Here is a 57,671-nt window from a genome sequence, read left to right as displayed (position 1 = left end):
GGACGGTGCACTTCTCCTGGTAGGTGTGCCAGACCATGCCCGCGTAGCCGAAGTTCAGGTACGGCGTGTCCTTGAGGCCGTTGCCGATCGGCGGGTCGATCGCGCCGACCATGCCGGAGCCCGGCCGCTCGGGGTTCGGCGACTCACCGCACGCCGCCGCGTTCGCCGCCGGAGCGCCGATGACCGCCTGGAGCGCCAGGATCGCCACGACCACGGCCAGCGGGCGCCAGCGCTTGGGCCCCGGCTTGGCGGGCCCCCGAAAGCGTTTGTACAGCCGCCGCGCACTCGGCGCGGCGGCTGCGGCCAGGACGATGAGGAGGAGCGTCATGCCGCGCCTTCCCGGCCCGGTCGGCGGTTCCCTCCCTCGCCGTGTGTCGAATCGACCAGCTCGTCGTCGTCGACCAGCCCGACCTCCAGGTCGGCGGCCAGCTCGTCCTCGTAGTCGTCGGTGTGGTTGCGCTCGTTGTAGGTGAGCCGCTCCTCCAGGGGCGCGGACACCTCCACGATGTCGCCCTCGTTGTGCCGCAGCGCGTCCGGCGTCGTGTCCAGGCCCTCGCGCAGGTGCGCCAGGTGCGGACCGCTGAAGTCGATGCGGATCCGCTCCACGCCGCCCGCGCCGTCGCCGAAGATGAACTGGCGGGGCGCGCGGTCGCGCTCGGCGGCGTTGCGCACGCCACCGGGACGACGGCCGAGGCTCGCCACGACCTGCTCGTACCCGGCGCCGATCGGCACCTTGAGCAGCCGCAGGGCGTCCGACTGGGCCTGGTCGTCGTCGAGCCTGCCGACGAAGACCGAGTCCAGCAGCGTGACGAAGCCCTGGATCTTCAGGAAGTCGGCCGGGACCTGCGACGACAGCAGCACGCGGACGTTCCACTTGCGCGAGTCGCGCGCGAAGCGGTTCATCAGCACGCGGCCCGTCGGGACCTCAGACAGGAAGAACGCCTCGTCGATCCAGACGCCCTTGCGGAGGTCCTTGGGGCGCTCGTAGATCGACCGCTGGGTGAGCCACGCGGCCAGGTTCAGCATCTCGACGCCCAGCGCCTCGGCGTCGGTCCAGTGCTCGCGGCCGACGTTGTCCTTCGGCAGGTTCAGGCCCGCCATGGTCAGCACCGTGAGCCGGTCGTCGCGCTGCTCGTCGTACGGGTCGGCGTTGCGCTCCGGGATGAGCAGCGACATGCGCTCGCGCATCTCGTCCAGGAAGTCCGCCACGACCACCGCGTGCTCGTGGTGCTCGCTCGCGTCCCGCCGCAGGGCCTCGAAGACCTGGCCGGGGTGGGCGTCGAACCGGCCGCCGACCGTCCGCACCGCGCGCAGCAGCACGATCCGGGTCTGCGGCAGCTTCGCCACCTCGTAGGGCAGCAGACCGCTGAGCACGTCCAGCACCAGCCGCCGCCGGGTCGCCGCCGCCAGTGCCTTCTCCCGACGCCAGGCCCGCTCGGGGTCCTCCTCGTCGATGAAGTGCTCCAGCATCGGCTCGGCGACCACCCGGTAGGGGTTGAGGATGCCGGGCTGGGCGTTGAGCAGGTTGATCGGCCGCGCGTACGGCTTCAGCTCGGGCAGCTCGCACAGCGCCGCCAGAGGACCGGACGGGTCGAGCAGCGTCCAGTGGGCGCCCGCGCGCAGCGTCTTGTAGACGATGCCGCCGCCGAGGAACGACTTGCCCGCGCCGAGGCCAGCCACCATCGCCGTCAGGCCCGAGGCGTCGCGCAGCTCCTGCGCCATCCACGGGTCCCACGCCACCGGTCGCCGGGTGGCGGTGCAGGTCTCGCCCAGCAGGATGCCGCGGCGGTCGCCGACCTCCGCCGTCGCCGTCGGGACGGCCGAGGCCGCCCACAGCACCGAGCCGCGGCGCAGGTACGCGCCGGAGGACAGGGCCTCACCGGGGATGAACTCCCTGGCGATGGCGAACTGCGCCTCGGGGTGCTCGATCGCGACCTTCGGCTTGTAGAGGTCCAGCAGCGACTGGGCCAGCCGCAGCGCGTCGCGCTCGGTCGGACCCGAGACGGCGAGCCGCCACCACGAGCGCACACGGGTGCCCAGCGCGGTGAAGCCCGACGTCATCTCGTCGTCGATGTCCAGCACGCGGCTGGCCTGCCGCGCGAGCGACTGCGGCGGCTCCAGTTCGTGCTCGTCGGTGTAGTGCCGGACCTGGGAGCGGACCTTGTTCATCTGCCGCTGCAACTCGCCCGAGACGTCTTCGGGCTTCCGCACGTAGATCCGCGCGGACCACTCGACGCTCGCGGGCAGGCGGTCGGCCCTCTGCACCCACGGGTCGTCGACCTCGGGGATCTGGAGGCCGTGCATCAGGCCCACGGTGAGCACAACGACGTGGCGCCGGATGCCCGCGTTCGAGCCGGTCCGGCCACGCACGGTGACCGTCGGCGAGTACGGCTCCTGGTGGAAGTCCGCCGCGTCGGTGAAGCTGGCCAGGTCCTCCGGCTCCCACGCGGCACCCGGCACGGCCGGGAGGTTGCGCGGGGCGGGCAGGCCGAGCGAGCACGACCGGTGCATCAGCCAGGACATCTCCTCGGCCGTCGCCGGGCGTCCCTCCAGGCCCGCGGAGCCGATGACCTGGTCGAGGTGGTCGACCTCGCTGTCCAGTGCCACCAGCTCGGCGTCCACGGCGTCCGGGAAGACCTTGCGCAGCACGGGAGCGGCGCGCTCGACGGCGCGGTCCATCATGTTGCGGGTCTGCACCTGGACGCCCAGGTAGACCTCCTTCTCCGCCATCGAACGACCCATGAGCTGCTGCTGCTCGCCGACCATGTAGTCGTCGAACGACAGCGTGCCGGGGGTGTCCGGGAGGCGGCGCACCGCGTTGTGGACGTGCGCCTCGGCCCACATCCGGATCGGGTACGGGCGCGTGGTCACGCGCAGGTGCATCCAGCGGCCCTGGAGCTCCGCGTACTGACCGGCGATGGCCGCGATCAGGTCCTGGCGCTGCGAGTCCGACCGGAAGGACCAGCGCTGCGGCGCGAGCTTGTACCAGGCGTAGACCTCCTGGCCGGTGCGCAGCAGGTGGCCGTCGATGCTGCGGGCGGCGATGGACGGCGTGTAGCTCGGGATCGCCTGCTCACCGGTGAGGCGACGACCCCGCTTGCTGTACACCTTGCGGTCCGAGTGGTCCGCGGCGGCCGCGTGCTGGGCCACGTGCGCCGCGGAGCGTCGGTCACGGTCTCGCCGGCGTCCGAACACCGCGTACCTCCTTCTTACGGCCGCCTGACCGCCGTCGATTCTTCTGGGCCTGTTCCGAGACCTGGACGGTGGAAGCTGTGGAGCGTCTCGAACCCCTGCCCCGCTTCTTCTGACGCCTGCGGGGGCGTTGGGGGTTGACCCGAATCCGGGCGGCGCTGGCCGCTCCGCCCACGCCCGCGGTGCGTTCGCGGGGGGCGAGCAGTTCGCGGACCCACATCGCCAGTGCGGCCGACAGCGGCCGCTCGTGGCTGATGCGGGCGCAGATGAAGCGCGTGAGCATCACCGTGATGACGAGCGCCCACGCGGTCGTGAAGAAGCTGAAGCCGAACCCGAGCTGCCGCTCGACCGTCAGGACCAGGAGGAACACCGCGATGCCCACACCCCAGGCCACGTAGCGCGCACGCCAGGGGAAGGTCGCCTTCGGTGGTCCCAGCCAGACGGCGTCGACCCGGTACACCTCGTCGTCAGTGCGGACCCGCACCCGTCAGCCTCCGGTGAACAGGCCGGCGAGCCACGTGCCGATGTTCGCGCCGGCGTTCGTGGTCACGGCCAATCCGATGATCGCCAGCGCGACGATGACGCCGCCGAGCCTGCGCATCACACCTGCGTTGTCGCCCTTCCCGCCACCGAGCCAGAGCAGGAGGACGGCAACGGTGAGGAGGAGCAGCGGAACCAGGTTGTTCAGGATCCAGTCGCGGATGCCTGTTGTGCCCAGGCCGCCGCCAGGCTGCTGCTGCTGCGCGAGTGTTACCAGGGCCATGGCGGTCATCTCGTACTCCTGAGTACGCCGAGCGACTCCGGGCGGGCATAGGGGGTCCCGTCCGGGGCTTGCGCTAACGAGTAGAACACGTCTTCGTCACGAGGTGTATCAGTCGCCGAGCCGTGCGGTGATCAAAAGCCGTTCCCCTCGCACTCGATTACGTCTAATCTGGCACGCACATCATGGTTGAGGGGGTGTCGTCCGTGAACCACCCGGGCCGGATTCTCCCGCTTGCCGAGATAGTTCACCCGACCGCGAACTTGCGGGTCACGCACAGTGCGCACGCCCGCCTCTCCCTCATTCGGCTGATCACCTGACTGACCTGTTCGGCCGGACCACTCGCCCGAACGGAGGCGGAGCCCGGTGTTACGACTCGAGGAGGCTCGCCGATGACCCCGCCGCCCGAAACCGCTGCCGGCACGGACGCGGAGGTGAAGGAAATCACCATCACCGCGGCCGAGCTGGACACCGCAGAGGCTACCGGTGAGGACCGGCAAACGGGGCGGCGGGTGCAGCGGACCATCAACTTCGACAGCGAGGTGCTGGAGCGCGCGAGGGCCGCCGCCACGTACCTGGCGGCCTACGAGCCGGTGGCCGGGGTGCGGAGCCTGGCGGACATCGTGAACCCGGCCGTGGAGGGGTACGTCGGGGAGCTGGAGGAGCGGTTCAACGGAGGGGCCCCGTTCCGGCCCGTGCACCGGATGCCGCCGGGGCGGCCCGCTCGGCGGCCGTAGCTCGCTCGGGTCGTGGGGTCGGGCTTCGGGGTCGTGGGTCGGGGTCCGCGTGTTCGAGGTGGTCGGGTGGTCGGCCGATGCGACTCGGGGGCCCCTCATGTGAGCCTTTGATCGGGACGAAGAGCAGTCCCGAAAGCCTGCCCGATCATCGATTTCAAGGCTCGAATCCCCGAGTAGAATCGACCGCGCCGCGTCCCCCGCCTGGCAGCAGTCGGTCACTCGGCCCGCTGCCGCCTTGTTCGGTGGCGCTTCCTGACCGAAGGCGCCTGCTTTTTCCGGGAGCGCGCAACCCGTGGTCGATTTTACCGGGGGGATTTGACCCTTGCCCTGGTTGATCGGGCAGGTTTTCACCACCTGCCCTTTGCCCCGATCAAAGGGTCAAATCCAGGGGCCCGAGTCAAATCGACCACACCCCGACGGGACCGTCCCGCACGCAACGGGAGCCGTCCCGTCCCGACGGGAAGCAGGAGAACGGGGCGGATGAGCCGGCATGTAAGCCGGATCCTGTTCCACGGGCACCTCGCGGTGCACCGCTCGGCGGCCATCCATCTCGGCCTGCCGTTGCCGACAGGCTCGTGCGGCCTACCCGCAGGCATCGGGCGGGCAGCCCTCGAACGCCTGCGCAGGTGCCTGAGCACCCTCTTGGCCTTGCTCCGGGTGGGGTTTACCTAGCCGCCCCTGTCACCAGGGGCGCTGGTGGTCTCTTACACCACCGTTTCACCCTTACCCCGGCTCACGCCGAGGCGGTCTGTTTTCTGTGGCACTGTCCCGAGGGTCACCCCTGGTTGCCGTTAACAACCACCCTGCCCTGTGGAGTCCGGACTTTCCTCGGCGACAGACATGAATTCTGTCGACGCGGCCGCCCTGCCGACTCATCCGCACGCCCAGGATAGTGGGCACGTCCCAGGTCGTGGAATCCGGGGGACGTGGGCTTGTTGCGACCGGGCCGGACTGCTCTACTCGAAGCATGGTCGGAACCGGGGTGTTGACCCGTCGCCGCCACGTCGACTTCGGTCGGGTGGCCGCTTCCTTCTGTCGTCCCTGACGACCTTTCCATTTCCTCCGCACGGTTTCCGCGCGTTGTCGCACGTGTTCGGGCTGGTGCTCCGGCCACGGAATTCACCCGTGGCCGTGACGCGAACCCGGCACGTCACTGATCCCCGTCGGCCACCCGGCGCACTTCGCGAACGCCGGGTGGCCCTCGGCCCCGCACGAACCGAGGTGCCACACCTGATGTCCACGATCCTCACCATCTCCGGCAGCCCATCGGCGTCGGCCCGGACCGGAGTGCTGGTCGACCACGTCAACGCCAGGCTGGTCGAAGCAGGCCACGACGTGCGGACGTTGCGGGTTCGCCAGCTGCCCACGCTGCCGCTGCTCACGGAGGACATGAACGACCCGGCCATCGCCGAGGCGGTGACGCTCGTCCTGCGGGCGGACGGCATCGTCGTGGCCAGTCCGGTCTACCGGGCCGCCTACAGCGGTCTGGTGAAGGCGCTGCTCGACCTGCTGCCCAAGCGCGCGCTGCGGGGGCGGGCGATCCTGCCGCTGGCCACGGGCGGCAGCCAGGGGTTCCTGGTGGCGATGGACTACGCGCTGAACCCGCTGCTGGCGGGCAAGGGCGCCGACCACGTGGTGCGCGGCGAGTTCGTGCTCGACAACCGCATCCGGCCGGAACTGGGCGACTCCGCCCTCGACCCCGAGGCCGAGCTGGCCGTGTCGGCGGCGGTGGACCGGTTCGCGGCCGCGCTGGCGGACGTGGGCTACCGGCGCAAGCGGGGGACGGCGCAGCTGCGGCCCGCGGTCTGACCGGTGCGGCTCGGCCAAGCGACCTCTGACCGGCGCGGCCTGGTCAGCGCAGGCTGACGCCGCTTGGCCGACGGGCCCCCGACACCAATGCCGCCACCGGGGTCCGACAGCCGATCTCGCGGAGATCGATCGCCGCACCCCGGCACCGAGGAGTCAGCCCGCCAGGTGCGAGGTGTCGTTGACCAAACGGACCGACGCGTGGCCGTCCGGGTAGAACTCGGTGACCGACAGTGACGCCAAATCCAGGTGGAGTCGGAAAAGCAAGCTCGGGCCGACGTCCAACGCCATTCGCAACAGTGTTTTGATCGGTGTCACGTGGCTGACGACCACGAGGTTCCGGCCGCCGTAGCTCGCGATCAGGTCGTTGCGGGCCCGGCGCACGCGCCGGTGCACCGCGTCGAAGCTCTCGCCACCGGGCGGCGCGACGGACGTGTCCGACAGCCACCTGCGGTGCAGGTCGGGGTCGCGGTCGGCGGCCTCGGTGAAGGTGAGGCCCTCCCACGCGCCGAAGTCGGTCTCGACCAGCCCGTCCACGACCACGGCCTCCAGGCCGAGCGCCGACGCGACGGCGTCGGCGGTCTCCCGCGCGCGGCCCAGCGGCGAGGAGACGACGGCGGCGACGTCGTCCAGCTTCGCCAGCCTCCGCGCGGCTCCCGCGGCCTGCTCGCGGCCGACCTCGGTCAGCGGCGGGTTGCCCCGCCCCGAGTACCGGCGGCCGACCGACAGCTCGGTCTGGCCGTGCCGGAGCAGGTGCAGGCGGGTGGGTGTGCCGCCCGCGCCGGACCAGGACGCCGGGGGCGAGACGGCCTCCGAGGCCAGGTCGGCGGTGCCCGACCGCTCCTCCGTCACCCGGCCGGCGGGCCCGGCGAGACCCGACCGCTCGTCCGTCGCCCGGTCGGCGGGCCCGGCGAGACCTGCCTGCTCGTCCATCGCCCGGTTCGCCAGCCGGTCGGCGTCCTTGTTGCGCTCGCGCGGGATCCACGTGTAGCCGACGTGCTCGAACCCGGCCGCGACCGACCGGGCCTCCGCCGCCAGCGGCCTCATCGACGGGTGCTTGACCTGCCACCGCCCGGACATCTGCTCGACCACGAGCTTCGAGTCCATCCGCACCTCGACGGACTCCGCCCCCAGCTCGGCCGCCGCGCGGAGCCCGGCGATCAGCCCCTGGTACTCGGCCACGTTGTTGGTCACGTGGCCTAGGCCGCCGAAGCGCTCGGCGAGGAGTTCGCCCGACTCGGCGGCCCGGACGACCGCGCCGTACCCGGCGGGTCCGGGGTTGCCGCGCGATCCGCCGTCCGCCTCGACGACGACCTTCACAGCCCGGATTCCGCCGTCCGCACCATGATCGCGCCGCACTCCTCGCACCGCAGGACCTCGTCCGGCGCGGCTTCGCGAACGGTCGAGTAGGCGCTGCGGTCGAGTTCGATCCGGCAGGCGCCGCAGCGGCGGGAGCGCAGCAGCCCGGCCCCGATCCCCTTGTGGGCGCGCACCTTCTCGTACAGCGCGAGCAGGTCGGCGGGGAAGCCGGCCGCGGCCTTCTCGCGGTCGGCCTTGCGCTTGGCCTCGATGGAGTCCAGGTCGGCCAGCGTCGCGTCCCGGCGGCGAGCCGCGTCGGCGAGCGCCTCGGTCGCCTTGTCCAGCTCGATCCTGGCGTGCTGCACGTCGGCCTCGACGGCCTCGCGCCGCTCCATCAGCTCCAGCAGGTCGTCCTCCAGCGCGGCCTGGCGGCGCTCCAGCGTGGCCAGCTCGTGCTCCAGCTCGGTGAGCTGCTTGGCCCCGACCGTGCCGCCCGACATCAGCTTCCGGTCGCGGTCCTCGCGCGCCCGGACCTGGTCGATCTCGGTCTCCTGGCGCTTGACGTCCCGGTTGAGGTCGCCGAGCGTCGTCTCGATGGTCGTCAGCGCGTCCGTCTTCGTCCGGAGCTGCTTCTCCGCTTCGGCGATCTCCACGATCTCCGGCAGCGTGCGCCTGCGGTGGTCGACGCGCGAGAGTTCGGCGTCGACCTCGGCGAGCGGGAGCAGCCTGCGCTGCACGGCGGGATCGGCCTTCATTTAGTTGGTCCTCCTGTGTCGGCTCGTCGCACCGACGGTCCACGGATCGGTTCGGCGGGTGGAGACGAGTGCTTCGACCGTACCGCCGAAGGCGGTGCGGACCACCCCCGCTGCCTGCTCGCACCAGGGCCACTCGCTCGCGAAGTGGGCGACGTCGACCAGCGCGGGCGCGTCGGGGCCCTGCGCGAGGTGGTCGGACGCCGGGTGGTGGCGCAGGTCGGAGGTCACGTAGGCGTCGACGCGGGCGGCGGTCGCGGCCTTCAGGTAGCTGTCGCCGGAGCCGCCGCAGACCGCGACCCGCCGCACCGTGCGACCAGGATCACCCGCGGCGCGCACGCCCCACACCGTTTCCGGGAGGGCGTCGGCGACGCGCTGGGTGAAGTCGCGCAGCGTTTCGGGGGCGGGGAGTTCGCCGATGCGGCCGATGCCGGTGCTGGACGGCAGGTCGGCCATCTCGTGGAGGTTGAGCGCGACCTCCTCGTACGGGTGGGCTGCGCGCAGCGCGGCCACGACCTGGTTGCGCAGCCGCCGTTCCAGCACCACTTCGAGGCGGGTCTCGTCCACGTGCTCCAGCGCGCCTACGGTGCCGACCGCCGGGTTGGCACCGTCGACCGGGCGGAACTGGCCGGTGCCCGCGACGGTGAACGCGGCGTCGCGGTAGTCGCCGAGCCGACCGGCGCCGGCGGCGTGCAGCGCGGCCAGGACGTCGACCGCGTCGGCGTGCGGGACGAACGTGGTCAGCACGTCCAGCGGGGGCGCGGGGTTGGGGCTGAGCGGGCCGGTGACGGTGAGGCCGAGGCGCGCGGCGAGCGCGTCGGACACGCCGGGGTCGGCGGCGTCGGCGTTGGTGTGCGCGCTGAACAGCGCCACGCCCGCGCGGATCATCCGGTGCACGAGGTGGCCCTTGGGGTCGTTCGCCGGGACGCCGGTGACCCCGCGCAGCATCAGCGGGTGGTGGGCCACGACCAGTTCGGCGCCGACCTCGATCGCCTCGTCCACCACGGTTTCGGTGACGTCGACGACGCAGAGGACGCGGGTGACCGGTTCGGCGGGGTCGCCGCAGACCAGGCCGACCGCGTCCCACGACTCGGCGGTCCCTGGCGGGTACGCGGCCTCCAGCGCCGCGACGACCTGTCCGAGGGTGGTGCTCACCGTTCCTCCAGCGCGACTCGTAGTGCGTCGACCAGCAGGTCGAACTCGGCGGGCGGCCGGGTGGCGACCCTCAGGTGGTCGGGGGTGAGGCCGGGGAACGTGTCGCCGCGGCGGACCGCGATCCCCTTGCCCCGCAGCGCTTCCCTGACCTCTGCGCCGCCGGGGACGTCGAGCAGCAGGAACGGCGCGCGCGGCGGCACGACGAGCAGGTCGGCCAGCGCGCGGGCGGCGTGGTCGGTGTGCGGCGCGGTCTCCTCCGCGATCCGCCGGGCCGCGGCGACGGCGGCGGGTTCGCAGCAGGCCGTGACGGCTTCCAGCACCAGGCTGCCGACCGGCCACTGTGGACGGTGGTGGGCGAGTCGCGCCAGCAGGGCCGGGTCGCCGAGCAGGTAACCGGCGCGCAGGCCGGCCAGACCCCAGGTCTTGGTGAGGCTGCGCAGCACCAGCAGCCCGGGAAGCCGTTGCCCGGACAGGGATTCCGGCTCGTCCGGCAGGGTGTCCGCGAACGCCTCGTCCACGACCAGGACGCGGCCGGGACGGGCCAGTGCGGCTATCGCGGCGGCCGGGTGGAGCACGGAGGTCGGGTTGGTCGGGTTGCCGATCACGACCAGGTCGGCCTCGTCCGGCACCAGCTCGGGTCGCAGCGCGTACCCGTCCTCGGCGCGCAGCAGGACCCGGTGCACCGGCACGCCCGCGTCGACCAGCGCCACCTCGGGCTCGGTGAACGACGGGTGCACCACGGCGGCGAGCACCGGCCGCAGCACCGGGAGCAGCGCGAACCCCTCGGCGGCGCCCGCGAGCACCAGCACCTCCTCCGGCGTGCGGCCGTGGCGGGCGGCGACGGTGCGGCGGGCGGTGAGGTCTGCGAGGTCGCTCGGGTAGCGGCCGAGGTCGTCCAGCGCGGCCACGAGGCGGTCGCGCAGCCACGCGGGTGGGCGCGGCAGGCGCACGTTCACGGCGAAGTCGACGAGGCCGGGGGCGGCGTCGACGTCTCCGTGGTGGCGCAGGAGGGCGCGCTCGCTGGTCATCGCCCGGAATTCTAGGCGATGAGCGTGGTTGCCCAGTTCAGGTAGGCCATGGGCAGTTCGCGCAGGATGTCCGCCGTCTCCGAGGCGGGCAGCACCGGCAGGGCCTCGACGGACTGGCGGGCCAGCTCCCGGCAGTGGGCGAGGGTGTCCTCGACCATCGGCCCCCGGCGCAGCCTGGCCAGCACCTCCGCCACCTCGTCGTCGCCCGGTTCGCGCACGAGCAGCGCCCGCAGGCCCGGATCCATGGCCCGGAGCAGCGGGAACGTGTAGACGCCCTGGCGCACGTCGTTGCCGACGGGCTTGCCGAGCCGCAGCCGGGTGGACGCGAGGTCGAGCAGGTCGTCGAGGATCTGGAACAGCAGCCCGAACCTCGCGCCGTACTCGGCCATCCGCGCGCCGGTGGCCTCGTCGGCGTCCGCGCAGTGCGCCGCCAGCACGCAGCCGGTCCGGAACAGCGCGCCGGTCTTGAGCGCGATCGACCGCAGCGCGGCCTCGGGCGTCCGGTCCGGGTTGAAGAGGTCCAGCACCTCCAGCACCTGGCCCTCGACCAGGTCGGCCACGGCCGCGGCGAGCCGCTCGGCGGCGAACGGCGAGATCTCCGTCAGCGCGACCTGGCTGGCGCGCGCGAGCATGAAGTCGCCCACCAGCACCGCCGGTCCCGGACCCCAGGAGGCGTTGACCGTGGGCACACCCCGGCGTTCGGCCGCGTCGTCCATCAGGTCGTCGTGCACGAGCGACCCGGCGTGCAGCAGCTCCACGCACGCCGCCGCCGTGACGGCCTTGTCGGTGACGCTCCCGCCGACCGCCAGGGTCCCGGCGAGGATGAGGACGGAGCGCAGGCGCTTCCCGCCCGCCGCCGTGACGCGGCCGGAGTGCTCGTTCACGATGGGCAGCGAGGACGACGTCGCCATGCGGCGGATCTCGTCCTCCACGCGCGGCAGCGCTCGCGCGAGGGCCGGGATCGCGAGGCCGATGGCCGGAGCGGTGGTGGTGGGCACGGGGTGATCGTCGTCCGCGCGACCTGAGAGGCCGCTGAGATTAGGGTCGGGGGATGCATGTGAGCTTCGTCTGCACGGGGAACATCTGCCGCTCGCCGGTGGCCGCGATCGTGTTCCGGGAGCACGTCCGCCGCGCCGGGCTGGCCGACGTGGTCGAGGTCTCCAGCGCCGGGACCGGCGGCTGGCACGTCGGGGACGCGGCGGACGAGCGGGCCGCGGAGTCGCTCGTGGACGCCGGCTACCCGTCGGAGCACGTGGCCGCGCAGGTCGGCGACCTGCACCTGGGGGCCGACCTGCTGGTGGCGCTGGACTCCGGGCACGCGCGGGAGCTGCGGCGGCTGTCCGGCGACCCGGACCGGGTGCGGCTGCTGCGGTCGTTCGACCCGGACGCCGACGGCGTGGACGTGCCGGACCCGTACTACGGCGACCGCGAGGGGTTCGACCGGGTGCTGGCGATGACCGAGGCCGCGGTGCCGGGGCTGTTGGCGTGGGTGCGCGAGAGGCTGTGACCGCGGTCGTCGAGCTGGCCGGGTTGGACGCCCGGTCGGCCCGGCCGATCAGCGGGGACGTGCACGACGTCGAGCTGGCCGACGGCGGGCACGTGGTGGCGAAGGAGACGGTGTCCGCGCGGGCCGAGGCGGCGTCGCTGCGGTGGCTGGCCGTGCCCGGCGGCCCTCCGGTGCCCCGCGTGCACGGCGTGCGCGGCGACTGGCTGGTCACCGACCTCGTCCCGCCGGGACGGCCCACCGCGCGGGCCGCCGAGGCGTTCGGCCGCGAGCTGGCCGCGCTGCACGGCGCGGGCGCACCCGAGTTCGGCTCTCCCCCGCCCGGCGGGCCCGTGGACGCGGCGATCGGGCTCGCGCCGATGCGCAACGGGACCGGCGCGCGCTGGCCGGAGTGGTACTGGGAGCACCGGGTCGAGCCGTACCTGCGGACCGCGGTCGACGGCGGCCTGCTCACCGGGGCCGAGGCCGCCGTCGTCACCGCCCGCGTCGCCCGCGCCGAGGACCCCGGCGAGCCGCCCGCCCGGCTGCACGGCGACCTGTGGACCGGCAACGCGCTCTGGTCGGCGGACGGGCGGGTGTGGCTGGTCGACCCGGCGGCGCACGGCGGGCACCGGGAGACGGACCTGGCGATGCTGCGGCTGTTCGGCTGCCCCCACCTGGACCGGGTCGTCGCGGGCTACCAGGAGGTCCGGCCGCTCGCCGACGGGTGGGCCGACCGGGTCGGGCTGCACCAGCTGTTCCCGCTGCTCGTGCACGTGGTGCTGTTCGGACGGGGTTACGCCGCGCAGACGGTCGCCGCGGCGCGATGATGGTGCCATGGACGAATGGATCAACGAGCCCGCGAAGTGGTCGACCGGCGCCGAGGGGGAGCTGTTCGTCACAGCCGACCCGGACACCGACTTCTGGCGCACCACCCACTACGGGTTCGTCCGCGACACCGGGCACGTCCGCGGCCGGTGGGTCGACGGCGACTGCGAGGTGCGGACGACGTTCAGCGCGGACTACGCCGAGCTGTACGACCAGGCCGGGATCGCGCTGCGGATCGACGAGGAGAACTGGATCAAGGCAGGCGTCGAGCTGGTGGACGGCGAGTTCCAGATCAGCGCGGTCGTGACCAGGGGCGTCTCGGACTGGTCGGTCGTCCCCGTCGCCTCGGCGGACCGGGTCACGATCTCCGCGGAGCGGACCGGCGACGCGGTGACCGTCCGGTACGGGCTGGGCGACGCCGAACCCGTCACGATGCTGCGGCTCGCCTACTTCCCGCCGGGCGTGCGCGCGCTCGTCGGGGTGATGTGCGCGGCGCCGACCGGCAGGGGGTTCGAGGCGAGGTTCGAACGGACCCTGATCAGCTCCTGATCCGCGCAGCGCCTACCGTGGAGGTGTGCGGTTCCGGTTCCTGCTCCGACCTGGTTGGCTCGCCCTGACGCTGGCCGTCTGGGTGTTCGCGGGCGCGTGCTTCACGATGCTCATGCCCTGGCAGTTCGGCCGCAACGACGAGCGGGTCGCGCAGAACACCGCGCTGACCAAGGCCATGGCGACGGACCCGGCGCCGGTGGGCACCGTGCTGGACCGGTCCAACGCCGAGGTCGAGTGGACGAAGGTGTCGCTCACCGGGCGGTACCTGCCCGAGGGCGAGGCCGTGGCCAGGCTGCGGACCGTGCAGGGCGAGGCCGCCTTCGAGGTGGTCACGCCGTTCGCGCTGGACAGCGGCCAGACCGTGCTGGTGAACCGGGGCTACGTGCGGCCCGCCAGCGGGGTGAGCGTGCCGGACTTCCCGGTCGCGCCCTCCGAGCAGGTGACCGCCGTGGCGTGGGTGCGGGCGGGCGAGTCGGACAACCGCGACGCGTTCACCGAGGACGGGCGCAGGCAGGTCTACGCGATCAACTCCGCGGTCGTCGGCCGCGCGGCCGGGCTCGACGTCCGGCCCGGCTACTTCCAGCTCTCCGAGGGCCAGCCCGGTGTGCTGAACGCGCTGCCGCTGCCCCGGATGGACTCCGGGCCGTTCTTCTCCTACGCGCTCCAGTGGATCGCGTTCGGCGTGATGGCCCTCGGCGGCTGGGCGTACTTCAGCTGGCGCGAGATCCAGCCGGGCGGGGCGCTCGCGGAGCCCCGGCCCAAGCGGAAGTCGGTCGCGGAGATGCTGGCCGAGGACGAGGCGAACGACCAGCTCGTGCGCTGACCCCTCCCCGCTAGCGGCGGCGGGAGAACAGCGCCAGGGCCGCGGCCAGCAGCGCCGACAGCCCGCCCACCACCCTGGACAGCTCGACGGCCCTGGTCACGTGGCCCGCGTCGGGGTTGCGGCCGTGGCCCATCACCGCGCGGTCCTCGGCGCCGTAGGAGTACACGGTGCGCCCGCCGAGGCGGATCTCCAGCGCGCCCGCGAACGCCGCCTCCACCTGGCCCGCGTTGGGGCTGGGGTGCGCCGACGCGTCGCGCCGCCACACCTCCCACGCCTCGGCGGCCGAACCGCCGACGACCGGGGCCGCGGCCACCGTGAGCAGCGCGGCGGCGCGCGAGGGGACGAGGTTGGCCAGGTCGTCCAGCCTGGCGGCGGCCCAGCCGAAGCGCTGGTAGCGGGGCGAGCGGTGGCCGATCATCGCGTCCAGGGTGTTGACCGCGCGGTAGGCCAGCAGGCCCGGCACGCCCGCGACCGCGCCCCACAGCAGCGGCGCGACGACCGCGTCGGACGTGTTCTCCGCGACGGACTCGACGGTGGCCTTGGCCAGCGCGAGCGTGTCCAGGGCCGCGGGTTCGCGGCCGCACAGGTTCGGCAGCCGGTCGCGCGCGGCGGTGAGGTCGCCCTCGTCGAGCTCACGGCCCATCGCCGTGCCCTCCTTGGCGAGCGACGTGCCACCGAGGACGGCCCAGGTCGCCGCGGCCGTCGTGAGGGTCCTGACCAGCTCGTTGCGACCGCTCAGCCGCTCCACGACCACGCCGAGCGCGACGACGCCGCCCGCGAGCAGCGCGGTGTGCCCGGCACCGGCCGCCCGGCTGTCCCGGTACGTGCTCTCCTCGGCCGCCCCGGCGGCTCGACCGAAGAACGCCACCGGGTGATGTCTCCGGGGGTCGCCGAAGACCGCGTCCGCGGCTACTCCCAGCAACAATCCGGCCGCTCGTCCCACGCCCAAGGCAGACCTCCCCGAAGTCGACACGGCACCGTATAGCGTCGGCCGTCACCCGTTCGAGGTAGGGGCGCGGTTCCCGATGTCCGGGACTGTCGGTGGCCGGCGTTAGGGTGCCGACCGTGGAACCAGCAGGCCGGTTGAAGCTCTACGCGTACCTCGACGCGCGCGACCACCAGCGCACCTACCTGGCGATCATGCGTCTGTTCACGTCCACCCTGCTCGCCGACCTGTCCGCCGGGGAGGTCGCGGGGGCGCTCGCGGGAGCGGAGCGGCTGGGCACCGTGGACGCGGGCGAGTCCCGGATCGAGAACGTGATCAACCGGCTGAAGCAGCTGGTGGAGTGGGGCAACCTCGTGCAGGGGCGGCGGGAGGTCGTCGCGGCGAGCATCGCCGAGTTCCAGCACGGCAGCGTCCGCTACCAGGTGAGCAAGCTCGCGGTGCGGGTCCAGCGCGACGTCGACCAGCTCCTGCGGGTGCCCGAGGGCGCGCGCGAGGTGTCGCGGGAGCTGCTGCCCGCGATCGAGCGCGGGCTCGGCGAGCTGGGCGGCGCGCTGTCCGAGGCGCTGGTCACCGGCGAGGGCAGGCGGTCGCGGGAGGTGTTGGCCGAACGGGTGACGACGGTCTTCCTCCAGCACGCCGAGCTGGCGGCCACGGTGCGTGACTTCTACGCGTACCTCGGCCAGGTCGTGACGCGGCACCACCTGGCGCCCGAGGAGATCTCCGGGTTCCGCAACCTGCTGGTCGAGTACATCCAGATGGTGGTGGAGGACGTGCTCCGGCACACCCCGGCCATCGCGGACGCCCTGGCCGGGCTCGCGCGGGCCCGCGGCGAGCTGCTGCGGCTGCTCGGCGGCACGGAGGGGCTCGGCGGCGAGGTCGAACGGGCGCGCGGCCGGTCCGCGGCGGACTGGTCGGAGCTGACGGGCTGGTTCGTCGACCGCCCCGGCCACCCGAGCCAGGTCACGGCGCTGCGCGAGGCGACGGCGCGGGCCATCGGGTCGCTGCTGGCGTCGGTGAAGCGCGCGACCTCCGGCGGCGGGCTGCTGCCGGGCAGGCGCGCGGAGCTGCTGAAGCTGGCGGCGTGGTTCGACTCCGGCACCCGCGAGCGGGGCCACGAGCTGTACGCGGCGGCGTTCGGCCTGTACTCGGCGCGGCACGTGCTGCCCGCGCCGGAGCACGACAGCGACAACGAGCGCACGGCGTGGCGCGACGGGCCGGTGCGGGACGTGACGGTGAGCGTCCGCAGCCGGGGCGACCGCGGCGCGCGCGGGCGGACGTCGCGGATCCTGGACGACCCGATCACCGAGCAGTCGCTGCTGGCCGCGGCCCGCGAGGCGGACGAGCACCGGGCCGCGTCGGTGGCCGAGCTGGCCTCGGCGGCTCCCCGGCTCGACTCGACGACGCTGTCCGGCGACGCGCTGGGCGTGCTGTGCGAGCTGCTGACGCTGGCGATGGCGCAGCGGGAGAGCGCGGTCGACTCCGGGTCGGCGGCCGACCCGGTGCGCGGCCTGCGGGTCACCGTCGACCACGCGCCCGGCGAGACCACGAGGATCACCTCGGCGGCGGGCACGCTGACCCTGCACGACGCGCGCTTGGCGCTGAGCGGATGAGCACGCCGCTGGACGACCTCCCCGACATCGACGCGGCGAACGTGGTGCGCTGCGCCCGCACGCTGCTGCGCAGGCCGCTGCTGCGCGGCGACGGCCCGGACGGCGAGCTGCTGGCGCTGGTGTACCGGCACCGGTTCGCGCTCCAGGACCTGTTCGCGGGCCTGCTCGGCTACCGGCTGGTGGTGGAGCGCCGGTTCGCGCGGCTGTACAAGGCCGGGCCGGGGGTGGACGACACCCGCGGCGTGCCGGGGATGTCGCCGCGCGGGTACGCCTACCTGGCGCTGACGCTGGGGGTGCTGACCGGCGTCGGCAGGCAGGCCCTGCTGTCGCGGCTGGTGTCGGACGTGCGGGCCGCCGCGGCCGAGGCCGGGATCGACGTGGTGGACGACGTGGTCGACCGGCGGGCGCTGACGGCGGCGCTGCGGCACCTGGTGTCGCTGGGCGTGCTGCACGAGACCGAGGGCCAGGTCGGCGCCGACCTCCAGACCGAGGCGCTGATCACGATCGACACCGACCTGCTGGGGCAGCTGCTGACCGGGCCGGTGGCCGAGGCCGACTCGCCGGAGCGGCTGGTCGCGCTGGCGGCCAGGCCGGGGCCGCGCGGCGTCGAGCACGCGGTGCGGCGCAGGCTGGTGGAGACGCCGCTGGTGCTCTACGCCGACCTGCCGCCCGACCAGGCCGACTGGTTGCGGCGCAACCAGCGCAAGGAGTCCGTGCTGCTGGAGAAGTGCTTCGGGCTGTTCACCGAGTCGCGCCTGGAGGGCGTGCTCGCGGCCGACCCCGAGGACTACCTGACGGACATGTACTTCCCCGGCACGTCGACGGTCGCGCGGCTCGCCCTGCTGGCGCTGCCGTCACTGCTGGAACTGGAGCACGACGCCGCCGACGAGCCGATCACGCGGCCCGACGGCAGGCACCCGGTGGCGGTCGCCCGGCTGCGGGAGGTGCTGGACCAGCTGGTCGAGGACTACCCGGCGGCCTGGTCGAAGCAGATCGTCGACGACCCGACCAAGCTCGCCGTCGAGGTGGCGGAGCTGCTGCGCCGCATGGGCCTGGCCGTCGAGTGCGACGACGGCTGGCTGCTGAACCCCGCCGCGCACCGGTGGATACCCGAACCGGACGGCGATCCCGAGCGCGAGGTCGCCGCCCCCGCCCCGATCGAGCCCGAAGTGCCGAGCTGGTCATTGTTCGACGAGGAGAACGTGTCGTGACGCTGGGGCGGGACAGGTGGCGGCTGCACCGCGGCGGCATCGTCAACGTGTGGCAGTACGCCGAGCAGACGTTCGACTTCTCCGGCGGACGCGCGATCTTCCAGGGCACCAACGGGTCCGGCAAGTCGCGGACGCTGGAGCTGCTGCTGCCGCTGTGCCTGGACGGCGACCTGCGGCAGGTCGGTTCGAAGGGCTTCGACACGGTCAGCCTGCGGCGGCTGATGCTGGACGACTACAACGGCGGCCCGAACCGGATCGGCTACGCGTGGATCGAGCTGCGCCGGGTCGTCGACGGCGTCGAGGAGTTCCTGACCTGCGGGCTGGGCGTGAAGGCGTCCAAGACGTCGCAGGCGATCACCGACTCGTGGCGGTTCATCACGCGTGCGAGGGTCGGGCACGACCTGCACCTGGCGGGCCACGAGCGGATCCCGCTCGGCCCGGCGCACCTGCGGGAGGCGATCGGCGCGGACTGCGTGCTGGAGGACGCCGCGTTCCGCGCGAAGGTCGCCGAGACGGTCTACGGCGTCCCGGCCGCCCGGTACGGCGACCTGCTGCACCTCCAGCGCACGCTGCGGAACCCCGACGTCGGCCTGAAGGTCCTGGAGGGGCAGCTGGAGCAGATCCTGTCCGACGCGCTGCCGCCGCTGGACCAGACGATGGTCGAGCAGCTGGCGACGTCGTTCGACGACCTGGAGTCGATCCGGGAGAACATCACCCGGCTGTCGTCGGCGGACGCCGCGCTCGGCACGTTCCTCAAGACCTACTCCGACTACGCGTTCGGCGGGCTGCGCTCGTCGGCCGAGCGGCTGCGCGGCGCCGAGGACGCGGTGCGCAAGCTCGCGCGCGCCTGCGCCCGGCTGGAGGGCGACCTGGAGCGGACGCGGTCGTCGCGCGCCGAGGCGGAGAGCGCCCAGGCCGCGCTGGAGACCGGTGAGGAGCAGGCCGAGGAGACGATCGCGGCGCTCAAGGAGCTGCCCGCGTTCCGCGACCTCCAGGACCTCCAGACCCGCGAGAAGCTCGTGGCGGAGAAGCGGTCGTCGGCCGTGGCCGCGCTGGAGATGGCGAACAAGCAGCGGCTCCAGGAGGACGGTGCCGTCGAGGCCGTGCTGCGGTCGCTGCGGCGGCTCCGGGAGGAGCTGGGGTCGGCCGACGAGCTGACCGAGCCGCTGCGCCAGCAGCTCAGGGCGGCGGGCCTGGACCCGTCGCCCGCGCCCGCCGTGCCGGAGGTGCCGCACGCCGAGGCGTCCGTGACCTCGCACCTCGTGCGGGTGAAGCCCGACCCGGAGGCGGAGCCGCTGCCGACGGAGCGGCGCGTGCCGCCCTCGGTGCCCGCGGACGCGGTGCTGGCCGGGCTGGAGACGGCCGTGGACGCGGCCTCGCGGATCGCGTCGTCGGCCCGGCAGCGCGGCGCGCTGGCGCTCGCGCTGCACCAGCGGGCCGGTGAGCTGGACCGCGAGCGGCAGAAGGTCGAGGCGCTGCGGCAGAAGGCGAAGGACGCCCAGGCCACCGCGGCCGAGGCCTCCTCGTTGCGCGACCGGGAGGGTCGTGAGCTGGCGGCGGTCGCGCGGACGTGGCTGGAGGAGGTCGAGCGCTGGTGCGGCGCGGGCCCGCTGGCGGACGGCCTGCCGAACCGGTCGTTCGAGCTGCCCGAGGCCGTCGACCCGGAGGTAGCGCGGACCGTGACGGCCGCGGCGCGGGAGTGGACCGCTCCCCTGGTCCGCGCGGCGCGGGACGCGGCGCAGGCGTTCGTGCTGCGGCAGGAGGAGCTGCGCGGCCGGATCGACCGGCTCGACGCCGAGCTGGCCGGGCTGCGCTCCGGCGAGGAGCGGGCGCCGGAGCCCGGCCGCTACGTGTCGTCCTCGCGCGACCCGCTGACGGGGACGCCGTTCTACCGGCTGGTCGACTTCCACGCGGGTGTGGACGACGCCGGGCGGGCCGGGCTCGAATCGGCGCTCCAGGCGAGCGGGCTGCTGGACGCGTGGGTGGCGGTCGACGGGGCGGTCGCCGACGACGTCACCGCGACCCCTCGGGAGGCCGTCACCGGGCCGTCGCTGGCGTCGGTGCTGGTCCCGGCCGTGGAGCCGGGGTCCGTGGTGCCCGCCGAGGTGGTCGCGGGGCTGCTCGCGGCGGTGTCGCTGGACACCGGGAGCGGGCTGGCGCTGTCGACCGACGGGCGCTGGCGGGCGGGCGTGCTCGGCGGCTCGTGGCGCAAGCCCGCCGCGGAGTTCATCGGCGCGGGAGCGCGGGAGTCCGCCCGGCGGCGCCGGATCGGCGAGCTGGAGGACGAGCTGGCCGAGCTGCGCGGTGAGCTCGGCGTGGCGGAGGGCGAGCTGGCGGGTGCGCGCGACCGCGTGACGCGCTGGGAAGCGCACCTGGACGGCTTCCCGTCCGACGGCGACCTGATCGCCAAGCACAGCCGGGAGCAGGCCGCGCGCGAGTCGGCCGACCGCGCCGGGGCCAGGGCGCGGGAGCTGCGGGCGGAACTGGACGAGGCGCAGGCGCGCGGCGAGGCCGTGCGCGGCGAGCTGGTGCGGCAGGCCGGTGAGGCCGGGCTGCCCGCGGAGACCGAGGGGCTGCGGCAGGCCCAGCAGGCCGCGGGCGACGCGCAGCGGACCGCGGACCGGCTGGGCGACCTGCTGCGCAGGCAGTGCCGGGGTGCCGTGACGGACCTGACGGACGCGACCCACCGCTTCCACGCGGCGGGCGAGGACCGGGCCGCCGCGGAGGCCGACGCCGAGAGCCGCTGCGTCGACCACGCGACGCAGGCCACGACGTTGGCCGAGCTGACCGAGGCGATCGGCGGCGAGGCGCGCGAGATCGCCGCCCAGCTCAGCTCGCTGGAGTCGACGCGGCGGAAGCTCCGCGAGGACCTGAAGTCGACGCGCGAACAGGTCGTGTCGGCCCGCGAGCAGGCGGCGAAGCTCGAAGCGCAGCTCGACGGGGCCCGCGAGCAGCTGGCGGGCGCCACCGCCGACGAGGCCCGCGTGGCCGAGCTGTTCCGGGCGACCGTCGCGGCGCCAGGCATCCTGGTCGCCGCGCTGCCGGACGCGGCCGACGACCTGGAGGCGATCCGCGAGGCCATCACGGCCGCGGGCGACCGGCGCGGCGCGGGCGAGGCCACGGTGATCACCAGGTTGCAGGCGTTGCAGACGTCGCTCGCGGGCAGCCACGACATCGCCGCCGAGCAGCACGCGGGGCTGCTCACCGTGACCGTGACCGGCGAGGAGGGCACCCGTCCGGTGGCCGTCGCGGCGAGGCAGGTGACGGCGAAGCTGGCCGACCAGCGCGGTTTCCTCAACGAGCAGTACCAGGGTGTGTTCGCGGACTACCTGATCCGCGACCTCGCCGAGTGGCTGCGCGGGCAGGTGGCCGTCGCCGAGGACCTGTGCAAGCGGATGAACGACGTCCTCAGCAGGGCGAGGTCCAGCCAGGGCGTGCACGTGAAGCTGTCGTGGAAGCCGTCGTCCGCGCTGGACGAGGAGACGCGCGGCGCGCTGGCGCTGGTGCGCGAGCCGTTCGCGAACCGGACGCCGGAGCAGGACGAGGCGCTGCGGCGGGTGTTCACCGAGCGGATCGAGACCGAGCGCGACGCGGACTCGGGCAACTACGCCGAGGTCCTGTCCCGCGCCCTCGACTACCGGACGTGGCACCAGTTCACCGTCACCGTCGGCGACACCGGCCCGGACGGCAACCCTCGTGAGCGGCGCCTGAAGCAGCTGTCGTCCGGCGAGACCAGGCTCATCTCGTACGTGACCCTGTTCGCCGCGGCGGCGTCGTTCTACGACGCGGTGGGCAGCGGCGAGGAGTCGTTCGACCCGCTGCGGCTGGTGCTGCTGGACGAGGCGTTCGAGCGCCTCGACGACCCGACGATCGCCCGCATGCTCGGCCTGCTCGTGGACCTCGACATGGACTGGGTCATCACCTGGCCCAGCGGCTGGGGAGTCTCCGACAAGATCCCGAGGATGCACATCTACGACGTCCTCCGCCCCCGCAACGGCCGCGGCGTCGCCTGCACCCAGACGACGTGGGACGGAGCGGCGCTGGACCGGGTCGACCCCTGATGGCGTTCGGTGCGCGGCCTGCTCGGCTCGCCGGACGAAGGCGCGTCGCACGGGATCGCTCCGGGGTGGGCGGAACCGCGGTGGACAGGGTTGCCCTCGACGGCGCTCGGTCCACGGGGCCTGCCCGGCCTGACGGGAGAAGCGCTCCCGCTGTCGAGCAGGCTCGCACGAGCGCCAGTGTGGGCATCTGGGACGGAGCCGCGCTGGACCGGGCCAACCCCTGACGACGCTCGGTCCACGGGGCCTGCCCGATCCGCCGGAAGCAAAGCGCGGCGAGCAGGCTCGCACAGGGCGTCAGCAAGGCAGCAAGGCAGCAAGGCAGCAAGGAGAGGTTCGCCGAGGCGAGCGAGCGTCGCCGACAGTGGCGGACAGCGTGGTCATCGCCTCACGGCTGGGAGCGGATCACGTTCCGCGGAGCGTGAACCGGGTCGAGCGGGTGAGCGGCCGCGTCGGACGCTCCGGCTACGACGTCCTGCCGCCCCGCACCGGACGCGGTGTCGCCTGCACCCAGACGACCTGGGCCGGAGCCGCGTTGGACCTGGTCGATCCGTAGCGGTAGCCGCCGTGCTCCACGGTCGCGGTGGTCGACGAAATCCGCGCACGAAAGCGGTCCGGGTGTCGGGGGCCGTCGAGGAGATCACACATGTGACTGTCCTGTCGCAGTAGCGGGGAGGCGTCTTCGTCTGGACGCTTCCACCGCCGTCGGCACGGGTACCAGCATGAACACCGGCCCCTTAATCTCGTCATAACCTTCGTGACGACTTGACCACGGGGCTGGGAGGCGGGTCAACAATGATCAACAAAGCCTGCCCGAACACGCCTTCGGAGGCTTCCCGGATGAACGCTCGGTGATTGTGCGCGGCGTTTGAGGGGTAGACCGGTCGGTATCAGTGGTCTTGCGGGGTCGGCGGGTGGGCGCGACCACGCGCCGTTGTCCCATACGGGTTCACTGACCTGCGGTTTTCACATCTTCCCGACCACCTGGCCCGAAACCGATTTCACTGCCCGAAAACGGGTGGAATCGGCGGTCGTAAGCTGTTGTGGTGGATGACGAACTACGGGGTCGCTGGTCCGATTCTGCGTTGGTCGGTTTTTGGGGGTCGACGCTCGACACGATGGAGTCCGGGCGGTCCGCGTTCAGTTTTCGGGTCGAGGACCGGGTGACCGCCGAGGCGCTCGGGGCGGTGTTGCACAAGGCGATCGGTTTTCCCGCGCGGCGGCAGGTGTCGTTGGTGCGGTTGGACGAGCACCTGCGCGTGGAGGGGGTGTCGCTCGTGGAGGTCCTCGAAGAGGTGCACCAGCGGTCGGTTCGGCGGCCCGCCGGGCAGATGGCGTGGCGGTCGCAGTGGCTCGCGCAGGTCAGGCGGTACGACGAGGTGCCCGCCGCGCTGTTCGACGACGTGGTGGCACGGGCCGACGCGGTGCTCGCGACCGTCCTCGGCGGGGCGCCGTGGGACTGGCCCGCGGAACTGGACGACCCGCTGGTGCGCAGGGTCGTCGTTCGGGCCGTCGGGCTGGCGCGGGGTGTGTCGGCGCCCGTCGACGAGCCCGCGCTGTGGCGGTCAGCCGGTTGGGCGCATCAGGGCGGCTGACCGGACGCCTCCCGCGCCGAGGAACTCGGCCACCGGCAGGGTGGCCGCGCCCATCGCCACCGACTCGGTGCCCAGCTCGCACAGCTTGATCTTCGCCTGCTGGTACGGGTGGTGCAGGGCGTGCTTGGCGGCCACCTCGCGGATGGCGGGCAGCAGCTGCTCCCCGAGCAGCAGACCGGCCCAACCACCCACTATGACCCGTTCCGGGTTGAACAGGTTGATCAGGTTGCCGATGCCCGCGCCCGCGTAGCGGGCGGTTTCGTCCAGCACCTCCCTGGCCGCCCGCGAGTCCTCGGCCAGCAGTTCGCGGAGCGCGACCTCCTCGTCGACGATCCCCGGCGGCAGGCCCGCGGCTTCGCGGTGGCGACCCAGCACCCCCTTGGCGCCGATGTACGCCTCCAGGCACCCGTTGGCGCCGCAGCGGCAGGGCCTGCCGTCCAGGGACAGCGTGGTGTGCCCCCACTCGCCCGCACCGCCGGACGCACCGCGGTAGGGAACGCCGTCGGCGATGACGCTCGCGCCGACGCCGGATCCGATGAGGGCGATCACGGCGTTGCGGGCGCCGCGGCCCGCGCCGAACCACATCTCGGCCTGGCCCAGGGTGTTGGCGCCGTTGTCGATGAACAGCGGCAGGTCGGTGCCCGCCCGGAGCATCCGCTCCAGCGGGACGCCGTTCCAGCCGACGGTCTGGGCGTGGACCAGCAGTTCCGAACCGCGCTCCACCAGGCCGGGGACGCCGACCCCGACGCCGAGCAGCCTGCTGGGGTCGACGCCGCTGTCCTGCACGCACTGGTCGAGCCCGGCCAGGACGCGTTCGACGACCGCCTCGCCCCGGTTGGCGATCGTGTCCATCTGGAAGGTGCTCATGGCGAGCCTGCGGAGGGTGAGGTCGAAGACCTCGACCAGCACGTGGGTCTCACCCACGTCCACCCCCACGACGCAGGCGTGGTCGGGGTTGACGCGGAGCAGGACGCGGGGCCTGCCGCCGTCGGAGCCGACCAGTCCCGCCTCGACGACGACCTGGTCCTCGACGAGTTCACCGACGACGTTGCTGACCGACGCCTGGCTGAGCCCGGTGGCCCCGGCGAGTTCGTGACGGCTGAACTGGCCGTCGAAGTACAGCCTGCGCAACACGCGGGCGCGGTTGCTCGTCCTCAAGTCGCGCATCGTCCGCTTGCTCCGCTGCACTGTCTCTCCCCTTCGCCAAGCCTTGACGCCCCGAGGTCATCTGAGTTAAATCACATCTTGAAATAAGGCGTGATGCCGGACACCCCGACTATGCCAGCCGTCACCTGAACCCGGTAACGCAAGGTCGCCACCACGCCCCGCTGATCCTGACCAGCGGTCTGCCAGCACGGAACGAGGAACCCTGCCATGCCGAAGTCCTCGCCTCGAAGGTCCCTACTATCCGCGCTCGGCGCCGTCGCCCTCGCGGCGGCCGCCGTCGCCGTGCCGAACGCGACCACCGCCCGAGCCGCGGGTGAACAGGTCAACGTCTGGCTCACGTCCACCACCAGCGCCAACCGCGGGACGGGGGTCACGCGGGGCCTCCAGCAGCAGACGCCGGTGGCGTTCGCCGCGGGCACGGGCACCGGCGGCCAGACGATCACGGTCAACGAGAACACCCGCTACCAGACGTTCGAGGGCGGTGGCGCGTCGTTCACCGACAGCGCCGCGTGGCTCATGAACAGCAGCGGCATCCTCAGCGCGGCGACGCGCGAGGACACGATGAAGAAGCTGTTCGACCCGGTCAACGGCATCGGCCTGTCGATGACGCGCAACCCGATGGCGTCGACGGACCTCGCGCGGTTCGACTACTCCTACGACGAGACGTGCTGCGACGTCAACGACTTCACGATCAACCACGACCTCGCCGACGTGCTGCCGCTGACCAAGCGGGCCAAGGAGCTGAACCCGGCGCTGCGCGTGATGGCGTCCCCGTGGAGCGCGCCCGCGTGGATGAAGGACAACAACAGCATGCGGCAGGGCTGGCTGAAGGCCGAGCACTACGGCACCTACGGCCAGTACTTCGCGAAGTACGTGCAGGCCTACCAGTCGCGCGGCATCCCGATCGACTACGTGACGCCGCAGAACGAGCCGGGCTGCTGCCCCGGCTACCCGTCGATGCAGTGGAACACCGCGGGCCTGATCAACTTCACCAAGAACGGCATCTACCCGGCGTTCCGGGCGGCGGGGATCACCACGAAGGTGCTGATCTACGACTGGAACTGGGACGGCTACAACACCTGGGTGAAGCCGCAGCTCCAGGACCCCGGCATCGTCAACGACCCGCTGTTCGGCGGCATCGCCTGGCACGGCTACGTCGGTGACGTCTCCGCGCAGACCACGGCGCACAACGAGTTCCCGAACGTCAAGGCGTTCGACACCGAGCACTCCGGCGGCACCTGGATCACCGACCAGCACCGAGAGGACATGTTCAACATCATCGACTACACCCGCAACTGGGGCAGCTCGGTGGTGAAGTGGAGCCTCGCGATGGACGAGACCATGAACCCGCACAACGGCGGCTGCGGCACGTGCACCGGCTTCATCACCGTGCACAACAACGACAGCAGGCGCGGGCAGGTCGACTACACCGTCGAGTACTACACGATGGGCCACCTGACGAAGTTCGTGAAGCCGGGCGCGCAGCGCATCGAGACCAACGACAACGCGTCGGTCAAGAACGTGGCGTGGCGCAACACCGACGGCTCGAAGGCGCTGATCGCGTACAACACGACCGGCAGCACCCAGAACGTCAAGGTCAACTGGGGCGGCTCGTCGTTCGACTACAGCCTGCCCCCCAGGACGTCCGCCACGTTCACCTGGACCGGCGCGCAGAGCGGCACCCCGCAGCCCGTCGGCGGCACGATCACCGGTCTGGGCGGCAAGTGCCTGGACGTCGCGGGCGCGAGCAGCGCCAACGGCACGGCCGTGCAGCTCTACGACTGCAACGGCAGCACCGCGCAGAAGTGGGCCGTGGGCGCGGACGGCACGATCCGCGCGCTCGGCAAGTGCCTGGACATCAAGGACAACAGCACCGCGGACGGCGCGAAGCTCCAGATCTGGGACTGCGCGGGCGGCGGCAACCAGCGGTGGAACGTCACCGCGGCCCGCGACGTCGTGAACCCGGCGACGAACAAGTGCCTCGACGCGACCGGCAACTCCTCGGCGAACGGCACCCCGGCCCAGATCTGGGCCTGCACGGGTGCCGCGAACCAGAAGTGGACCGTCACCGCGTAGCGCACCGGGACCGAAGGGGGTGGGGGAGGCAGGCGGGCCTCCCCCACCCCCTTCGCCGCGTCCGAACGGGACGAACGGGCCGGTGCCGCCCTAGGAGGCCTCGGCCCAGGCGGAGATCATCCGGTAGGCGATGGACGCGCCGGGGGCCAGCAGCAGGTCCTCGACGCTGCCCGGCACGGCCAGGGCCTGCCGGACCTGCTCGCGGCTGACCCACTTGGCCTGGGCGATCTCGCCGTCGGCGGGCACGAGCCGCTCGGCGCGGTCGGCGACGGCGGTGAAGCCGACCATCAGCGACCGCGGGAACGGCCACGGCTGGCTGCCGAGGTAGCGGATCGAGGTGACGTTCACGCCGACCTCCTCGGCGATCTCCCTGGCGACGCACGCCTCCAGGGACTCGCCCGCCTCCACGAAGCCCGCGAGGACCGAGTAGCGGCCTTCCGGCCACCCCGCTCCCCTGGCCAGCAGCACGTTCTCGCCGTTGACGCCGACGCCGTCGTGGACCAGGCAGATGACCGCCGCGTCGGTGCGCGGGTACTCCTCGTGGGAGCACTCCGTGCAGACGCGGGCCCAGCCGGACTTGACCGGCTCGGTCGGCGAGCCGCACCGGGCGCAGAACCTCGCGGTGCGGTGCCACGCGAACGCCGCCACCGCCGAGGTCAGCAGACCCGCGCCGGTGTCGTCCAGCAGCGCGCCGACGGCCCGCAGGTCGAGCCACTGCGGTTCCTCGGTCAGCTCCGGGAACTGCCAGGTCCGCGCGGCCGTGACCTGGACGTCGGTCTCGTCGTCGGCGAGCGGGACGCCCCAGTACGCCACGCCGTCCTGCTCACCGAGCAGCACGGCGTCGGCGGGCGGGGCGTCGCCGAACTCGGGGGCGGGCTGGTCGACCAGCCGTGAGCCCTTGTCCGCCACCAGGGTGCGCCCGCGCCGGTCCACCACGAGCACGCGGGACTTCGGCCACAGCGCGGCCAGGCGCTCGGTGTCCGCCCGCAGCGGCTCGCTCCGGTCCACGGTGAACCGGGAGAGCGCGGACGGACCCAGCAGTTCGAACGGGTCGGTCACGGCAGCGCCACACCGCCCAGCGCCGTGAGCTGCGGCGCCAGCTTGTCCGCGTCGCCGACGAGCACGCCGGTGAACGCGGTGGGGGCGAAGAACTCCAGCGCCGCCGCGGCGACCTCCTCGACGGTGACCTTGGCGAGCCGCTCCGGGTGGGCGACGAACCAGTCGAGGTCGAGGCCGAGCCCGGCGAGGCTCACCAGGAACGACGCCAGGCCGCCCTGCGACGAGGTCGCGGTCAGCAGCGAGCCGACGGCGTACCGGCGGGCCACGTCCACCTCGTCGGCCGTCGGCGGCACGAGGCCGAGGCGGGCCAGCTCGTAGCGGGTCTCCAGCAGGGCCGCCGCCGTCACGTCGCTCGCGGTGTCCGCGTCGATCATCAGGCTGGCGCCGTGCGGGGTGAACTCCGAGTGCGAGCGGGCGCTGTAGGTGTACCCCTTGTCCTCGCGGATGTTCTCCACCAGGCGGGAGGAGAAGAAGCCGCCGTAGACCAGGTTCGCGAGCTGGAGCGCCGGGTACTTCGGGTCGGTCCGCTGGACCGCGCGGCCCGCGAGCCGGATCTGCGACTGCACGGCGCCGGGCCGGTGGACCAGCACGACGTCGCCGGGCGTGACCGGGGGCAGCGGGCTGATCGTGACGGCGGTGCCCTCGCCGGTCCACCCGGCCAGCACGGACTCGACGGTGCCGATGACGGCGTCCGGGTCGACGTCGCCGACCAGCACGAGCACGGAACCCCTGGGCAGCACGGCCTTCGCGTGCAGCGCCACGACCTCCTCGCGCGACACCCGCGCGACCTCCTCGGCCTCCGGCATCTCCTTGGCGAACGGGTGGTCGCCGTAGAGGTGCTTCTGGAGGGCCTCGCGGGCGATCACGTTCGGCTGCGAGCGGGCCAGCGCGATCCGCTCCACGAGGCGGTCGCGCTCGCGGTCCACCTCGTCGGCCGGGTAGGTCGCGCCGGTCAGCACGTCGCGGATCACGTCGAGGACGGTGTCCAGGCCCGTGGCCAGGACGCTGCCGGAGATGCTCAGCCGCTCGGGGTCCACGACCGCGTCCAGCTCCGAGCCGACCAGGGCCAGCTCGGTGTCGATCGCGATCCGGTCGCGGGTGGCGGTGCCGGTGAGGATGGTGTTCGCCAGCACCTCGGCCCACGCCGAGTGCTGCGAGCCGACGCTGGAGGCGGCCGGGTCGGCGAACGGGATCCGCAGGCGGACCTCGACCATCGGCACGGACGCGCGGCGGACCGCGATCACCCGCAGGCCGTTGGCGATCGTCGTGTCGACGGTGGACAGGTCGGCGGACGGGCGCTGCTCGCCGAGTTCCGGAAGCGGGCGGGGCCCCTGCTCCGTGCGGCCGATCTCGTCGGCGCTGCGGTGCGACACTGGGGCGGTCACTCGGTACCTCCGGCGTTGGCGGGGTTGACGATCAGGACGGCGCGCGAGTCGGGACGCAGGGCCTTCGCCGCGGCGGCGACCTCGTCGACGGTCACGGCGGCGATGCGGTCGGGCAGCTCGTGGATCAGCTCGGCGCGGCCGAACAGCAGCTCGGCCGACCCGAGGGCCAGCGTGCGGTTGGTGAGCCGGTCGTGCTCGCGGTGCATGGTGGACGCCCAGCGGGCCGTCACCTTGGCCAGCTCCTCGACCGTCGGCGGCTGCTCGGCGAGCAGCTGGAGCTCCTCGTCCAGCGCGGCGACGACCCGCTCGACCGGCACGTCCGGCGCGTGGATCGCGGTGATCGTGAAGCTGTCCGGGTCGCGCGCCTCCAGCGGGCCGAACAGGCCGCAGCCCGCGTTGATGTCCGTGACGATGGCGTCGCGGTGCACCAGCCGCTGCTGGAGCCGGGAGCCGTCGCCGTCGGTCAGCACGCCCGCCAGCACGAGGTAGGCGAGGTAGGCGTCCAGTTCGGTCACCGGGTCCGGGACGCGGTAGCCGATCGCGACGGCGGGGAACGGCGCGTGCGGGTCGGTCTGCTCGGCGCGGACCTCACCCTTGGGGGCGTCCTCGGCGAACGACGGGCGCTCGGGCACGGTCCGCGCGGGCACGTCGCCGAAGTGCTTCTCGACCAGTGCGCGGGCGTTGTCGACGGTGAAGTCGCCCGCCACCGTCAGCACGGCGTTGCCCGGCGCGTAGTAGGTGTCGAAGAAGGCGGCGCAGTCCTCGACGGTCGCGTTCTCCAGGTCGGTGAAGTCGCCGTAGCCGTTGTGGGCGTTCGGGAAGGTCTTGAACAGCACCGGCGGCAGCAGGATCCAGGGGAACCCGCCGTACGGCCGGTTCAGCACGTTGAGGCGGATCTCCTCCTTCACCACGTCGATCTGGTTGTTGAGGTTCTCCTGGGTGATCTTCGGTGCGCGCATCCTGTCCGCTTCGAGGAACAGCGCGCGCTCCAGTGCCGCCGACGGCAGCACCTCGTAGTAGTCGGTGTAGTCGGGGTGCGTCGACCCGTTGAACGTGCCGCCCGAGGACTGCACGTGCCGGAAGTGGGCCAGCTTCTCCAAGCTCTCGCTGCCCTGGAACATCAGGTGTTCGAACAGGTGCGCGAAGCCGGTGCGGCCCTCCGGCTCGGATCGGAAGCCGACGTCGTAGTGCACGCTCACGCCGACCACCGGGGCACTCGTATCGGGGGCGAGCACCACCCGCAGTCCGTTGGGGAGCGTGAACCTGTGCAGTTCGGGTAGCGCCATGAAAGCAGCCTACGGCTTCTGGCCCCGGAGTGATCGGAGGTGCCCCGCCTGGGCGAGCACACCGTCGAGCGCGCCGAGGAACGCCGGGAAGTGCCGCGCGAACCGGCCGAGGTCCGGACTGCTCTCGGACTCCCCGAACCAGTAGAGGCCGGGTGTGCCGCCCGCGCCGGACGGGAGGGGCGCGAACGCGCCGAGCCAGCGGTCCGTCGCCCCGAGCACCACCGCGTAGGGCAGGGAGCGGGAGAAGACCATCTCGCGGTCGGACTCGGGGATGTCGCCCGGCGAGACCGAGTGGAGGTAGCCGCGCAGGCCGCGGACGTGCTCCAGCAGCGCGCTGCCGCGCTTGGTCCTGGCGGGCATCGAGCGGGCGCCGACCGTGAGCGCGAGGCCCGCGACCACGACGACCAGGCCGAGCAGCGCCGCGCCGCCGCTGAACGCGAGACCGACGGTGAGACCGACCCCGGCCACCGCCAGCACCACCCCGTAGAGCGACCACCGGCCGCGGACGGCGTCCGGGCGGCGGGTGAACCAGTTCTTCTCGACCACGTCGGTGTAGAGGCGGTCCCGCACCTCGCCGAGGTCGATCTTGCGGCCGCGCAGCTCGGAGACCAGCACGGAGTCGGTGCCCTCCGGCAGCAGCGCCTCGAAGACCGCGCGCTCGTAGCCGGACAGCGAGTCGTCGACCGGGTTGCGCCGGACCAGGGTCCAGTCCAGCACCCCGCCAGCCGACCCGACCTCGGAGATCCACAGGTAGTTGCGGACGGCGAGGTCGATGATCGTCGCGGTCACGTCCACCACGTCGACGTGCTCGTCCACGACCGTGCCGACCTGGCCGGGCAGCACGCCGTCCGGCGAGGCGAACGCGACCCCGCCGCCGGGGCCCGCGACCAGCACGTCGACCGGTCCGACGTCGGCGGCCAGCGCGCGGGCGTCGCGGCCGCGCAGGAACCAGAGCAGGACGAAGCCGCCGACCAGCGCGACCACCAGCACCAGCAGCGCCACGGCGCTCGCCGGGGTGAGGGCGAACGCGGCGGCGAGGCCCCCGCTCTCCACGACCCTGGCGTTCGCGGGCGCGGCCCCGTCCTGGAGGCCGACCGCGATGTCGACCCGGTCGCCGGGCGGCAGGTCGATCTCCTTCGCGCGGACGCCTCGGCCGTCGCCGAGCTCGGCGGTCGTGCACGGCGACGACGAGCCGGGCGGACCGGCCAGGCAGGTCACCGACCTGGGCGCATCCGGTGCGATGACCGACATCGACACCGAGTCGAGGGGGGTGTCCCAGCCGCTCGCGGGCTGCCAGCGCAATTCCAGGGTGTCACCGATTTGAGCGACTGCGCCCACCAGCACGTAGTGAATAGTGGAGGTGCCGGAGTTGACCGAGACGGTGAACTCCTCGGCGTTCGCGGACGCCGAGCCCGAGCCCTCGACGGAGGCGTCATTGATCTCGAACACCCGGTCCCGGTCCTCGCCGACGGCGATCCGCAGCGGCACCGTGCGCCGCGCGGTCGTGCCCTCCGGCACCGTGACGACCTCGGTGACGGTGACCTTGCCGTCGCGTTCCAACTTGAGCCGGACGTCGGTGCCGAAGGCGCCGGGGAGCGGTTGGCCGCTGGTGGGTTGGGCGAACGCGGGCCCGGTGAAACCGCACAGCGCGATGGCGCCGACCAGCGCCACTCCCCAGTTTTTCAACACGGCCGCGGACAATAGCGGAGTCCGCCTATGCTCTTGTGCTGATTCGGGTAGAAGCGATAATGGGGGAACCTCAACCAATGACGCAACCACCGCCGCCGGGTGGCTGGCCGCCACCCCGACCGGTAGGGCCGCCTCCGGTGCCCGCGCCATTGCACCCCCAGCAGCCCGCTCAGGGCCCGCCGCAGCAGTCGCAGTGGCCCGGCCTGCGCCCGCAGCCGCCGCAGGCCCGCCCGCCGGTGCCGCCGCCGCGCCCGGTCATGCCGCCGCCGGTGGCCGCGCCGCCGCCCAGCCCGTGGGGTCACCCGCCGCCACCTCAGCGGACGCGGTTCCAGCCCGGCCCGACCCCTCCCGGCCCTCCCGGTCCGCCCGGCTGGGGCCCGCCCCCGCAGTACCCGCCCTACCAGCCGAAGAAGAGCAGCGGCCCGCTCGTCGCGGGCGTCCTGTTCGCCGTCGCGATCCTCGGCATCGCGGTGATCGGCGTGGTCGCCGCGACCGGCACGCCGAACCGGGCCAGCGACGCCGGGTACTCCGGCTACTCGACCTACAGCTACACGCCCCCGACGACCACCACGACCACCGCCGCCACGACCAGCGGCGGTCGCGCCAGCACCAGCAGGCCGGCGACCGCGTCGGCCACCTCGTCCAAGCAGGCGGGTCCGAAGGCCGTCATCAAGCTCGGTGACAACCCGATCCACCAGCCCGGTCTCGGCGCGTTCGACATCGACGGCTGCGCGCTGCCCGGCATGGACTACTCCCCGGCCGGGCAGGACACCTTCCTGCGCGCCGCGCTGCCGTGCATCGAGAGCATGTGGAAGCCGTCGTTCACCAAGTCCAACCTGCCCTACCAGCCCGTCGAGCTGGTCATCGTCACGTCCACGATCACCAACCCGTGCGGCCAGATGGGTCCGGACCGCACCGCGATGTACTGCGACGGGACGATCTACTGGACGGCGAACTACTACGCGGGCGAGCAGGGCTCGAACAACCCGAACCACCCCGGCAAGTACCTCGGGCAGCTCGCGCACGAGTACGGTCACCACATCCAGTGGTTGTCCGGGATCCTGCGGGCCTCGGGCGAGGCGCAGTACGACAAGGGCGGCTGGGACACCCCGGCAGGCCTCGACCTGAACCGCCGCAAGGAGTTGCAGGCGACCTGCTTCGGCGGGATGACCCTCGCACCCCTTTCGCACGGTGCCATCCCGAGGGACGTGATCGACGTGGCGCTGCGCGACGCGAGCACCAGGGGCGACTACCCCGTGTACCCCACCCGCGACCACGGCGCGCCCGAGCGCAACGCCCAGTGGGTCATGGACGGGTTCACGAACAACGAGACGAGCGCCTGCAACACGTGGGTGTCGGACGCGCAGAGCGTCAGCTGAGCCCGTGGGCGACGAGGGCGTGACACCGCCGCGGGAGTCGGCAGGTGGGGGCGTCGTGGATGATGGTCGCCAGGTCAGCAGCGGTGGAGGGCTTCCTCCGGCTGTCGGACCCGGTGGTGGTGGCGTGGTCGGTGGCGACGGCGGGGTGGCTGTGCGGGCTGGTTCGGGAGCGGACGGGGTGCCGGAGGACTCGGCGGCGGGGTCGGCCGTCGGGGAGTCGGAGGCGGGCGTCGTGCCCGCGGACGGGACCGCTGACGACCCCGCGGTCGAGGGGGTCGCGGCCGAGCCCGACGCCCCGGTGACCGACGAGCCGGTGACCGACGCCCCGGTGGTCGACGAGCCTGCGGCCGACGCCCCGCCTCCGGTGGTGGCCGACGAGCCGGACACCTTCCTGACCGCCGAGGCCATGGAGTTCTTCGCGGTCGCCCGGAGCGGGACCGCCCCCGCCGAGAAGCCCCCGACCCCTCCGGTGGCCGGGACGCCGGTGGCCGGGACGTTCGGCGTGGCCGAGATCTTCCGCGCCGCCGAGGCCACCCAGTTCATCACCGCGCCCAAGCCGGAGGCGCCGTCCCCGGTCACCGAGCGGGTCGAGCCGGTCGGGGTCGTCCGCGATCCCGACGACGCCGAGACCGTGGTGTTCGCGGGCGTGCTGGACCTCGACGAGCCCGCCGAGCCCTCCGAGGCCGCGGTGGTGGTCGAGCACCGGGTGGTCGAGCAGCCGGGGAACAACCCGGCCGCGCTGGTCGGCGTGTTCACCATGATCCTCTGCGCCGTGCTCGGCCTGGGCCTGCTCAGCCGCATCGACGGCACCAGGCAGGTCCCCGGCCGCGCCGTCGCCGCCCCGTACACGGCGGCCATGGCCCCGACCAGCGCCGAGGCCGTGCGCCCCCGCCCCGTGCAACGCCTGGAGGACCACCCGCTCCTCCTCACCCCGAGGCCGCTGCCCGAGATCACCTGCGAACTGCCCGCGTTCGGCACCTCGGACCAGCAGCTGGCCGACTACTACGCCGCGGGCGTGGTCTGCCTGGACACCGCGTGGGCCCCGGTGCTGAAGGACGCGAACCTCCCGTTCGAACCGCCGTCGCTGGACGCCGCGCCGGAGCTGTCGAACGGCCCGTGCGGCGCCGCTCCCGCCTCCGAGGACGCCGTCGCCTACTACTGCGGGCGCAACCGGATGATCTACATGCCCACCAGCAGGCTGCGCGAGAACGGCGGCGGCGACCGCCCGGCCACGCACCTGGCGACGCTGGCGCACGAGTACGGCCACCACGTCCAGGCGATGACCGGGATGCTCCGCGCGGCCGACCTGAAGATCGTCAACGCGGGCGAGAAGACCCCGGCGGGCCTGGAGATGTCGCGCCGCATCGAACTCCAGGCGAACTGCTTCGCCGGCATGTTCCTCGGTGCCGCCGCGGGCCGGGGCTCGATCACGACCGACCTGGCCCGCCGCGCCGAGGAGGACTTCCAGTACGCGATGGAGGAGAGCCCGGAGAAGAACGCCCACGGCAGCCCGACCAACCAGGGCGACTGGGCGCTCAGCGGCTTCGAGGCCAACTCCACCGACGCCTGCAACACCTACGCCGCCCCGGCGGGCGCGGTCGGCTGACCCACCGCGTCAGGCGGCCGACCTCAACCGGGGCACGGGCCTGCTGACCAGGTACGCGTAGAAGCCGCCCGCCAGCCCGCTGAGGCACAGCATCAGCGTCTCCAGCCGCTGCGGCAGCGGCACGGCGTCCGACACGGCCCCGGCCGTCTGCACGGTGAAGTTCCCGGACGTGTCCTCGGGCAGCAGCACCTCCAGGGTCTCCCGCTCACCGTGCCCGCACCCGTCCAGCGGGACCGTCCGCACCCTGCCGCCGACGGTCACCTCGACCTGGTCGAGCTCCCTCTTGCCGCACGACGCCGACTTCACCACGGTCGCGGTGACCCGCTCGCTCTCGCCCACGCCGGACAGCGGCCACCACACGGCGACCGCTGTGCCCAGTCCCACCAGTGCGATGACCAGGAGGACCAGCCCCCAGCTCACCGGGCTACGCCTCACCGCCACGCGGAGGATCGTCGCAGACCGGCTGTTCCCCGGTAACCCCACCCGCACAGTTGATGATCAACTGAGCGGTACCTGAAGCCGGCGCCCTCCCCGAGCGGGAGGCGGCCGGGCGGCAGCAGAATGTGGTGGTGTCTACTGCCGCGCGGGTGCTGGTCGTCGAGGACGCCGAGGCGATCGGTGCCGCCGTGGGATCGGCGCTGCGCGACACCGGGTACCAGGTGCTGCTGCGGCCGGACGGGCGGGAGCTGGAGAGCGACCTGGCGCGGTTCCGGCCCGACCTGGTGGTGCTGGACGTGATGCTGCCGGGGCGGGACGGGTTCGCGCTGCTGGAGGTGGTGCGGCGGTCCAGCGGGGCCGGCGTGGTGATGCTGACCGCGCGCGACGGGGTGGCGGACCGGCTGCGCGGCCTGGACCAGGGCGCGGACGACTACCTGGTGAAGCCGTTCGTGCTGGCCGAACTCGTGGCGAGGGTGAGCGCGGTGCTGCGCAGGCTGGGTCGCACCCCGTCCACCGTGCAGATCGGCGACCTGGTGGTGGACGCCGATTCCGGCGTGGTGCTGCGCGGGTCCGCACCGGTGGAGCTGACGGCGACGGAGCTGCGCCTGCTGCGCTACCTGGCCGCGCAGCGCGGCCGCGTCGTCGGCAAGACCCAGATCCTCACGGCCGTGTGGGGCTACGAGGACTACGACCCGAACCTGGTCGAGGTGCACGTGAGCGCGTTGCGGCGCAAGCTGGAGGAGAACGGCCCCCGGTTGCTGCACACCGTGCGCGGCCTCGGGTACGTGCTGCGGGCCGACGAGCCGTGAGCAGGCTGAAGACGGTCTCGCTGCGCAGGCGCGTGACCCTGTCGGTGGTGCTCGTGCTGTTCGCGGTCATGGTGACGCTGGTGTTCACCGTGGACGCGCTGTTCGCGTCGCAGTCGAGCCGCGACGTCGAGACCGTGCTGCTGGACCGGGCGCGCACGGCGCAGCAGCTGGCGAAGACGCAGAAGTACTCGGGCAACCAGCTGGTGCACAAGGTCGACGGCATGGGCGTGCAGGTGCTGCTGGTCGCGCCGAACGGTGCCACCTTCGGCAGCGCGCCGGACGACGACGAGCGGTTCAAGATCGTGCAGCGCGACCTGCCGGACGGCTCGAAGATCACGCTCTACGGCGACACGACGGTCCTGTCCGCCGCGCAGATCCGCCTGCGGAACCTCCTGGTCGCCGTCGGTCTCGGTGCGCTGGCCGTCACGGCGGGCGCGCTGGTCTTCGTCGTGCGGCGGGCTCTGGCGCCGCTGGACACGATGACCACCCTCGCCCGCTCGATCACCGGAGGCCACCGCGGCAGGCGGCTGAACCCGTTGCGCACCAACAACGAGCTGGGCCGCACGGCGGCGGCGTTCGACGACATGCTGGACGCGCTGGAGGGTGCGGAAGCCGCGGCGCGGGCGTCGGAGGAGCGGACCAAGCGGTTCGTCGCGGACGCGGCGCACGAGCTGCGCACGCCGATCGCGGGCGTGCAGGCCGTGGCCGAGGCGCTGATGCAGACCGGCCTGGACGAGGCGGGCGCCGAGGAGCGCGACCGGATGAACCTGCTGCTGGTGCGGGAATCCCGGCGCGCGGGCCGCCTGGTGGACGACCTGCTCGCGCTGGCCAGGATCGACGCGGGGCTGGAACTCCAGTTCGAGCCGGTGGACCTGCTCGCGCTGGCCGAGGCGGAGGTGGCCCGCAGCAGGCTCCTCGCCCCGGAGCTGGACATCGAGGCCGAGGGGGTGCCGGTGGTCGTCGACGGTGATCCGCAGCGGCTCGCCCAGGTGCTGGTCAACCTCTCCGACAACGCCAGGCAGGCGACCGGCCCGCGGGGCGAGGTGCGGCTGGGTGTCAGCGTGTTCGCGGGCCGCGCGCTCGTGAGCGTGAAGGACAACGGGCCGGGCGTGGCGTCCGCCGACCGGGAGCGCATCTTCGACCGCCTCACCAGGCTCGACGAGGCCCGCGACCGCCGCCACGGCGGCTCCGGCCTCGGCCTGGCCATCGCCAGGGGCGTGGCACGGGCGCACGGCGGCGACCTCGTCTGCGCCCCGCCCGCGCCGGGTGGGGCGGGAGCGACGTTCGTGCTGTCCGTTCCGCTCGCGCCCCGCTGAGGGCGCCGGCCCGGCGTCGCGGTCCGCCGGGTGGCGCCCTCGCCGAGGGCGCCACCCGTGTTCACGACTCTTCCGGCGGGGTCACCTTCTTGATGTACAGCAGGCGGTCCCCGGACTCGATGGCGTCGGCCTCGGCCGCGTCCACCCGGTACAGGTTCCCGTTCCGCACGACCCCCAGCACGATGTCCGGCAGGTGCCGGGGCGAGCCGCCGATCTCCGACGGCTCCACGTCGCGCTCGGCGATGGCGAGCCCGGCGTCGGGGGTGAGCAGGTCCTCGACCATGTCCACGACCGACGGCGTCGACGTGGCCATGCCGAGCAGGCGTCCGGCGGTCTCGCTCGACACCACCACGGAGTCCGCGCCGGACTGGCGCAGCAGGTGCTCGTTCTCGCGCTCGCGCACCGACGCGACGATCTGGGCCTTGGGCGCGAGCTCGCGGGCGGTCAGCGTCACCAGGACCGCCGTGTCGTCCCGGTTCGCGGCCACGACCACCGCCCGCGCGTTCGGGACGCCCGCGACCCGCAGGACGTCGTTGCGCGTCCCGGAGCCGTGCACGGTCACCAGGCCGATCGAGGACGCGGAGTCCAGCGACTCCTGGACGGTGTCCACGACCACGATGTGGCTGGGTGACACGCCGTCGCCGAGCAGGGCGCTGACCGCGGAGCGGCCCTTGGTCCCGTACCCGACCACGACCACGTGGTTGCGCACCTTGGTCCTCCACTTCTGAATGCGGAACGCCTGCCGAGAACGCTCGGTGAGGACTTCGAGGGTCGTGCCGACCAGGACGATCAGGAACAGCACCCGCAAGGGGGTGATGACCAGGACGTTGACCAGGCGCGCGGACGAACTGGCGGGGGCGATGTCGCCGTAGCCGGTGGTGGAGAGGGAGACCGTGGCGTAGTAGACGGCGTCCAGCAGGGACAGCCCGTCGCCGTTCACGTCGCGGTAGCCGTCGCGGTCGAGGTAGACGATGAGGACGGCCGCGAACAGGGCGCCGGTGGCCCCGACGACCCGTTTGATGATGGCACGGGCCGGGCTCTGCGGGCGGTCCGGCATCTTGATGACGCCGACCAGCGAGTGGTCCGGCCGGTCGGTCAGCCGGTCGGCAGGGTTGAGCCGCCGAATCATGACAGCCTCTCAGGGAGTGATCGCCACAACCGGGCGGCGGCTTCGGCGCCTCGTAGCAGCAGGGGCAGGACCACGCGTTCGTTCGGCGCGTGGATCCGATCATCCGGCAAGGTCGCGCCGAGGTAGACGACGGGCACGCCGAGGGTCGCGTGCAGGACCGCGGCGGGACCGGAACCGCCGGTGCGGCTGTACCGGGCCCGCTGCCCGAAGGCCTCGCTGACGGCCACGTGCACGGCCACGGCGGCCGGGTGGGCCACGTCGACCGCGTACGGCGGGGTGCCGTCGCCCCTCAGCGCCACGCGGGCGGTGATGCCGTCGGGCGTGTGGGCGGCGACGAACTCGCGCAGCCCGTCGGCGACGGCGGCGGGCACCTGGTTCGGCACGAGCCGGAACGACAGCTTCACCGACGCCTCGCGCGGCACGATCGTCTTCAGCCCCGGCCCGGTGTACCCGCCGCTGATGCCGTTGACCTCGGCGGTCGGCCGCACCCACACGCGTTCCAGGGTCGACCAGCCCGCCTCGCCCGCGACGGCCCGCGCCCCGCCCGCGTTCGCCGCGAGCCAGTCGGCCTCGTCGAACGGCAGCGCGGCGTAGTCGGCGCGCTCGGCGGCGGTCGGCTCCGCCACGTCGGCGTAGAAGCCGGGCAGCCGGACGCGGCCGTCGTCGTCGTGCAGTGCGGCCACGAGGCGGGCGAGGGCCGTGGCCGGGTTGGGCACACCGCCGCCGACCCGGCCGGAGTGGACGTCCGAGGCGCCGCCGGTGAAGGTGACCTCCGCGCCGAGCACCCCGCGCTGGCCGGTGTTCACGGTGGGCGCGTCGCGCGCGTGCAGCGGGGTGTCGGTGAACACCACGAGGTCGCACGCGAGGTCGGCGGCGTGCCGGTCGAGCAGGTCGGCCAGGTGCGGCGACCCGGACTCCTCCTCGCCCTCCACGAAGAACTTGAGCGTCACGGCCGGAGCCCGCGCACCGGTCGCCGCCAGGTGGGCCCGGACGCCGAGCATCTGCATGGCGACCTGGCCCTTGTCGTCGCTGGCGCCGCGGCCGAACAGCTCCTCGCCGACCACGACGCCCGCGAACGGCGGGTGCTCCCACGCCTCCGGCGGGTCGACGGGCTGCACGTCGTGGTGCCCGTAGACCAGCACGGTCGGGGCGGCCGGGTCGTCGGCGGGCCAGCACGCGTACACGGCGGGCAGCGCGGGACCGTGGTCCCAGACGGCCACCTCCGGCCACCCGTCGGCGCGCAGCGCGTCGGCGAGCCAGCGGGCCGACGCGGCCACGTCGCCGTGGTGCGCCGGGTCCGTGCTGATCGACGGGATGGTGATCCACTCCCGCAGGGACTTCAGGAATTCATCCGCGAGGGCGGCGACTGCCGCTCGCTCCGACGGTCCGGGATCTACCCGATCAGCGGTCACGACCGGGAAGAGTAAACCGTCGCCCGCCGCTCCGAGCGGTGGTCGGCCCCGTCCGCGCGGTGTCGTCGCCGCGGGCGGGCGACCGTCCTGGTGGAACGGTCGGTGTGGTGCGGTTCACCGCGGGCGGAACCGACCGATTCCGTAGAACACCCGTTCGACCACCGGCCTGGTGGCGGTCCCCCGAACGGTTCAGAGGCCCCGTCCGTGCGACCGGCGGCGAGTCGTGACAGTGTTGCTCCATGGACCCCGCTCGTTCCCGCTCGCGGTCGGCGCTCGCGCTGGCCGCACTCCTCGGCGCGGCCGGGGTGACGCACTTCGCCAAGCCCGCGCCGTACGACTCGATCGTGCCGCGCTCGCTGCCCGGCAAGCCCCGGACCTGGACCTACGCGTCCGGTGTCGCGGAGTTGGCGGTGGCGGCCGCGGTGGCCGTGCCGAAGACCAGGCGCCTCGGCGGGCTGGCCGCCGCCTGCCTGTTCACAGCGGTCTTCCCGGCCAACGTGAGGATGGCCCTTGACCACCGGCACCGGGGCCCACGTGCGAAGGCCATCGCGTGGGGCAGGCTGCCCCTCCAGCTGCCCCTGATCGCGTGGGCGTTGAGGATAGGCCGTTCAGCGGTATGAGACCGCTGCCACTCGGCACCGCCGGAACCGCCGCCGGTGTGATCTGATCACACTCGGCTGCCGGGACGGCACCCAGCGCTGTTGACCACTGTCCTTGCCCCCGCAACCACCCATAGGATGCCCGAGTGCAACCGCTCCTCCACCAAGCCGCGTCGGCACTGGGTTGGCGCGGCACCGTCGTACCCGACGTGGCCGTGCTCGGCCACCAGGTCTCGGCAGTCGTGCGGGTGCGCGACGACGTGCACGAGTGGCGGACCGCGAACGGGTGGCCGCCCCAGGCCGACCCCTCCTGGTTCCGCTCCTGGTTCGAACCGACCGCCCACGACCAGCTGCCGGTCTCGGCCGTCGAACTGGTCGGCGTCCTGGTCGGCGAGTCCACGGTGGACCGCGCGCTCCAGTCGTGCGGGACGCTGATGACGCTCGCGCCGTGCGCGGTCGTGCTGCCCGGTCCGCAGGGGCGCGAGTCGTGGCCGCTGATCGAGCTGGACTACTACGGCATCGGTGTCGTGGCGGCCGAGGAGTCGAGCACCGGGGAGTCGGGCGAGTTCTTCTACACGGCGGAACTGCTGGTGCCGCCGGAGGACCGGTCGACCGAGTTCGGCCCGTCGCTGTTCGGCCGCTGGCTGCTCGAAGTGCTCTACGACCGGGTGCTCAAAGAGGTCCCGGCCTCCTCCCGCGTCAGCTCGTAGCGGGCACCGACCGGATCAGCGCCCGCAGACCCGCCGCGTCCAGCAGGTCCGTCGGCCTCAGCGTGTGGTCGTGCTGCACGTAGTGGAACGCCGCCCGCACGCTCTCCACCTCGGCCCCAGCGAGCGCGGCCCACGCCAGGCGGTAGGCGGCCAGCTGCACCGACAGCGCGGGCAGCTTGTCGGTGTCCGGCACCGCGCCGGTCTTCCAGTCCACGACGGTCCAGCCGCCGTCCGGGTCCGCGAACACGGCGTCCATCCGGCCGCGCACGGACATCCCGTCGACCTCGGCCTCGAACGGCACCTCGACGTCGTGCGGCATCCGGTCGGCCCACTCGCTGGCCAGGAACGCCCGTTTGAGGCGTTCCAGCTCCGTGTCCGGGGCAGCGCCGTCGTCGGCCGCGCCCGGCAGCTCGTCGATGTCCAGCAGCCTGCTCGCGCCGAACCGCTTCTCCAGCCACGTGTGGAACGCCGTGCCGCGGCGGGCCATCGGGTTGGGCGGGAACGGCAGCGGGCGGCGCAGCCTGCGGGCCAGCTGGTCCGGGTCGGCGGCCAGCTCGACGAGCTGGCTCACCGACAGGTGCTCGGGCATGGTGACCCGTTCCCGCCGGTTGGCGGCGGCGGCCCGTTCGGCGAGCAGCACGTCCACGTCGCGCGACCAGCCCTCCGGGTCCAGCTCGTCCTCCTCGTCGAGCGGGGCGGGCTCGTCGAGGTCGGGCTCGACGGGCACGTCCTCCACGGGCACGTCCTCCACGGGCACGTCCTCCACAGGCACGTCGTCGACGGGTTCGGGTTCGTCCGGCTCGGGCACGTCCTCCGGCGGCGGGCCGTCGTCGAACTCCGGCGGCGGCTCGTGCTCGGCCTCGTCCGGTGGTGGCTCGAACTCCGGCGGGGGTTCGGGCAGCGGGGCCTCGTCGGCCTCGGGCGGCGCGTACCGGTCCCGCCGGGACGCTTCGAGGCGCTGGTCGAGGGCCGCCAGCACCATCGCCGCGCCGTCCGCGACGGCCCCGCGCCGCGCGCCGAGCGGGTCGGCGGGCCACTGCGCGGACTTCTCCTCGCCGGTCAGCGGGTTCGCCTCGTTCTCCGCGGGCGGGTCGGCCCAGGCGACGACGTCACCCGGCGGGTGCTCGGCGGTCGTGAGGGCCTCGTGCAGCTCGACCAGGAACGGTGAGGGCCCCTTGACCTTCTCGCCCGTCTCGCCCCACCAGTGCCCGGACACGAGCAGGCTGTGCTCGGACCGGGTCAGCGCGACGTAGAGGAGGCGGCGCTCCTCCACGAGCCGCCGCTCCTCGAACTCCTCGGCGTGCAGGGTGAGGGCCAGCTCGACCTCCTTGCGGTCGCTGCCGCCGGGGATGCGCAGCTTCGGCAGGTCCTCGGCGTCGCCGCGCAGGTCCGCGGGCAGCTCGGCGACGGCCTTGAGCCAGCACGACGTCTTGCGGCGGCCGGGGAAGACGTCCTTCACGACGTGCGGCACGGCGACGATGTGCCACTCCAGGCCCTTGGCGGAGTGCATGGTCAGGATCTGCACCCGGTTCTCGGCGACCTCCACCTCACCGGGCTCCAGGCCGTCCTCGGCGTGCTCGGCGGTGTACAGGTAGTCCAGCAGCGACGGCAGCGTCGCCGACGGGCTGGCGGCGGCGAAGTCCGAGACCACGTCGGCGAACGCGTCCAGGTGCGCCCGGCCGACCCCGCCGGGGCGGGCCATCGACTCGATGTCCAGCAGCAGCGTGCGCTCGACGTCCGCGACCAGCTCGGGCAGCGGCTGGTCGAGCCTGCGGCGCAGCGCCGCCAGCTCGCCGCCCAGCCTGCGGATGCGCCGGTAGCCCTCCGGCGAGTACGCGGTCGCGTCGCCGGGGTCGTCCAGCGCGTCGGCCAGGCCCGCCTGTTCGGCGTGCTCGCCGGGCAGCGCGTCCGCCAGCACCGACAGCGGGTCGTCCACGACGGACTGGCGGCTGGGCGCACCGGCCAGTTCCCGCGCCCGCTGCCACAGCGCGGCGAGGTCGAAGGCCGCCACGCGCCACCGGGACCCGGTCAGCAGCCGGGCGGCGGCCGTGCCCGCGAGGGGGTTCACCAGCACCCGCAGCGCGCTCGTCAGGTCGCGCACCTCGGGCTCGTCCAGCAGGCCGCCGAGGCCGACGACCTCGACCGGCAGCCCGCGCGCCCGCAGCGCCGCGGCGATGGCGCCCATGTCCGCCCGCCGCCGCACCAGGACGGCGGCCGTGGGCGGGGTGTCCGCGGTGTCCAGGTGCTCCTGCCACTGCCGCGCGACGGTGTCGGCGAGCCAGTCCAGCTCCTGCCGCACGTCCGTCATCAGCGCGATCCGCACGTCACCCGGCCCGGCCCCGTCGCGGGCGCGCAGCTCGTCGACCTCCAGACCGGCGGCGCGCAGCGGCTCGGACGCGGCGTTGGCCAGCGCCAGCACCTCGGGCGGGTTGCGGAAGCTGGTCAGCAGCCCGTAGCGCGTGGCCGGTTTCCCCTGCGCGGCCGGGAAGTCCGTGGTGAAGCGCGGCAGGTTCGCCGCGCTGGCCCCGCGCCAGCCGTAGATCGCCTGCGCGGGGTCGCCCACCGACGTGACGGGCATCGGCTCGCCCCGCCCGAACAGCGACCGCAGCAGCACGCGCTGCGCGTGCCCGGTGTCCTGGTACTCGTCGAGCAGCACGGCCCCGTACCGCTCGCGCTCCCCCTGCGCGACCTCCGGGTGCTCGCTCGCCAGCCGCGCGGCGAGGCTCATCTGGTCGGCGAAGTCCATCGCCGCCTCCCGCCGCTTGCGCGCCTGGTAGGCCTCCAGCAGCGGCAGGAGGTTCACCCGCAGCCGCTGGGCCGCGATGACGTCCCGCAGCTTCTCGGGCAGCCCGTCCTTCTGCCGCGCGGTCTTCGGCGCGTTCTCGATCACGCCGATCAGCCGCTCGGCGTGCTCCCGCAGCGCCTCGGGCTCGACCAGGTGCTCGCCCAGCTCACCGGCCAGCGCCAGCAGGTACCCCGTCACGGTCGCCGGCACCTTGTCGGTGTCCAGGTCCTCGGTCCACGTCGACACGACGCGGTGCGCGAGCTGCCACGACGACGTCTCGGTCAGCAGCCGCACGCCGGGCTCCACGGGCAGCCGCAGCCCGTGCTCGGTCACCAGCCGTCCGGCGTACGCGTGGTAGGTCAGCACGACCGGCTCGGCGGTCATCACCGCGGCCCGGCGCTCCCCGCTCGGGTCCAGCTCGTCCAGCAGCCCCGACCCGCCGAGCCGCCGCAGCCGCAGCCGGATCCGCTCGGCCAGCTGCCGGGCGGCCTTGCGGGTGAACGTCAGCCCCAGCACCTGGTCCGGCGTCACGATCCCGTTCGCGACCAGCCAGACGACGCGGGCGGCCATCGTCTCGGTCTTGCCCGCCCCCGCGCCCGCGACGACCAGCGCGGGTTCGACGGGTGCCGCGACGACGGCGGCCTGTTCCGGGGTGGGTTTGGGCAGACCGAGCGCGGCGGCGACCTCGAACGGACTGGCGAAGCTCATGCCCTGGTCCGGAGGTCGACGTCCACGGACGTCACTGTCCCACCTGTCTGCCCGACGAGTGCACCGGGCACGTCGTGCGGGCAGGGCAGCGGTCGCAGTCCGCGTTCTCCCTGGCGGTGTAGCGGGGGCCGGTGCTGGAGCCCGCCGCCTCCTGCACGGCTTCGAGCCAGACGCGGACGCCCTGCTCGTCCAGGGGGGCCTGGGAGCGTTCGACGGCGCCGGTCTTGCGGTCCTCCTTGGCGACGTAGAGCAGGCGGGCGCCGCCGGGTTCGGTGCCGAGGCCGAGGTGGGTGAACCCGCCGAGCGAGGTCGCGAGCTGGTAGACGGCGAGCTGGGGGTGGGCCTGGGCGTCGTCCTTCGACACGGGCTGCTTGCCGGTCTTCAGGTCGACCACGATCGGGCGGCCGTCGGCGTCGGTCTCCAGCCGGTCGACCCGGCCCCGCACCTTCACCCAGGGCTCGCCGGGCTGCTTGGGGACGTCGACGAGCATCTCCTCCTCGACGGCGACCTGGGTGAGCTGGGTGCGGCTGCTCGCGAGCCAGCCGAGGAACGTGTCCAGCATCCTCTCGACCCTGATGCGCTCGCGGCGGGAGAACCACGGCGCGCCCGCGTCGACGGCGGTCCAGGCCTCGTCCAGCTTGACCCGCAGCTCCTTCTCGTCCGCGCCGCTCGCGGCGGCCTGCGCCAGCGCGTGCACCAGCGTGCCGGTGATCGACGCCAGCTCGGCCGGGTCCTGGCCGCCGTGGCGTTCGACGACCCAGCGCAGCGGGCACTTGGCGAGCACCTCGATGGTCGACGGCGACACGCTGACGGTGTGCTCCTCCGTCCACAGCGGATCGCCGGTGGACACCTCCGGCAGGCCGTACCAGGAGTCCGGGTGCGCACCGGGAACACCGGCCTCCGCGAGGCGGGCGAGCTGCACGGCGGCGCGCCGCCGCCGCTCGGGTTCGGTGTCGGTGTCGCACAGCACGCGGCGCAGCTCGCCGACCAGCTCGGCCAGCACCAGCCCGCGTTCGGGCGTGAACACCGGCCGTTCCACGGCCTCCGTGGTCAGGTCGTCCAGCTCGTCCAGGAACCGCGACGGCTGCTCGTCCTCGCCGCGCACGGCGCTCACCATCAGCGTCGTGCGGGCCCGGCTGGCGGCGACCAGCAGGAGCCTGCGCTCCTCGGCGAGCAGCGGTGCGACGGCCGAGACCTTGTCCGCGGGGTCGAGTCCGCCGACGAGGTCGACCATCCGCTCGACGCCGAGCAGCGAGCCGCGCAGCCGCAGGTCGGGCCAACTCCCCTCCTGCACACCGGGAATCGCGACGACCGTCCACTCGCGACCGGCGGCGGCGTGCGCGGTCAGCACCGCGACGGCCTCGCCGACCGGTGCGGACGCGGCCAGCGAGTCGCCCGCGATCCGCTGCGCCGCCAGGTAGTCCGCGAAACCCTCCACGGTGGAGCCCGGCAGCCGGTCGACGTACTTCGCGGCGGCCTCGAACAGGCCGACGACGGCGTCCAGGTCGCGGTCGGCCTGCATGCCCGGCGTGCCCCGGCGGGAGGACTGGGCGACCCAGCGGGACTCCAGGCGGCAGTTCTGCCACAGGTTCCACAGGACGACCTCGACGCTGCGGTGCGCGGCGACGTCCTTGCGGACCTCGGTGATCAGGTGCGCGATCCGGCGCGCGGGCGCGGCCTCGGCGTCCTCCAGCGCGGCCAGGCGGTCGTTCGACTCGATCACCTCGACCAGCAGCTCCCCGCTGGCCCGGTCGCCGCCCGCGGCCATCTCCAGCCGCCGCAGGCCTCGGCGCAACCGCCGCAGCGCCAACGGGTCCGCGCCGCCGAGCGCGGACGACAGCAGCATCGCCGCGGTGTCCTCGTCCAGCGTGCCCGGCACGGCCGCGCAGCGGAGCACGGCGAGCAGCGGCCGGACGGCGGGCTGCTGGGCCAGCGGCAGCTCGTCGCCGGGCACGGCCACCGGGACCCCGGCCGCGAGCAGCGCCCGTTGCAGCACGGGGAGGGCCCTGGTCGCCGACCGCGCGATCACGGCCATCTCCGACCACGGGACCCCGTCGATGAGGTGCGCGCGGCGCAGCTGGTCCGCCACCCAGCTCGCCTCCTGGGCGGCGGAGGCGAGCAGCCGCACCTGCACGGTGCCCTCGCCGTCCGCGCCCTCGACCTCGCGGGCGGGGGAACGGCCGGGCAGCCGGGCGGCGAGGCCGTGCACGGCGGCGCGCACCTCCGGGGTCATCCGGTGCCCCCGCGTCAGCACGACGGTCGCCCGACCCAGCGGGTCCGCGTCGGCGAGCAGGTCGGGGTCGGCGCCGCGGAAGGAGAAGATCGCCTGGTCCGGGTCGCCCGTCAGCAGGAACTCGTGGGCCGTCGAGCCGATCCGCTCGATCAGCTCGTGCTGCTGCGGGTCGAGGTGCTGGGCGTCGTCGACGAACACGTGCCGCACGCGGCGCCGTTCGGTCTCCAGCAGCTCGGTGTCGGCGTCGAACGCCAGCAGCGCGCTGTCGACCAGTTCGGCGGCGTCCAGGGCGGGCGCGAGCGACGGCGAGGAGTCGCCGCCCATGAGGAGCAGGACCTCCTCGTACTGCTGCCCGAAGCGCCCGGCGGCGATCCACTCCTCCCGGCCCTGCGCGTACCCCAGCTCGACCAGGTCCTCCGGGCCGAGGCCGCGTTCGGTGGCGCGCAGCAGCAGGTCGCGCAGCTCGGCGGTGAAGCCGGGGAGGGTGAGCGCGGGCCGCAGCCGTTCCGGCCACCGGGGCGCGCCGTCCTCCACGTCGCCCGCCAGCAGTTCGCGCACCAGCGCGTCCTGCTCCGGACCGGACAGCAGCCGGGGCGGCGGGTCGCCCGCCAGCACGGCCCGCGCGCGCAGCACGGCGAACGCGTAGGAGTGGACCGTGCGCACCAGCGGTTCCCGCACCGTGCGCAGCACGGTCTCACCGGGATCGTCCTCGGAGGTCAGCAGCCGGGTGATCCTCGCCCGCATCGCCACGGCCGCCTGCCGGTTCGCCGTCAGGACCAGGACGCTCTCCGGATCGGACCCGCCGCGCAGCACGCGGTCGGCGGCCACCTCGGCCAGCAGCGTGGTCTTCCCGGTGCCCGGTCCGCCCAGGACCCGCAGGAACCCGCCCGCGTGGTCGAACACCCCCCGCGCCGCCTCGTCCCAGTGCGGGCGGGGCCGGTCCTCCGGCGACCGGCGCACCAGCAGGGGCGAGGAGTTGGCGACCACGGGAGAGATGGAACCACGTCGCACCGACAAGGTGAGGGAGCACCCGCCGGGTGGCCCAGAGTGGTTCCCGGCTCACTCCGCGTGAGCGTTCGGGCTGACGAACCCGCAGGTCAGCGACGTGTCCGGGAAAGAATTCCTTGACAGGAGAAATGGTCTAGGCCATTTTGGTGGAGGTACCGGGCACTGTGAGCCGGTTCACCCCCACCAGCTCCTCCGGTGGCCGGGACGTGACCCCGACCCGGCCCGGCCACCGGAGTTCCAAGTGCCACACTCGACCACGTGGACGAGCAGCTGCACGAGATGATCCGCGAGGTCGTGCGAAAGATCCCCAGCGGCCGGGTGGCGACCTACGGCGACGTGGCCGACCTGTCCCGAGCCCCCTCCCCCAGGCTGGTCGGGCAGGTGCTGAACAACGACGGCGGCGACCTGCCGTGGCACCGGGTGCTGCGCGCCAACGGCACCTGCGCCCCGCACATCGCCGAGGAGCAGCTCCAGCGGCTCGCGGCGGAGGGCGTGCTCGCCGACGACGGCAAGGTCGACCTGCGCACCTACCGCTGGGAGGACGCCGCCGCGGCGAAGGCCGAGGACGAGCCGCCCAGCCTGTTCTGAACCGCCCCCGGACAGCCGAGCGCCCCCCGCGAGTCGTCTCGCGGGGGGCACCGGGTCCGGGGTGGACTCGCGTCTGGCGCGGTCACCGCACTAGACGCGTGCCTCGACCCGCTCGACCTCGGCGGCGACGTCGGGGTCGCGGGTGAGCGCGGCGGCCAGCCGGAGCTGCGGCAGCGCCTCGCCGTGACGGCTCTGCCTGCTCAGCGTGCGCCCCAGGAGCAGCCGGGCGTACCCGTCGCTGGGGTCGAGGTCGAGCAGGGTGCGCAGCACGCGCTCGGCGTTGCCCAGCGAGGCGGTCTGGAAGTGCGCCAGCGCCAGTTCGGTCAGGACGGAGCGGTCGGTGGGGACGGCGTCGGCCGCTTCCGCCAGGAAGCGCACCGCGCTGCTCGGGTCGCCCGCCGCGCGGAACTCGCGGCCGAGACGAACGAGCTCGAACACGTCGGTCATGTCAGCTCCTCATCAGCCGTGGGGTAACTCCCCGCTCAACCAGTTGACCCGTCAACCTATTCCTCAGGCGACCTGGAGGAAGCAGCGCGCCTCGTAGTAGCGCAGCAGCACGGCGTCCACGACGCGGACGTGCGCCCCGATCGGCTCGGCCACCACGTCGGCCCCGACGTCGGCCAGCCGCTGGTGGAACAGGCCGGGCGCCAGCAGCCAGGACGCCACCGCGACCCGGCGGCCCCGTGCCTTCAGCGCCGCCACGGCCTCGGCCACCGTCGGCGAGGCGGTCGCGACGTACCCGACCTCGGCGCCCAGCACCCCGGCCACACCGGCGACGTCGGCCAGCGCCCGCGGGTCGGACGAGCCCGCCGCGGCGAGCACCACCGCGTCCCCCGGCCGCCACCCGGCTTCGCGCAGCCGTTCCCGCACCGCGGGCAGCAGCGCCGACCCGATCGGCTCGGTCACCACCACGTCCCCGTGCCCGCTGGCCGCGATCTGCTGGGGGACGTCGACCCGCACGTGGTACCCGGCGGCGAGGAACGCGGGCACCACGACCACCGGCCCGTCCAGCCCGCCGACCACCGACGTCACGTCCGGCTGCCGCACGTCCGCGTAGGCGACCTCCACCCGCACGCCGCCCAGCCGCGCCCGCACCAGCGCCGCGACCTCCTCGACCACCACGGCTCCCCGCGGGTCGCGGGTCCCGTGCGCCACCAGCACCACCGTCATCGCCCACACCCTCCAGCCGCGGGTCCCCACGGGGACACCTCGAAACCCGACACCGCGGGTCGGACGCTCACACCGCCACGCCGGACGGCTCCATCGCGATCCGGTAGCCCCGCTTCACGACCGTGCACACCAGCCGGGGCTCGCCCAGCGCCGTGCGCAGCCTGCCGATCGCGGTCTCCACGGCGTGCTCCTCGCCGCCGCCGGGCAGCGCGGCCAGCAGGTCCTTGCGCGACACCACCCGTCCGCGCGCCTCGACCAGCGCCCGCAGCACGGCCATCGGGGCGGGCGCGACGGGCCGCAGCTCACCGTCCACCACGACGGCCTGGCCGCGCACCTCGATCTCCCGCGCGGCGATCCGCAGCCGCACGGCGCGTTCCGGCAGCGCCAGCGTCAGCTCCCGCGCCATGGCGCCGATCCGCGCCCGCGCGGGCTGCACGACGGGGATGCCCAGGTCCACCAGCGGCCCTGCGGTGATCGACCCGACGCCGAGGACCAGCACGTCCTCGCGCAGCACGTCCACCAGCGCGGAGAAGCGGTCCGTGTCCCGCGCCACCTGGAGCACGCTCGCCGCGGCGGGCGCGCTGGTGAACGTCAGCGCGTCCACCTGCCGCGCCAGCACGGCGTCCAGCAGCCGGTGCAGCGGACCGGGGTCCACCGGGCCCGTCCAGCGGTAGACCGGCACCTCCACGACCTCCGCGCCCGCCTCGCGCAGCGTGCGGACGAAGTGCGGCAGCGGTTCCCCGTGCAGCTGCACCGCGATCCGCTTGCCGTCCACACCGGACCGCAGCAGGTGCTCCAGCAGTTCCGCGTTGCTCTCGGAGTCCGGCGACCACGCCTCGGTCAGCCCGGCGGCGCGCACCGCGCCCTTCGCCTTCGGCCCTCGGGACAGCAGTTCGCTGCCCGCGAGGCGGTCCAGCAGCCGCGCCCCCAGCCCCCAGCCCTCGGCGGCCTCGACCCAGCCCCGGAAGCCGATGCCGGTGGTCGCGACCACGACGTCGACCGGCTCGGTCACCAGCCGCTTGGTCGCGGCCAGCAGCTCGGTGTCGTCGGTCAGCGGCACGATCCGGATCGCGGGCCCCTGGATCACCGTGGCGCCCTTGCGCTCCAGCAGCGCGGCCAGCTCGTCGGCCCGGCGGGCGGCCGTGACGCCGACCGTGTACCCGGCCAGCGGTGCGACGTCGAGGGAGATCACGGGGACCCCACCTGCACGGTGCCGTCGAGCACCCGCACCGGGTGGACCGCGATCGACACGGTCGGGTCGTCCAGGCAGGCACCCGTCCCGAGGTCGAACGCCTGCTTGTAGATCGGCGACGCCACCACGGCCACACCGCCCCGGTCGCCGACGATCCCGCGCGACAGCACCGCGGCGCCGCTGAACGGGTCGACGTTGGCGACGGCGTGCAGCCCGCCGTCGAACGTCCGGAACACCGCCACCTGCGAGGAGTCCGGCAGCAGCACCGCGACCCCGGCCTCCGGCTGGAGCGCGTCCCACGCGCAGACCGACGTCCACGTCAGTTCCACCACAGCGGTCATCTGGCTGCCACCTCCGGTATACCCAGCGACACCGGAACCCGCTGCCCGCGCTCCTCCCGGAAGGAGATCGTCGGGTCGGGGGTGCCCGGTGCGTTGACGAACGAGCTGAAGCGGGAGAGCTTCTCGGGATCGTCGAGGACGCCGCGCCACTCGTCGGCGTAGCTGGCGACGTGCACCTCCATCGCGGCTTCGAGGTCCGCGCAGATGCCGAGGCCGTCGTCGACGATGACGGAGCGCAGGTGGTCGAGGCCGCCGTCCATCGCCTCGATCCAGGACGCGGTCCGCTGGAGGCGGTCCGCGGTGCGCACGTAGAACATCAGGAACCGGTCGATGAGCCTGACCAGGGTCTCCGTGTCCACGTCGGTCGCGAGCAGGTCGGCGTGCCTCGGCGTGAAGCCGCCGTTGCCGCCGACGTAGAGGTTCCAGCCGTTCTCGGTGGCGATGATCCCGAAGTCCTTGCTGCGCGCCTCGGCGCACTCCCGCGCGCAGCCGGAGACGGCGGACTTGATCTTGTGCGGCGCGCGCAGCCCGCGGTAGCGCAGCTCCAGCTCGATGGCGAGGCCGACCGAGTCCTGCACTCCGAAGCGGCACCACGTCGTGCCGACGCACGACTTGATCGTCCGCAATGCCTTGCCGTAGGCGTGCCCGGACTCGAAACCCGCGTCCACCAAGCGCTTCCAGATCGCCGGGAGCTGGTCGACGGTCGCGCCGAACAGGTCGATCCGCTGCCCGCCGGTGATCTTCGTGTAGAGGCCGTAGTCCCGCGCGACCTCGCCGATGACGATCAGCTTCTCGGCGGTGATCTCACCGCCGGGGATGCGCGGGACGACCGAGTACGTGCCGTTGCGCTGGATGTTGGCCAGGAACCTGTCGTTGGTGTCCTGCAACGTCGCCTGCTCGCCGTCGAGCACGTGGCCGCGGTCGAGCGAGGCGAGGATCGAGGCGATGGCGGGCTTGCAGATGTCGCAGCCGCGCCCGCGGCCGTGCTTCGCGATCAGCGCGCTGAACGTGGTGATGCCCGCGGCGCGGACGATCTCGAACAGGTCGGCGCGCGAGTGGTCGAAGTGCTCGCACAGCGCGCGGGACTGCTCGACGCCGCACTCCTGGAGGAGCTTCTTCAGCATCGGCACGCACGACCCGCAGCCCGTGCCCGCCTTGGTGCACGCCTTGAGCGCCGGAACGTCCCCGCACTCACCGGAGTGGATGACGTCGGTGATGTCCTGCTTGGTGACGGCGTGGCACGAGCACACCTGCGCGTCGGCGGGCAGCGTCAGCTCGACGCCTCCGGACGACGGCGCGATCAGCGTCACCGGGTCGCCGGGGACGTCGCGGCCGACCAGCGGGCGCAGCAGCGGGTACGCGCCCGCGTCGCCGACCAGGACGCCGCCCAGCAGCGTCTTCGCGTCGTCGGAGACGACGACCTTCGCGTAGGTGCCCGCGACGGCGTCGTTGACCACGACCTCCAGCGCGCCCTCGGTGGTCGCGTGGGCGTCGCCGAAGCTGGCCACGTCGACACCCATGAGCTTGAGCTTGGTCGAGGTGTCCGCGCCGGGGAACACCGCGCTGCCACCGAGGAGCCGGTCGGCGACGACGTCGGCCATGGAGTTGCCGGGTGCGATCAGCCCGTAGACCACGCCACCGATCGACGCGCACTCGCCGACGGCGTAGATGTTCTCGTCGGACGTGCGGCAGGTGTCGTCCACGACGATGCCGCCGCGCGCGCCGACCTCCAGGCCGAACTCGCGGGCCAGGTCGTCGCGCGGCCGGATGCCCGCGGAGAACACGACGACGTCCAGGTCGAGTTCGAGCCCGTTGGACAGCGTGGCGAACAGCCGCTCGCCGTCGCGTTCGATCGACGACGCGGACGTCCCGGTGTGGACGGTCAGGTCGAGCTTCTCGACCAGCCGCTTGAGCAGTCCGGCGCCGCCCTCGTCGACCTGGAGCGGCATCAGGCGCGGGCCGAGCTCCACGACGTGCGGCGACAGGCCCATGCCGCGCAGCGCGTTCGCCGCCTCCAGGCCGAGCAGACCGCCGCCGAGCACCATGCCCGCCCGCCTGCCGCCGCCGTGCGCCGCGGCGACGGTGGCGCGGATGCCGTCCAGGTCCTCGATGGTGCGGTAGACGTGGCAGCCGGGCAGGTCGCGGCCGGGCACCGGCGGCACGAACGGGTAGGAGCCGGTGGCCAGCACGAGGGTGTCGTAGGGCTGCACGACGCCGCTCGCGGTGGTGACCGTGCGGCGCGCGCGGTCGATGTGCCGCACGGGGTCGCCGAGCCGGAGGTCGACCTCGTCGCCGTGCGGCGCCAGCGCCAGGTGACCCGCGTCCCACGCGTCCACGTAGGACGACAGCGCGACGCGGTCGTAGGCCGGACGGGTCTCCTCGGCGAACACGACGATCCGCCACTGGTCGGTGGCGTCCCGGTCGCGCAGCGCCTGGACCAGGCGGTGGCCGACCATCCCGTGGCCGACCACGACGAGCGTTCGCGTCATGTGAACCAATCCTCCCTCCGCCCGGCCAATGCTCACCGGGAACCGTGTCGTGCCAGGTGCGCACGTGTTGCGCGGGTGTTAACGCGGACTCACGCCGCACGTCAGGGCGCTGTGCGTCACACCCCGGCGTGCGCCAGGCTCGGCATCCCCACGAAGACCCTGCTGCGCAGGTAGAACCACCACGTGGTGGTCACGCACAGGCCGTAGAACACCAGGAACGCGATCAGGGCCGGGGTCAGCGTGCCGCTGCCCTCCAGCGAGAACTTGAAGACCAGGTTCACCAGCACGCCGCCGAAGGCGCCGATGGCACCGGCGATGCCGACGACCGCGGCGGCCTGCCGCTTGGCCGACTTCGCGTCGGCGTCCTGGGTGGCGAAGATCGCCGGGATCATCCGGTAGGTCGAGCCGTTGCCGACGCCCGCGAGCACGAACAGGGCGATGAAGGAGCCGAAGAACAGCGGGAAGCTCCCGGTGTCGACGCTGACCATCACGCCGACCGTGCCCAGCGCGAGACCGACGAACGTGTACAGCGTGATCCGCGCGCCGCCGAACCGGTCGGCCATCCAGCCGCCGAGCGGCCGGGCGACCGAGCCGATCAGCGCGCCGAGGAACGCGAGCGCCACGAACGACTTGAAGTCCACGAAGCTGATCTTGATCAGGGACGGGAAGGCGAACGAGAAGCCGATGAACGAGCCGAACGTGCCGATGTAGAGGAACGACATGACCCAGGTGTGCTTGTTGGACAGCGCCCGCTGGTAGGAGACGCCGTCCGGCCGCGCCTGCGTGAGGCTGTCCATGAAGAACCACGCGCACGCCGTGGCGAGCACGATGAACGGCATCCAGATCAGCGCCGAGTACGCCAGGTTGATGCCGGTGCCGATGGTGATGGCGACCGGGACGACGAGCTGCGTCACGGCGACGCCGAGGTTGCCGCCCGCCGCGTTCAGGCCGAGCGCCAGGCCCTTCTTGCCCTCCGGGTAGAAGAACGAGATGTTCGCCATGGAGGAGGAGAAGTTGCCGCCGCCCAGGCCCATCGCCGCGGCGGTGAGGAGGAAGAACCAGAACGGCGTGCCGTCGTTGACGACCGCGAACACCAGCATCGCGCACGGGATCAGCAGCAGGCCCGCGCTGATCGTCGTCCACGTCCTGCCGCCGAACCTCGGCACCGCGAACGTGTAGGGCACGCGCAGCGCCGCGCCGACCAGGTTGGGGACGATCAGCAGCCAGAACGTCTGCCCGACGCTGAAGGCGTACCCGACGGAGCCGAGGCTCACCACGACGATGCTCATCAGCACCCAGACGCTGAAGCCCAGGTTCTCCGCCAGGATCGAGAAGCCCAGGTTCTTGCGGGCGATCTTCTTGCCCGTCGTCTCCCAGAACTGCGGGTCCTCGGGTTCCCACCGGTCGATCCACCGCTTGCCGCGGGGCGCGGACGCGGGTTCGACGACCTGGGTCTCCACGACTGTGCTCATGCGCTGACCTCCTGGAACGGCGTTGGGGAAGACCGTAGGAACGGTCCGTTACCCCGGTGTTCGGACAGGTGTCGGCAGCGGCAACTCCACCGCACTCGTGGGATTTCAGGCTGTGAGGTCGCGTCGGCAGGTCGGTCGTCGTTCCTCCGGCGTCGGCGACGACGTCCCCGACGCCGGAGGAACCACGGTCGAACCGCCGACTTCAGGCGGCCGAACCGACGTCCCCGGAGGAGCGGCCATCAGCACGGTTGAGCCAGTCGACGAGTCCGCAGACCGCGTCCTTGCAGCCCCCGCACCCCGTGGTCGCCCTGGTGGCGTCCACCAACGACGACACGGACGTGGCGCCACCCCGGTACGCGGTGACCAACTGGCCCTTGCTGACGGTGTTGCACTTGCACATCACGGCGGACGCGGGCAGGTCCGCCGGGCTGCCGGCCACCTCGGGCGTCAACGCCCTCCCCAGCAGCAACGCCAACCGGTCCGTGGGTGCCGCCAACCCCCGGTCGTACAGCTGGGTGATCGCCGCTGCGGCGTCGGGCGCGCCGATCAGGATCGCGCCGGTCACGAAGTCGTCGCGCAGCACGAGTTTCGCGTACCGGCCGCGGGCGGGGTCCTGGAACGACAGCACCTCGTGGTCCGGGCAGTCGAGGTCCACGTGCACGTCACCCAGCGCCGCCAGGTCGATGTCGCGGGCCTTCAGCCTGGTCACGACGGTCGTGCCGCGGTAGCGGGCGGCGGGTGCGACGCCGGTCAGCCGGTCGGCGAGCACGGCGGCCTGCTCCCACGCGGGCTGCACGAGTCCGGAGACCGTGCCGACGTGCTGGGCGCAGTCGCCGATGGCGTGCACGCGCGGGTCGTCGGTGCGCAGGGCGTCGTCCACGAGAACGCCCTTGTCGACGGCGATCCCGGCGTCGACGGCGATCTCCGTGACCGCCCGGACCCCGGCCGACACGACCACCAGCTCGGCGGGCACCCGGCTGCCGTCGTCGAGCGCGAGCCCGTCGCCCGCCAGGTACTTCACCGCCAGCGCGCCCAGCCGGAACTCGATGCCCAGCTCCTCCAACGACCGGGCGAGCACCCGGCCCGCGCCCGCGTCGAGCTGCCGCTCCATCAGGTGCCCCACCGGGTGCACGACGGTGACCAGGCACCCCCGCCCGGCCAGTCCCCGCGCGGCCTCCAGGCCGAGCAGCCCGCCGCCCAGCACGGCGACGGGCGTGCCGGGGCGGGCGGCGGCGATGATCTGCTCGCAGTCGTCCAGCGACCGGAACGACACCACACCGGGCGCCAGCGAGCCGTCCGGCTCCCGGAGCCCCTCCGTGGGCGGGATCCACGAGCGCGCGCCGGTGGCGAGCACCAGCGCGTCGTAGGGGATCTCCTCGTCGTCGGCCACGACCACCCGCCGGGCGCGGTCGATCGCGGTGACCGACACCCCCAGCCGCAGGTCCACGCCGTGCTCGGCGGCCCAGTCCTTCCCGTGCAACCGCACGGAGTCCGGCGTCATCGACCCCGCGACGACGCTCGACAGCAGCACCCGGTTGTAGGCCGGGTGCCGCTCCTCGCCGAGCACGGTCAGCTCCACCGTCGGATCACGGCGCAGCACCTCGTCGGCGAACCTCGCCCCGGCCATGCCGTAGCCGACCACCACGACTCGTCTCACGCTGGCTCCAATCGGACGGCGCACACCTTGAACTCGGGCATCCGGCTGGTCGGGTCCAGCGCCGGGTTGGTCAGCAGGTTCGCCCGCCCCCTGCCCGCGAAGTGGAACGGCAGGAACAGCAGGTCGATCCGCATCG

The 57,671-nt window shown here is 73.3% G+C and carries 48 protein-coding genes and 1 other RNA gene (2 of these 49 running past the window's edge); 19 read left to right on the top strand and 30 right to left on the bottom strand.

Features of this window, described 5'->3' with window-relative positions:
- The 4 genes in view from AC156L_RS11645 to AC156L_RS11630 are tightly spaced (at most 19 nt apart) and all read right to left on the bottom strand, a layout consistent with a single transcriptional unit that may run on beyond the window.
- Positions 1 to 328, bottom strand: partial view of a hypothetical protein gene (locus AC156L_RS11645; RefSeq protein ID WP_330883827.1) — the beginning only. Its footprint begins 1,607 nt before the window's first position; 328 of the gene's 1,935 nt are visible here — the first part of the coding sequence; the start codon lies at positions 326 to 328; its stop codon lies beyond the left edge, outside the window.
- A complete protein-coding gene (locus AC156L_RS11640; protein ID WP_330883826.1) occupies positions 325 to 3,150 on the bottom strand; it encodes an ATP-binding protein in 2,826 nt (941 codons plus the stop codon). The genes AC156L_RS11645 and AC156L_RS11640 overlap by 4 nt, the downstream gene beginning before the upstream one ends.
- A gap of 19 nt (positions 3,151 to 3,169) precedes the next feature.
- Positions 3,170 to 3,676: a hypothetical protein gene (locus tag AC156L_RS11635; RefSeq protein ID WP_330883824.1), complete on the bottom strand. Its 507-nt coding sequence runs from the start codon at positions 3,674 to 3,676 to the stop codon at positions 3,170 to 3,172.
- Between the two features lie 3 nt (positions 3,677 to 3,679).
- Entirely contained in the window at positions 3,680 to 3,964 is a 285-nt protein-coding gene (locus AC156L_RS11630) for a hypothetical protein (RefSeq protein WP_259629938.1), read from the bottom strand.
- 422 nt (positions 3,965 to 4,386) lie between these two features.
- Here AC156L_RS11630 and AC156L_RS11625 point away from each other — a divergent pair, with 422 nt between their 5' ends.
- Positions 4,387 to 4,689, top strand: coding sequence for a hypothetical protein (locus tag AC156L_RS11625; RefSeq protein ID WP_330883822.1), 303 nt, complete (start codon positions 4,387 to 4,389; stop codon positions 4,687 to 4,689).
- Between the two features lie 477 nt (positions 4,690 to 5,166).
- Here the strand turns inward: AC156L_RS11625 and rnpB are convergent.
- Positions 5,167 to 5,564: RNase P RNA component class A (rnpB, locus tag AC156L_RS11620), an RNA gene on the bottom strand.
- A gap of 358 nt (positions 5,565 to 5,922) precedes the next feature.
- On the opposite strand from rnpB, the gene ssuE reads away from it, so the two are divergent.
- Positions 5,923 to 6,498 carry an NADPH-dependent FMN reductase gene (gene ssuE, locus AC156L_RS11615; RefSeq protein WP_330883820.1) on the top strand — a complete coding sequence of 192 codons (576 nt, stop codon included), beginning with the start codon at positions 5,923 to 5,925 and terminating at the stop codon, positions 6,496 to 6,498.
- Between the two features lie 153 nt (positions 6,499 to 6,651).
- Here ssuE and AC156L_RS11610 read toward each other — a convergent pair whose 3' ends face one another.
- The 5 genes from AC156L_RS11610 to AC156L_RS11590 are packed head-to-tail and all read right to left on the bottom strand — an operon-like array spanning position 6,652 to position 11,727.
- Entirely contained in the window at positions 6,652 to 7,815 is a 1,164-nt protein-coding gene (locus AC156L_RS11610) for a bifunctional RNase H/acid phosphatase (RefSeq protein WP_330883818.1), read from the bottom strand.
- Entirely contained in the window at positions 7,812 to 8,549 is a 738-nt protein-coding gene (locus tag AC156L_RS11605) for a zinc ribbon domain-containing protein (protein WP_330883816.1), read from the bottom strand. The genes AC156L_RS11610 and AC156L_RS11605 overlap by 4 nt, the downstream gene beginning before the upstream one ends.
- A complete protein-coding gene (locus AC156L_RS11600) occupies positions 8,550 to 9,701 on the bottom strand; it encodes a Nif3-like dinuclear metal center hexameric protein (RefSeq protein WP_330883814.1) in 1,152 nt (383 codons plus the stop codon). It abuts the gene before it with no gap.
- The gene (gene cobC, locus AC156L_RS11595; RefSeq protein WP_330883812.1) at positions 9,698 to 10,729 is read right to left on the bottom strand and encodes an Rv2231c family histidinol phosphate aminotransferase CobC; all 1,032 of its coding nucleotides are present in this window, start codon (positions 10,727 to 10,729) and stop codon (positions 9,698 to 9,700) included. Before cobC ends, AC156L_RS11600 begins: the two co-directional genes overlap by 4 nt.
- Positions 10,730 to 10,740: 11 nt before the next feature.
- Positions 10,741 to 11,727 (bottom strand): polyprenyl synthetase family protein, encoded by a 987-nt coding sequence (locus AC156L_RS11590; protein ID WP_330883810.1) that lies wholly within the window; start codon positions 11,725 to 11,727, stop codon positions 10,741 to 10,743.
- 53 nt (positions 11,728 to 11,780) lie between these two features.
- Between AC156L_RS11590 and AC156L_RS11585 the strand changes: the two genes are divergently transcribed.
- From AC156L_RS11585 to AC156L_RS11570, 4 genes are read left to right on the top strand one after another with little or no spacing between them, the layout of a single operon-like run.
- Positions 11,781 to 12,236 carry a low molecular weight protein-tyrosine-phosphatase gene (locus tag AC156L_RS11585; protein WP_330883808.1) on the top strand — a complete coding sequence of 152 codons (456 nt, stop codon included), beginning with the start codon at positions 11,781 to 11,783 and terminating at the stop codon, positions 12,234 to 12,236.
- Complete coding sequence (locus AC156L_RS11580) at positions 12,233 to 13,042, top strand: fructosamine kinase family protein (protein ID WP_414720128.1); 810 nt, start codon at positions 12,233 to 12,235, stop codon at positions 13,040 to 13,042. Before AC156L_RS11585 ends, AC156L_RS11580 begins: the two co-directional genes overlap by 4 nt.
- 7 nt (positions 13,043 to 13,049) lie before the next feature.
- The gene (locus tag AC156L_RS11575; RefSeq protein WP_330883806.1) at positions 13,050 to 13,589 is read left to right on the top strand and encodes a DUF1349 domain-containing protein; all 540 of its coding nucleotides are present in this window, start codon (positions 13,050 to 13,052) and stop codon (positions 13,587 to 13,589) included.
- A 25-nt stretch (positions 13,590 to 13,614) separates the two neighbouring features.
- Positions 13,615 to 14,412: an SURF1 family cytochrome oxidase biogenesis protein gene (locus AC156L_RS11570; protein WP_330883804.1), complete on the top strand. Its 798-nt coding sequence runs from the start codon at positions 13,615 to 13,617 to the stop codon at positions 14,410 to 14,412.
- A gap of 10 nt (positions 14,413 to 14,422) precedes the next feature.
- Here the strand turns inward: AC156L_RS11570 and AC156L_RS11565 are convergent, their stop codons facing one another.
- On the bottom strand, positions 14,423 to 15,361 hold the full coding sequence (locus AC156L_RS11565) for a cobalamin biosynthesis protein (RefSeq protein ID WP_330883802.1): 939 nt from the start codon (positions 15,359 to 15,361) through the stop codon (positions 14,423 to 14,425).
- Positions 15,362 to 15,477: 116 nt separating this feature from the next.
- On the opposite strand from AC156L_RS11565, the gene AC156L_RS11560 reads away from it, so the two are divergent.
- The 5 genes from AC156L_RS11560 to AC156L_RS11540 all read left to right on the top strand — a co-directional run bounded on the left by AC156L_RS11560 (position 15,478) and on the right by AC156L_RS11540 (position 23,832).
- Positions 15,478 to 16,968 (top strand): DUF2397 domain-containing protein, encoded by a 1,491-nt coding sequence (locus AC156L_RS11560; RefSeq protein ID WP_330883800.1) that lies wholly within the window; start codon positions 15,478 to 15,480, stop codon positions 16,966 to 16,968.
- The gene (locus AC156L_RS11555) at positions 16,965 to 18,179 is read left to right on the top strand and encodes a TIGR02678 family protein (RefSeq protein ID WP_330883798.1); all 1,215 of its coding nucleotides are present in this window, start codon (positions 16,965 to 16,967) and stop codon (positions 18,177 to 18,179) included. The genes AC156L_RS11560 and AC156L_RS11555 overlap by 4 nt, the downstream gene beginning before the upstream one ends.
- Positions 18,176 to 22,240 (top strand): TIGR02680 family protein, encoded by a 4,065-nt coding sequence (locus tag AC156L_RS11550; protein ID WP_330883796.1) that lies wholly within the window; start codon positions 18,176 to 18,178, stop codon positions 22,238 to 22,240. Before AC156L_RS11555 ends, AC156L_RS11550 begins: the two co-directional genes overlap by 4 nt.
- Positions 22,241 to 22,658: 418 nt before the next feature.
- Positions 22,659 to 22,793, top strand: coding sequence for a hypothetical protein (locus AC156L_RS11545; RefSeq protein WP_330883794.1), 135 nt, complete (start codon positions 22,659 to 22,661; stop codon positions 22,791 to 22,793).
- Positions 22,794 to 23,355: 562 nt separating this feature from the next.
- A complete protein-coding gene (locus AC156L_RS11540; RefSeq protein WP_330883792.1) occupies positions 23,356 to 23,832 on the top strand; it encodes a hypothetical protein in 477 nt (158 codons plus the stop codon).
- Here AC156L_RS11540 and AC156L_RS11535 read toward each other — a convergent pair.
- Together AC156L_RS11535 and AC156L_RS11530 are read right to left on the bottom strand one after the other, a co-directional pair.
- Positions 23,803 to 24,999: an ROK family transcriptional regulator gene (locus AC156L_RS11535; RefSeq protein ID WP_330883790.1), complete on the bottom strand. Its 1,197-nt coding sequence runs from the start codon at positions 24,997 to 24,999 to the stop codon at positions 23,803 to 23,805. The genes AC156L_RS11540 and AC156L_RS11535 overlap by 30 nt on opposite strands.
- A gap of 71 nt (positions 25,000 to 25,070) precedes the next feature.
- Complete coding sequence (locus AC156L_RS11530; protein ID WP_330883788.1) at positions 25,071 to 25,208, bottom strand: hypothetical protein; 138 nt, start codon at positions 25,206 to 25,208, stop codon at positions 25,071 to 25,073.
- Between AC156L_RS11530 and AC156L_RS11525 the strand changes: the two genes are divergently transcribed.
- Entirely contained in the window at positions 25,207 to 27,075 is a 1,869-nt protein-coding gene (locus AC156L_RS11525; RefSeq protein WP_414720127.1) for a ricin-type beta-trefoil lectin domain protein, read from the top strand. The genes AC156L_RS11530 and AC156L_RS11525 overlap by 2 nt on opposite strands.
- Before the next feature lie 90 nt (positions 27,076 to 27,165).
- Here the strand turns inward: AC156L_RS11525 and nudC are convergent, their stop codons facing one another.
- The 4 genes from nudC to AC156L_RS11505 are packed head-to-tail and all read right to left on the bottom strand — an operon-like array spanning position 27,166 to position 32,494.
- The gene (gene nudC / locus AC156L_RS11520; RefSeq protein WP_330883786.1) at positions 27,166 to 28,134 is read right to left on the bottom strand and encodes an NAD(+) diphosphatase; all 969 of its coding nucleotides are present in this window, start codon (positions 28,132 to 28,134) and stop codon (positions 27,166 to 27,168) included.
- Positions 28,131 to 29,519 carry a M16 family metallopeptidase gene (locus AC156L_RS11515; RefSeq protein ID WP_484406804.1) on the bottom strand — a complete coding sequence of 463 codons (1,389 nt, stop codon included), beginning with the start codon at positions 29,517 to 29,519 and terminating at the stop codon, positions 28,131 to 28,133. Before AC156L_RS11515 ends, nudC begins: the two co-directional genes overlap by 4 nt.
- Positions 29,516 to 30,805, bottom strand: coding sequence for a M16 family metallopeptidase (locus AC156L_RS11510; RefSeq protein WP_330880694.1), 1,290 nt, complete (start codon positions 30,803 to 30,805; stop codon positions 29,516 to 29,518). Before AC156L_RS11510 ends, AC156L_RS11515 begins: the two co-directional genes overlap by 4 nt.
- A 9-nt stretch (positions 30,806 to 30,814) precedes the next feature.
- Positions 30,815 to 32,494, bottom strand: a complete 1,680-nt coding sequence (locus AC156L_RS11505; RefSeq protein ID WP_330880692.1) for a DUF2207 domain-containing protein — start codon at positions 32,492 to 32,494, stop codon at positions 30,815 to 30,817.
- Between the two features lie 137 nt (positions 32,495 to 32,631).
- On the opposite strand from AC156L_RS11505, the gene AC156L_RS11500 reads away from it, so the two are divergent.
- Both AC156L_RS11500 and AC156L_RS11495 read left to right on the top strand, forming a co-directional pair.
- Positions 32,632 to 33,873 carry a neutral zinc metallopeptidase gene (locus AC156L_RS11500; RefSeq protein WP_330880690.1) on the top strand — a complete coding sequence of 414 codons (1,242 nt, stop codon included), beginning with the start codon at positions 32,632 to 32,634 and terminating at the stop codon, positions 33,871 to 33,873.
- A 124-nt stretch (positions 33,874 to 33,997) separates the two neighbouring features.
- The gene (locus AC156L_RS11495) at positions 33,998 to 35,479 is read left to right on the top strand and encodes a neutral zinc metallopeptidase (protein ID WP_330880688.1); all 1,482 of its coding nucleotides are present in this window, start codon (positions 33,998 to 34,000) and stop codon (positions 35,477 to 35,479) included.
- Between the two features lie 9 nt (positions 35,480 to 35,488).
- Here the strand turns inward: AC156L_RS11495 and AC156L_RS11490 are convergent, their stop codons facing one another.
- Entirely contained in the window at positions 35,489 to 35,920 is a 432-nt protein-coding gene (locus tag AC156L_RS11490; protein WP_330880686.1) for a hypothetical protein, read from the bottom strand.
- Positions 35,921 to 36,048: 128 nt separating this feature from the next.
- Between AC156L_RS11490 and AC156L_RS11485 the strand changes: the two genes are divergently transcribed.
- The gene (locus tag AC156L_RS11485; protein ID WP_330880684.1) at positions 36,049 to 36,726 is read left to right on the top strand and encodes a response regulator transcription factor; all 678 of its coding nucleotides are present in this window, start codon (positions 36,049 to 36,051) and stop codon (positions 36,724 to 36,726) included.
- On the top strand, positions 36,723 to 38,042 hold the full coding sequence (locus tag AC156L_RS11480) for a sensor histidine kinase (protein ID WP_330880682.1): 1,320 nt from the start codon (positions 36,723 to 36,725) through the stop codon (positions 38,040 to 38,042). Before AC156L_RS11485 ends, AC156L_RS11480 begins: the two co-directional genes overlap by 4 nt.
- Before the next feature lie 61 nt (positions 38,043 to 38,103).
- Here the strand turns inward: AC156L_RS11480 and AC156L_RS11475 are convergent, their stop codons facing one another.
- Both AC156L_RS11475 and AC156L_RS11470 read right to left on the bottom strand, forming a co-directional pair.
- Complete coding sequence (locus tag AC156L_RS11475; RefSeq protein ID WP_330880680.1) at positions 38,104 to 39,171, bottom strand: potassium channel family protein; 1,068 nt, start codon at positions 39,169 to 39,171, stop codon at positions 38,104 to 38,106.
- The gene (locus tag AC156L_RS11470) at positions 39,168 to 40,583 is read right to left on the bottom strand and encodes a M20/M25/M40 family metallo-hydrolase (RefSeq protein ID WP_330880678.1); all 1,416 of its coding nucleotides are present in this window, start codon (positions 40,581 to 40,583) and stop codon (positions 39,168 to 39,170) included. Before AC156L_RS11470 ends, AC156L_RS11475 begins: the two co-directional genes overlap by 4 nt.
- A 239-nt stretch (positions 40,584 to 40,822) precedes the next feature.
- Here AC156L_RS11470 and AC156L_RS11465 point away from each other — a divergent pair, with 239 nt between their 5' ends.
- On the top strand, positions 40,823 to 41,203 hold the full coding sequence (locus AC156L_RS11465) for a DoxX family protein (RefSeq protein WP_330880676.1): 381 nt from the start codon (positions 40,823 to 40,825) through the stop codon (positions 41,201 to 41,203).
- A gap of 125 nt (positions 41,204 to 41,328) precedes the next feature.
- The gene (locus AC156L_RS11460; protein ID WP_330880674.1) at positions 41,329 to 41,892 is read left to right on the top strand and encodes a hypothetical protein; all 564 of its coding nucleotides are present in this window, start codon (positions 41,329 to 41,331) and stop codon (positions 41,890 to 41,892) included.
- Here the strand turns inward: AC156L_RS11460 and AC156L_RS11455 are convergent.
- Entirely contained in the window at positions 41,882 to 45,385 is a 3,504-nt protein-coding gene (locus tag AC156L_RS11455; protein WP_484406802.1) for an ATP-dependent helicase, read from the bottom strand. The genes AC156L_RS11460 and AC156L_RS11455 overlap by 11 nt on opposite strands.
- A 31-nt stretch (positions 45,386 to 45,416) precedes the next feature.
- Positions 45,417 to 48,605 carry an ATP-dependent helicase gene (locus tag AC156L_RS11450; protein ID WP_330880670.1) on the bottom strand — a complete coding sequence of 1,063 codons (3,189 nt, stop codon included), beginning with the start codon at positions 48,603 to 48,605 and terminating at the stop codon, positions 45,417 to 45,419.
- A 279-nt stretch (positions 48,606 to 48,884) separates the two neighbouring features.
- Here AC156L_RS11450 and AC156L_RS11445 point away from each other — a divergent pair, with 279 nt between their 5' ends.
- Positions 48,885 to 49,214, top strand: a complete 330-nt coding sequence (locus AC156L_RS11445; protein WP_330880668.1) for an MGMT family protein — start codon at positions 48,885 to 48,887, stop codon at positions 49,212 to 49,214.
- 90 nt (positions 49,215 to 49,304) lie between these two features.
- On the opposite strand, the gene AC156L_RS11440 is transcribed toward AC156L_RS11445, so the two are convergent.
- From AC156L_RS11440 to AC156L_RS11405, 8 genes are all read right to left on the bottom strand, one after another.
- Complete coding sequence (locus AC156L_RS11440; protein ID WP_330880665.1) at positions 49,305 to 49,661, bottom strand: tetratricopeptide repeat protein; 357 nt, start codon at positions 49,659 to 49,661, stop codon at positions 49,305 to 49,307.
- A gap of 63 nt (positions 49,662 to 49,724) precedes the next feature.
- Positions 49,725 to 50,384, bottom strand: a complete 660-nt coding sequence (locus AC156L_RS11435; RefSeq protein WP_330880663.1) for a sirohydrochlorin chelatase — start codon at positions 50,382 to 50,384, stop codon at positions 49,725 to 49,727.
- 67 nt (positions 50,385 to 50,451) lie between these two features.
- On the bottom strand, positions 50,452 to 51,576 hold the full coding sequence (locus AC156L_RS11430) for a uroporphyrinogen-III synthase (protein WP_330880661.1): 1,125 nt from the start codon (positions 51,574 to 51,576) through the stop codon (positions 50,452 to 50,454).
- Positions 51,573 to 51,917, bottom strand: a complete 345-nt coding sequence (gene nirD, locus AC156L_RS11425) for a nitrite reductase small subunit NirD (protein WP_330880659.1) — start codon at positions 51,915 to 51,917, stop codon at positions 51,573 to 51,575. Before nirD ends, AC156L_RS11430 begins: the two co-directional genes overlap by 4 nt.
- Entirely contained in the window at positions 51,914 to 54,406 is a 2,493-nt protein-coding gene (gene nirB, locus AC156L_RS11420) for a nitrite reductase large subunit NirB (protein WP_484406800.1), read from the bottom strand. The genes nirD and nirB overlap by 4 nt, the downstream gene beginning before the upstream one ends.
- 116 nt (positions 54,407 to 54,522) lie before the next feature.
- Positions 54,523 to 55,878: a nitrate/nitrite transporter gene (locus tag AC156L_RS11415; RefSeq protein ID WP_330880655.1), complete on the bottom strand. Its 1,356-nt coding sequence runs from the start codon at positions 55,876 to 55,878 to the stop codon at positions 54,523 to 54,525.
- A 202-nt stretch (positions 55,879 to 56,080) separates the two neighbouring features.
- Positions 56,081 to 57,535, bottom strand: a complete 1,455-nt coding sequence (locus AC156L_RS11410; RefSeq protein WP_330880653.1) for an FAD-dependent oxidoreductase — start codon at positions 57,533 to 57,535, stop codon at positions 56,081 to 56,083.
- Positions 57,532 to 57,671, bottom strand: the 3' end of a protein-coding gene (locus AC156L_RS11405) for a molybdopterin oxidoreductase family protein (protein ID WP_330880707.1). Its footprint extends 1,843 nt past the window's final position; only the last 140 of its 1,983 coding nucleotides appear in the window; the start codon falls outside the window, past its right edge — the gene reads right to left on this strand; it ends in the stop codon at positions 57,532 to 57,534. Before AC156L_RS11405 ends, AC156L_RS11410 begins: the two co-directional genes overlap by 4 nt.

This window comes from Umezawaea sp., assembly GCF_057122925.1.
The sequence above is the reverse complement of the archived record's forward strand: the minus strand, read 5'-3'. Positions and strand labels throughout refer to the sequence as shown.

Excerpts from the sequence above, each read along its gene's own strand:
- AC156L_RS11540 (WP_330883792.1), top strand. The coding sequence starts at position 23,356 with ATGGAGTCCGGGCGGTCCGCGTTCAGTTTTCGGGTCGAGGACCGGGTG.
- AC156L_RS11525 (WP_414720127.1), top strand. The coding sequence starts at position 25,207 with ATGCCGAAGTCCTCGCCTCGAAGGTCCCTACTATCCGCGCTCGGCGCC.
- ssuE (WP_330883820.1), top strand. The coding sequence starts at position 5,923 with ATGTCCACGATCCTCACCATCTCCGGCAGCCCATCGGCGTCGGCCCGG.
- AC156L_RS11605 (WP_330883816.1), bottom strand. The coding sequence starts at position 8,549 with ATGAAGGCCGATCCCGCCGTGCAGCGCAGGCTGCTCCCGCTCGCCGAG.
- AC156L_RS11415 (WP_330880655.1), bottom strand. The coding sequence starts at position 55,878 with ATGAGCACAGTCGTGGAGACCCAGGTCGTCGAACCCGCGTCCGCGCCC.
- nirB (WP_484406800.1), bottom strand. The coding sequence starts at position 54,406 with ATGACGCGAACGCTCGTCGTGGTCGGCCACGGGATGGTCGGCCACCGC.
- AC156L_RS11510 (WP_330880694.1), bottom strand. The coding sequence starts at position 30,805 with ATGGCGCTACCCGAACTGCACAGGTTCACGCTCCCCAACGGACTGCGG.
- AC156L_RS11465 (WP_330880676.1), top strand. The coding sequence starts at position 40,823 with ATGGACCCCGCTCGTTCCCGCTCGCGGTCGGCGCTCGCGCTGGCCGCA.
- AC156L_RS11630 (WP_259629938.1), bottom strand. The coding sequence starts at position 3,964 with ATGACCGCCATGGCCCTGGTAACACTCGCGCAGCAGCAGCAGCCTGGC.
- AC156L_RS11440 (WP_330880665.1), bottom strand. The coding sequence starts at position 49,661 with ATGACCGACGTGTTCGAGCTCGTTCGTCTCGGCCGCGAGTTCCGCGCG.
- AC156L_RS11535 (WP_330883790.1), bottom strand. The coding sequence starts at position 24,999 with ATGCGCGACTTGAGGACGAGCAACCGCGCCCGCGTGTTGCGCAGGCTG.
- cobC (WP_330883812.1), bottom strand. The coding sequence starts at position 10,729 with ATGACCAGCGAGCGCGCCCTCCTGCGCCACCACGGAGACGTCGACGCC.
- AC156L_RS11475 (WP_330880680.1), bottom strand. The coding sequence starts at position 39,171 with ATGATTCGGCGGCTCAACCCTGCCGACCGGCTGACCGACCGGCCGGAC.
- AC156L_RS11435 (WP_330880663.1), bottom strand. The coding sequence starts at position 50,384 with ATGACGGTGGTGCTGGTGGCGCACGGGACCCGCGACCCGCGGGGAGCC.
- AC156L_RS11530 (WP_330883788.1), bottom strand. The coding sequence starts at position 25,208 with ATGGCAGGGTTCCTCGTTCCGTGCTGGCAGACCGCTGGTCAGGATCAG.
- nirD (WP_330880659.1), bottom strand. The coding sequence starts at position 51,917 with ATGACCGCTGTGGTGGAACTGACGTGGACGTCGGTCTGCGCGTGGGAC.
- AC156L_RS11575 (WP_330883806.1), top strand. The coding sequence starts at position 13,050 with ATGGACGAATGGATCAACGAGCCCGCGAAGTGGTCGACCGGCGCCGAG.
- AC156L_RS11455 (WP_484406802.1), bottom strand. The coding sequence starts at position 45,385 with ATGAGCTTCGCCAGTCCGTTCGAGGTCGCCGCCGCGCTCGGTCTGCCC.
- AC156L_RS11555 (WP_330883798.1), top strand. The coding sequence starts at position 16,965 with ATGAGCACGCCGCTGGACGACCTCCCCGACATCGACGCGGCGAACGTG.
- AC156L_RS11585 (WP_330883808.1), top strand. The coding sequence starts at position 11,781 with ATGCATGTGAGCTTCGTCTGCACGGGGAACATCTGCCGCTCGCCGGTG.